Origin of the sequence: Oharaeibacter diazotrophicus (assembly GCF_004362745.1) — a bacterium.
Taxonomy (GTDB): domain Bacteria; phylum Pseudomonadota; class Alphaproteobacteria; order Rhizobiales; family Pleomorphomonadaceae; genus Oharaeibacter; species Oharaeibacter diazotrophicus.
Genome location: NZ_SNXY01000007.1, coordinates 619,870 through 674,884, shown reverse-complemented (window position 1 = coordinate 674,884; position 55,015 = coordinate 619,870). Strand labels below are relative to the sequence as shown.

Sequence of the window (55,015 nt, the reverse complement as noted above, 5' to 3'; positions counted from 1 at the left end):
CCACCTCTTCGACCGCGTCTTCGACGCCACCCTCGGCGACGACGCCGTCGCCGCCTTCCTCGCCCGCGAGAACGCGGCCGGCCACGCCGCCCTCGCCGCGCTGTTCCGCCGCCTCCGCGCCGCCGGCCTCTGGACCACCCGCCGCAACCGGGTCGCGGCCATCCTCGAACCCGGATTCGCGCCGTGACCGACCCGCTCGTCCGCGGCTGGTGCCCCGGCGCCCACCGGCCGATGCGCTCCGGCGACGGCCTCGTCGTCCGCGTCCGCCCGCGGCTCGGCCGCCTCTCGGGCGCGCAGCTCGCCGGCCTCGCCGACGCCGCCGCCCGCTTCGGCAGCGGCCGGATCGACCTCACCGGCCGTGCCAACCTGCAGATCCGCGGCGTCGCCGACGACGACCATCCCGCCCTCCTCGCCGCGCTTTCCGCCCACGGCCTGCTCGACGCCGACGAGGCCGCCGAGCGCCGCCGCAACGTGGTGGTGACGCCCTTTCCGGACATGGCCGGCGAGACCGCGGCCCTCGCCGCCGCCCTCGACGCCCGCCTCGGCGACCTGCCGCCGCTGCCGGCGAAGTTCGGCTTCGCCGTCGACACCGGACCGGTCCGCCGCCTCGCCGACGTCCCCGCCGACATCCGGATCGAGCGCGCCGCCGACGGCGGCCTGCTGGTGCGCGCCGACGGCCTCGACCGCGGCGTCGCCGTCGGCCCGGACGCGGCGATCGCGTTCGTCTTCGGCCTCGCCCGCTGGTTCTCGGTCGCCGGCGGCATGGTCGCGGGCCGCGGCCGCATGGCCGATCTCGTCGGCCGCGGCGTCCGCCCGCCGGCCGCCCTCGCCGGCGACGCCTTGCCCGCCGCCGCCGCGCCGCCGCCGGTTCCGAGTCCCGCCGACGGCGGCCGTCTCGTCGGCTTCGCCTTCGGCGCCGCCTCGGCCGCCGACCTCGCCGTCCTCGCCGCCCTCGGCGACGTCCGCGTCACCCCCTGGCGGATGCTGCTGGTCGAGACCGCCGCCGCGCCGCCAGACCGCCCCGACCTCCTCCTCGCCGACGACCCGCTGCTCGCCGTCGCCGCCTGCAGCGGCGCGCCGGACTGCCAGCAGGCGAAGGGTACCACCCGCGACCTCGCCCGCCGCCTCGCCGGGCTCGTCCCGCCGCGCACGCGGCTGCACGTCTCCGGCTGCACCAAGGGCTGTGCCCTCGCCGGCCCCGCCGACGTCGTCCTGGTCGCGACCGCCGCCGGCTGGGACGTCGTCCGCGACGGCCGGCCCGGCGATCCCCCGGTCGCCCGTGGCCTCCCCGCCGCCCGCCTCGCCGATCCCACCTTTTTCCGGGAGCTCGTGTCCTGACCCGCCGCTACGAAACCGACGGCGCGGCGATCTACCGCCGCTCCTTCGCCATCATCCGCGCCGAGGCGGATCTCGCGCGCTTCGACGCCGACGAGGAGCCCGTCGTCGTCCGCATGATCCACGCCGCCGGCCTCGTCGGCCTCGAGGCGGCGGTGGCCTTCACCCCCGGGATGGTGACGGCGGCCCGCGCCGCGCTCGAGGCCGGCGCGCCGATCCTCTGCGACGCCCGCATGGTCGCCGAGGGGATCACCCGCGCCCGCCTGCCCGCCGACAACCCGGTGATCTGCACGCTCCACGATCCGGCCGTGCCCGCCCTCGCCGCGAGCCTCGGCGACACCCGCTCGGCCGCCGCCGTCGAGCTCTGGCGTCCGCATCTCGCCGGCGCCGTGGTGGCGATCGGCAACGCCCCGACCGCCCTCTACCGCCTGCTCGACATCCTCGCCGAACCCGGCGCGCCCAAGCCCGCCGCGATCGTCGGCTGCCCGGTCGGTTTCGTCGGCGCCGCCGAATCCAAGGACGAGCTGCTCGCCGCCCCGCCGGCCCCCGCCCTCGCCGTCCGCGGCCGGCTCGGCGGCTCGGCGGTCGCGGTCGCCGCCGTCAACGCCATCGCCTGCCGGAGGGAGATTTGATGGGCCGCATCGTCTGCGCCGGACTCGGGCCTGGCGACCCCGACCTCCTCAGCGTCAAGGCGGACCGCGCCGTCCGCCGTGCCCGCCATCTCGCCTATTTCCGCAAGGCCGGCCGGCCCGGACAGGCCCGCCGCATCGTCGACGGCCTCGTCGCCCCCGGCACCACCGAATATGCGATGGAATACCCGGTCACCACCGAACTGCCCTTCGACGGACCGGACTACCGCCGCCTGCTCGCCTCCTTCTACGATCATTGGGCCGACCGCCTCGCCGCGCTCGCCGAGACCCGGGACGTCGTCGTGCTCTGCGAGGGCGACCCGTTCTTCTACGGCTCCTTCATGCACCTGCACCTGCGCCTGCAGGGCCGCGCCGAGATCGAGGTGATCCCGGGCATCCCGGGCATGGCCGGCTGCTGGACCGCGACCGGCGTCCCGGTCACCTGGGGCGACGACGTCCTCACCGTGCTCGCCGGCACCATGGCCGAGACCGACCTTTCCCGCCACATGGCCGCCGCCGACGCGCTCGTCGTCATGAAGGTCGGCCGCAACCTTGCGAAGATCCGCCGCGCCCTCGCCGCCGCCGGCCGGCTCGATCGCGCCTGGCTGGTCGTGCGCGGCACGATGCCGGGCGAGCGGGTCGCCCGGCTCGCCGAGGCGGAGATCGAGGACTGCCCCTATTTCGCGACCGTCGTCGTCCACGGCGACGGCCGCCGCCCGGAGCTGCCGGAATGAGCGGCCGCCTCGTCGTCGCCGGGCTCGGCCCCGGCGCCCCCGGCCTCGTCACGCCCGAGGTCGACGCCGCGCTCGCCGCCGCCACCGACCTCGTCGGCTACGGCCCCTATGTCGTCCGCGTCGCGCCGCGGCCCGGCCTAGTGGTCCACGCCTCGGACAACCGCGAGGAGATCGCCCGCGCCCGCCACGCCCTCGACCTCGCCCGCGCCGGCCGCTCGGTGGTGGTGGTGTCCTCCGGCGATCCCGGCGTCTTCGCCATGGCCGCCGCGGTGTTCGAGGCGATGGCGGAGCTTCCCGACCCGGGCGCCGTCGACGTCGCGGTGCTCCCCGGCGTCACCGCCATGCTCGCCGCCGCCGCCCGCGCCGGAGCGCCGCTCGGCCACGACTTCTGCGCCGTCAACCTCTCCGACAACCTCAAGCCCTTCGCCGTGGTCGAGGCGCGCCTGCGCGCCGCCGCCGCCGCCGACTTCGCCATGGCGCTCTACAATCCGCGCTCCAAGGCGCGTCCCGGCCAGTTCGCCCGCGTGCTCGACATCCTGCGCGAGACCTGCGGCACCGACCGCCTCGTCGTCTTCGCCCGCGCGGTCTCGACCCCCGACGAGGCGATCGCCACCGTCACCCTCGGCGAGGCCACGGCAGAGATGGCCGACATGCGCACCGTCGTGCTGGTCGGCTCGTCGACGACCCGCCGGGTCGGGCGCCACGTCTACACGCCGCGCTCCGCGTCCCCGGGGGCGCGCGGATGACCGAGCCGCGCCATCAGGTCGCCGACCGTCGCCACCACGGTCCGCGCCGGCAGCACCGGCCGTTCCACCATCACCACGGGGATGCCGAGGTCGCGGGCGGCGACCAGCTTGGCCTCGGCCGCGGCGCCGCCGGCGTTCTTGGCGACCACCAGGGTGACGCCGTGCGCGCGCATCAGCGCGCGGTCGCCCTCGACCGTGAACGGCCCGCGGTCGACCACAACGGCGGCATTCTCAAGTGGCGGCCGCTCGACGGGATCGACGAGGCGGAGCAGCCAGCGCCGGCCGGCAAGGCCGGCGAAGGCGTCGAGCCCCTGCCGGCCGATCGCCAGGAATACCGTCCCGCCCGTGGCCAGCACCGCCGCGGCGGCGGCGAGGTTGGGCACGGCCGTCCAGTCGTCGCCGGGACCGGCGGTCCAGGCCGGTCGCTCGTAGGCGAGGAGGTCGACGCCGGCGCGCCCGGCCGCGGCGACGGCGTTACGGCTGATCTCGGCGGCGAAGGGATGGGTGGCGTCGACGAGATGGCTGAACCCGCCGGCCGCCAGGAAATCCGCGAGGCCGTCGGCACCGCCGAAGCCGCCGACCCGGGTCGGCAGCGGCTGCGGCTTCGGCGCCGCGGTGCGGCCGGCGTAGGAGTAGACCGCGGGGATCCCCGCCGCGGCGAGCGCCGCCGCGATCCGTCCGGCCTCCGCCGTGCCGCCGAGAAGGAGCACGCGCATGGCCTCTGAACCCTGGCTCGTCGTTGTCGGTGTCGGCGAAGATGGCCCGGACGGGCTGCCGCCCGCAAGCCGCGCCGCCGTCGCGGCCGCCGAGATCGTGTTCGGCGGCCGGCGCCACCTCGCCCTCCTCGGCATCGCCGCCGACCGCGCCCGGCCCTGGCCGGTGCCTTTCGACGTCGCCCCGGTGCTCGCCGTCCGCGGCCGGCTCACCGCGGTGCTCGCCTCCGGCGATCCGTTCTGGTTCGGCGCCGGCGCCGTCCTCGCCGAGCGCCTCGACCGCGCCGAGTGGACCGCCCTGCCGGCCCCGTCCACCTTCGCGCTCGCCGCCGCCCGGCTCGGCTGGCGGCTCGAGACCACCCGCTGCCTCGGCCTCCACGCCACCCCGTTCGAGACCGCCCTGCCCGTCCTCCACCGCGGCGCCCGCCTCCTCTGCCTCGTCGCCGACGCCGCCGCGGTCGGAGGCCTCGCCGCCTTCCTCGCCGCCCGCGGCTTCGGGGCCTCCCGCCTCGTCGTGCTCGAACGCCTCGGCGGCCCGCACGAACGCGTCCGCTCCACCACCGCCGACGCCCCTCCGCTGCCGGACGTCGCCGCCCCGGTCGCGGTGGCGGTCGAGGTCGCCGGTGGGCCGGGACTGTCGGCGGTGCCCGGCCGGCCCGACGACCTCTTCGAGCACGACGGCCAGATCACCCGCGCCGCCGTCCGCGCCCTCACCCTCGCCGCCCTCGCCCCCCGACCCGGCGAACACCTCTGGGACCTCGGAACCGGCTCCGGGTCGGTCGCGATCGAGTGGTGCCTCGCCGGCGGCACCGCCAGCGCCGTCGAGCGCCGACCCGACCGCGCCGCCGTCGCCCGCCGCAACGCCGACGTCCTCGGGGTGGGGAGATCCGTGCGCGTGGTCGAGGGAAGCACCGGGGACGTGCTCGATCGTCTGCCGCCACCCGACGCCGTCTTCGTCGGCGGCGGCGCCGACGACGCGCTGATCGCGCGGGTGGTCGCCCGGTCGACATCAGGTTGTCGATTGGTTGTCAACGCGGTGACGCTGGAAACCGAACGGCTCGTCGTCGACGGCCACGCCCGCCACGGCGGCCGTCTGACCCGGATCGACCTCGCCGAGGCCGCCCCGCTCGGGCGGATGCGCGGCTTCGTGCCGGCCCGCCCGATCGTGCAGTGGAGCGTAACCCTATGATCGTGCTGGGCCTCGGCTTCCGCCCCGCCGCCACCGCGGCCTCGCTCGCCGCCGCCGCGAAGGCCGCCGCCGGTCCCGATCTCGCCGCCGTCGACCGTCTCGCCACCGCCGCGGACAAGGCCGGCCATCCCGCCCTCCTCGCCTTCGCCGCCGCCCTCGGCCGGCCGGTCGTCGCGGTGTCCGCGGCGGTGATATCAGCCTCGACCGGCGCCGCCGAGCGCCCCGCCGTCCCCGCCCGCTATGGCCGCCGCAGCGTCGCCGAGGCCGCCGCGCTCGCCGCCGCCGGCCCCGGTTCGCGCCTCGCCGGCGCCCGCGCCGCCGCCCCCGACGGCCTCGCCGTCGCCGCCCTCGCCATAGGTAAGTCCCTGACATGACGGTTCATTTCATCGGCGCCGGTCCCGGCGCCCCCGACCTCCTGACCCTGCGAGGCCGCGACCTGATCGCGGCCTCGCCGGTCTGCCTCTACGCCGGCTCGCTGATCCCGCCGGCGATCCTCGCTTATTGTCCGCCGGGCGTCCGGATGATCGATTCGGCGCCGCTCTCGCTCGACGAGATCGTCGCGGTTCTGGCCGAGGCTCACCGCGACAATCTCGACGTTTCACGTCTTCACTCAGGGGATCTCTCCATCTGGTCGGCCCTCGGCGAACAGACCCGCCGTCTCGACGCTCTCGGCATCCCCTGGACCGTCACCCCCGGCGTCCCCTCCTTTTCCGCCGCCGCCGCCGCCCTCGGCGCCGAACTCACCCTGCCCGGCCTCGCCCAGTCGGTCGTCCTCACCCGCACCTCCGGCCGCGCCAGCGCGATGCCGCCGAGCGAGTCGCTCGCCGCCTTCGCCGCCACCGGCGCGGTGCTGGCGATCCACCTCTCGATCCACGTCCTCGCCCGCGTCGTCGCCGACATCCTGCCGCACTACGGGGAGGATTGCCCCGCCGCGGTGGTCTGGCGGGCGAGTTGGCCCGACGAGCGGATCGTCCGCTCGCCCCTCGGCGCGCTGGTCGCGGCGGTCGGCGACGTGCCGGAGCGGACGGCGCTGATCCTGGTCGGGCGCACCCTCGGTGCAACCGACTTCGCCGAGAGCCGGCTCTATGCCCGCGACTACGACCGCCGCTTCCGCCCGACCGGCCCGGCGCCACGTTTCCCGGAGGCGCCGTGACGCCGCCCGGCCTCGTCGTCGCCGCCGCCGCGTCCGGTTCCGGCAAGACGCTGGTGACGCTCGGTCTTTCGCGCGCGCTCCACCGACGCGGCCTCGCCGTCGCCTGCTTCAAGTCGGGTCCCGACTACATCGACCCCGCCTTCCTCGCCGCCGCCACCGGCCGCCCGGCCTACAACCTCGACAGCTGGGCGATGCCGGCCGCCCTCGCCGGTGCCGTGGTCGCGACCGCCGCCGACGCCGACCTCGTCGTCGCCGAGGGCTCGATGGGCCTTTTCGACGGCGTCGCCGTTCCGGGCGCCTGGGGCACCGGCGCCACCGCCGACCTATCCGCCCGCACCGGCTGGCCGGTGATGCTGGTCGTCGACCCCGCCGGCCAGGCCCAGACCGCCGCCGCCGCCGCCCGCGGCCTCGCCGGCTTCCGTGCCGATGTCCGGATCGCCGGCGCGATCCTGAACCGGGTCGCCAGCCCCCGCCACGAAGCGCTGGTCCGCGCCGGCTTCGCCGAGGCGGGGATACCCGTGTTCGGCGCCCTCCCGCGGAGCGCCGGCATCGCCGTTCCCGAGCGCCACCTCGGCCTCGTCCAGGCCGGCGAGACCGCCGACCTCGAGCGCCTGATCACGGCCGCCGCCGACCTCGTCGCAGCCCACGTCGACCTCGACGCCGTCGTCGCCGCGACGACGGCCGACCGAGACGTAAACGGCTGTTTTAAAACAGATTTTCCGACTTCACCGAAGCTGGCAGGCGCGCTGCCACGGGCCGTCGCGACCACCGGTTTCCCGACCGGCGGCAGGCTGCCGCGGGCGCCGGCGGGGCGGATCGCGCTCGCCTCCGACGTCGCCTTCTCCTTCGTCTATCCCCATCTCCTCGCCGGTTGGCGCGCCGACGGCGCGACCATCCTGCCGTTCTCCCCGCTCGCCGACGAGGCCCCGGACCCCGGCGCCGAGCTCTGCTGGCTGCCCGGAGGCTATCCCGAACTCCACGCCGGCCGGCTCGCCGCGGCCGAACGCTTCCGCGCCGGGCTCGTCGCCTTCGCGGAGACCCGGCCGGTCCACGGCGAGTGCGGCGGCTACATGGCGCTCGGCGCCGGCCTCGTCGACGCCGCCGGCGAACGGCACCGGATGGCCGGTCTCCTCGGCCTCGAGACCAGTTTCGCCCGCCGCCGGATGACCCTCGGCTACCGCCGCGCCACCCTGCTCGCCCCCATCCCCGGCCACGACGCCGGCGCGCGGCTACGCGGCCACGAATTCCACTACGCCACCATCCTCGCCGAACCCGACGCCCCCCTCGCCCGTCTCGTCGACGCCACCGGCGCCGACATGCCCGAGACCGGCTCCCGGCGCGGCCGCGTCACCGGCAGCTTCCTGCACCTGATCGCGGCGGAGGGCTGAGTGGGTCGACTACCCTCCCCCTCGTGGGGAGGGTCGGCCCGTAGGGCCGGGGTGGGGCACGCGTCCGCTCGCGCGACGCAGGGCGACGGGCAGGCCCTTTCTCCCGCGTCCTTCGCCCGCCTTGACTCCGCCCCGCCGGGCGGCCACGGTCCCGGCGACGGTTCCCGAGGGCCCGACGGCCGGAGGGATCAAAAGGGAACGCGGTGAGGTGTAGCCATCAGGCGCCGAACCCGCGACTGCCCCCGCAACTGTGAGCGGCGAGCCGCCTCCCCATCCGACAGCCACTGGGCGCCAGCCCGGGAAGGCCGGGGAGCGACCTGGACCCGCGAGTCAGGAGACCTGCCGTCGAGCCGGCCGCAAGGCCCATCGCAACCCTCGCGCCGTCGGGTGAGACGGCAGGAGGCATCGACATGCACATCGAACCGGGCGTCGTCACCGGCGCAAAACTGATTCTGAGCTACGCCACCGCGGCCACCGCCGGCGGCTTCTCCCTGAAACTCGCCGCCGACACGGTGCGCGAGGCCGGCGCGCCGGCCTTCCTCGGCCGGGCCGCCATCGCCTCGGCCCTGGTGTTCTGCTTTTTCGAGGTGCTGCCGCACCATCCCGTCGGGGTCTCCGAGGTGCACCTGATCCTCGGCTCGACACTGCTGCTGCTGTTCGGCGCCGGCGCCGCGGCGGTCGGGCTGGCGGCGGGGCTCGCGATCCAGGGCCTGTTCTTCGCGCCCTTCGACCTGCCGCAGTACGGCATGAACGTCACCACGCTGCTGGTGCCGCTGTTCGCGGTGGAACTGCTCGCCAGGCGGATCGTCGCGCCCGGCACGGCCTACGTCGACCTCGCCTACCGGCAGGTCCTGGCGCTCTCGACCGCCTACCAGGGCGGCGTCGTCGCCTGGGTGGCGTTCTGGGCCTTCTACGGCGAGGGCGTCTCGGCGACCACCGCCGTCGCGGTGGCGACCTTCGGGGCGTCCTACATGCTGGTGGTGGTCGTCGAGCCACTGATCGACCTCGCGGTGCTCGCCGCCGCCAAGGCGCTGCGCGGCCTCACCGACGGCGACCTGTTCGCCCGCCGCCTGCACCGGCCGGCCTGACCGGCTCGGCGACGACCGGGGCGGCCCTGCCGGGCCGCCCCTCCCCTCGCGATCGGACGTCTCCCATGATCGACCTCGCGCTCGTCGGCATCGGCGCCGGCGCGCCCGGCCACCTCACCCTCGACGGCATCGCCGCGCTGAACCGCGCCGACGTGGTGCTGGTGCCCGACAAGGGCGCCGAGAAGGGCGAGCTCGCCGCGGTACGGCTGCGGCTCTGCGCGGCCGTGCTGACCAACCCGGCGACGAGGATCGTGACGGTCGCCGTACCGCGCCGCGCCGCCGACGATCCCGACTACGCCGGCGCCGTCGACCGCTGGCACGACGCCGTCGCCGCCGCCTGGGGCGCGGCGATCGCGGCGGCGCTGCCGGACGGCGGCCGTGTCGCGACCATGGTCTGGGGCGACCCGGCGCTCTACGACAGCACGCTGCGGATCGCCGGGCGGCTCAAGGCGACGATCGACCTCGCCGTCACGGTGATCCCCGGCATCACCGCGCTGCAGGCGCTGACGGCGGCGCACCGCATCCCGCTCGCCGAGATCGGCGCGCCGGTGCTGGTGACCACGGGCCGCCGGCTCGCCGAACGCGGCTGGCCGGCCGACGCCGACACCGTCGCGGTGATGCTCGACGGCGCCTCGGCCTTCCGCGCGCTCGATCCCGCGGATCTGCGGATCTGGTGGGGTGCCTATCTCGGCATGCCCGCCGAGATCCTGGTCGCCGGACCACTCGCCGAGGTCGCCCACGAGATCCTCGCCCGCCGCACCGCCGCCCGCGCCGCCAACGGCTGGATCATGGACACCTATCTGCTGCGCCGGACCGCGGCCGGGTGAACACGCCCCGGCGGCGCGCGTCGCGAAATCCCGTGCCGGCTTGACCGACATCAAGGCCGCGGCCCGGCGATGCCCGCATGCTGGCCGGCACGGACCAACCGCACGGGATCGCCCGCGCCTCCATGACGATCGGCCGCCACCGCCACGCCTTCGCGATCCTGTTCGCCGCGCTGCAGCTCCTCGCCGCGATCGTGGTCGGCTTCGCGCCGCACGCCGTCGCCGGGGTGCGGGTCGGACCTGATCCGACCTCGGCCGCCTTCGTGCTGCCCGACGGCTCGCGGCCGTCGATCTGCGGCACCGACGCGCCGGCCGGATCCGACCACGCCGCGGCCGGTTCGATCTGCGCGGCCTGCCTGCTCGCCGCCGCACCCGGCCTGCCGCCGCCGGCGGACGGCATCGCGCTGCCCGATCCGGGCCAACCGCGCTGGGACGCGCCGCCCCCGACCACCGCCGCCGTCGGCCGCACCATGCCCCGCGCGCAGCCGCGCGGGCCGCCGGGCGTCGCCGCGCCCCCCTGCTGAACGGCCGCCGGGCTCCGGAACGGAGCGGGCGCGCCACGCCCGTCACCGCCCGATTTCCGAGACCGACCCGATGCTTCACGCCCCCTGCGGCGAGACCGCCGGCGCCCGCGCGCCGGAGCCTCCCCTCGCTCAGCCCCTGCTCGACGCCCTGATCACCCCGCACCGCTCCCTCGACGGCCGGGCCTTCCTGCTGTTCGCCGCCGCCGTGGTCGTGGTCGCGACCGTTGTCGCGCTCGCCTTCGCGACCTCGCGCCACTGGCCGGTGGCGGTGTTCGTCGCCGGCGACGCGATCTTCCTGATCGCCGCCGTCGGCGGCCACCGTGCCCGCCGGGTCGGCTGGGAACGGGTGGTGGTGGAGCGGGGCCGCGTCGTGCTGGCGAGCGGCGACGGCCGCGGCCGGGAGGCGCCCGCGCGCAGCCTGCCGGTGTTCGGCCTTCGGGTCGAGCACGTCGTCGATCCGGACTACGGCAGCCGCGCGCTGGCGCTGGTGCTGCGCGGCGAGAGGATCGTGCTGGCGCACGCGCTGTCGCCGGCCGAGCGGAGCGCGTTCTGCGACGCGCTGGTCGCCGCGCTGGCGGCCGCGGGCGGCCCCACGGCGTGCCGCGAGATCCGGCCGGCGGCGCTGCTCGCATGAACGCACCCGGTCCCGGCGCCGGCCTGCGCGTCGTTTATCGCGACAACGGCTTCCACCCGCCGCGGCCGGTCGTCGCCGCGCTCGCACGCGGCTGGCACGGACGCTGCCCCGCCTGCGGCGACGGCGGCGTCCGCCTCGGGCGCACCGACGCCGGCCCGTGCTGCACGGCCTGCGGCGAGGCGCTCCACCACGGCCGCATCGCCAATCTGGTGCCGCTCGCCGCCGGCGGGGCCGCCTTCCTGATCGGCGCCGCGACCGCGTGGGCCGCGATCCGCCTCGCCGGGGCCGGCGACCTGCTCGCCTTCGCCGTCGCCGCGGCGGTGGCGACGGCCACGGCGACGGCGGCGATCCCGCGGGTGCGCGGGGCGGCGACGGCGCTCGCCTGGAGCCGCTACGCCGACGGCTTCGACCCGCTCGCCGATCCGGACGCCGACCCCTCCGCGGTCGTGCTCCTCGCCGGCCGGACCGTGGCCGCGCCGCGGTCGGTCACGGCCGACGACGCCCCGGCACCGGAGGGCGCCGTCGCAAGCCCGGCGTGAGCCGGTGCGCGTCAGGCGACGAGGTCGGGGTGGTCCCGCATCAGCGCGGCGCGGACGCGTTCGACGAAGCCCTCGTCGCGGGTCTCCTGCGGCTCCGGCAGGTCGATCTCGGCGACGACCCGGCCGGGGCGCGGGGCGAGCAGCAGGATGCGCTCGGCGAGCTGGATCGCCTCGCGGACGTTGTGGGTGACCATCAATGTCGTCGGCCGGCGGCTGCGCCAGATCGTGAGCACGAGCTGGCGCAGCCGCAGCGCGGTCAGTTCGTCGAGCGAGGTCAGCGGTTCGTCGAGCAGCAGCAGGTCGGGCTCGATGGCGAGCGCCCGTCCGAGCGCGACGCGGCGGGCGAGGCCGAGCGAGAGCTCGGTCGGATAACGCGTGGTCAGGCCCTCCAGGCCGAGCTCGGCGACGAGCGGCGCGGTGTCGAAGGCGGCGGGACGGTCGAGACCGAGGCGGAGGTTGTGGTCGACCGTGCGCCAGGGCAGGAGCCGCGGTTCCTGGAACACGAAGCCGGCGCGGGTGCCCGGCGCGACCGCGACGCGGCCCTCGAAGTCGTGGTCGAGGCCGGCGAGGATCCGGAGGCTGGTGGTCTTGCCGCAGCCGGACGGGCCGATCAGCGCGGTGAAGCCGCCGGCCGGCACGGCGAGGCGGAGGTCGCGCACCGCCTCGACGGCGCCGCCGCGGCCGCCGCGATAGGTCTTGGCGGCGATGTGGAGTTCAACGGAGGTGGACACGCCAGCGGTTCGCCCTCTGCTCGATCGGTTGCAGCACCGTCACCTCGATCGTCAGCATCACCAGCACGAAGGCCAGCGCATAGGCGAGGATCGAGGCGACGTCGAAGAGCTGGAAGAACATCGAGAGCTGGAAGCCGACGCCGTTGGACCGGCCGAGCAGTTCCACCACCAGCACGATCTTCCAGACGAGCGAAAGGCCCGAGCGTGCCGCCGCCGCCAGATAGGGCCGCAGCTGCGGCAGCACCACGTCGGCGAGCCGCCGGCGGAGCGGCAGTCGGAACGCCCGCGCCATCTCGTCGAGGGCGGGATCGAGCGCGCGCGCGCCCTCGCGTACGGTGACGATGACGTTCGGCAGCTTGTTGACCGCGACCGCGCCGATGGCGGCGGCCTCGGTCAGACCGAACCAGACGTAGGCGAGGATGATCACCACCAACGCCGGCAGGTTCAGGAGCACGACCAGCCAGACGTCGAGGGCGCGGTCGACCGCCCGCGAACGACCCATGGCGAAGCCGACGGCGCTGCCGACCGCCATCGCCAGCACGAAGGCGGCGACGACGCGGGTGAGCGTCGCGACGAGATGGCGGAGGAGGTCGCCCGAGGCGGCCTCGCGCGCCATCGCCGCCGCGACCGCCCACGGCGGCGGCAGCGCGCGGGCGTCGGTCAGGGTCGAGGCCAGCGTCCAGGCCGCCACGAGGGCGAGGCCGGAGAGGACCGCGGTCGCGGCGCGCGGCAGGGGGCGGGCGGCGGCCATCGGCGTCACCCCGCCGCCCGGACGCGGGCCTGGAAGCCGCGCGTCGGGTCGTAGCCGCGCACCGCGGCGGCGAAGACCACCGTGCCGGTGACGAGCACGAGGCTGGTCATGGTCCAGTTCATGTCGGCCCAGAGCGCGTGGCGGAGCAGTTCGACCGCATGGCCGAACGGGTTGACGAGGCAGATCCACCAGACCACCTCGGAGGTGGCGCGGATCTTCCAGAGCGGATAGAGCGCCGACGAGAAGAAGAAGGCCGGGAAGATGACGAAGTTCATCACGCCGGCGAAGTTCTCGAGCTGGCGGATCGTAGACGACAACAGCATGCCGAAGGCGCCGAAGGTCATGCCGGTCAGCACCAGGGCGGGCAGGACGGCGAGGTAGCCGGCGGTCGGCGCGCGGATGCCGAGCAGGGCGGCGACGGCGAGGAAGGCGTAGACCTGGGCGATCGAGACCACCGTGCCGGCGACCAGCTTGGCGAACAGCAGGAACGGCCGCGGCAGCGGCGCGGTCAGCAGCACCCGCATCGAGCCCATCTCGCGGTCGTGGACCATCGAGAGCGAGGACTGCATGCCGTTGAACAGCTGGATCATCGCGACCAGCCCCGGCACCATGTAGACCTCGTAGCCGACGTAGGAGACGTAGGGCGGCTGCGGCGGCAGGCCGACGATCTCGCGGAAGCCGGTGCCGAAGGCGATCAGCCAGATCAGCGGCCGGACCAGGGCGGACAGGAAGCGCTCGCGCTGGTGCACGAAGCGCAGGAGCTCGCGGCGGACGATGGCGTTGGCGGCGAGGGCGTAGGCGCGCACTGTCACGGGGCGTTGCTCCCTGCGGCGGGATCCCGGCCCGGGCCGGGCGCGGTGAGGCGGTCGTAGGCGGCCGAGAGATCGGCGGCGGCGGTGGCGGCGACCACGCCGGCGACGTCGCCGGTGGCGACGACCCGGCCGGCGACCAGCACCACGAGGGCGTCGTCGGGCTCGACCTCGTCGATCAGGTGAGTGGTCCAGAGCACGCCGATGTGGCGTTCGCGGGCGAGCCGGTGGACGCGCGCGACGATGGCGCGGCGTGTCGGCACGTCTAGGCCGACGGTAGCCTCGTCGAGCAGCAGCAGTTCCGGCCGGTGCAGCAGCGCGCGGGCGATCTCGACGCGGCGGCGGTGGCCGCCGTTGAGGTCGCGGACGCGGTCGTCGATCCGGTCGAGGACGCCGATCGCCTCCAGCTCCTCGCGGATGCGGGCGTCGGCGGTGCGGGTGCCGAGGCCGTGCAGGGCCGCGAAATAGCGCAGGTTCTGGCGCACGGTCAGGTCGGCGTCGAGGGTCTCGCTCTGGAACACGACGCCGAGCGGTGCCAGCGCATCGGCGCCGTCGCGGCCGGCGTCGCGGCCGAGGATGCGGACGGTGCCGCCGGGGGCGTCGAACAGGCGTGTCACCAGCGAGAACAGCGTGGTCTTGCCGGCGCCGTTCGGCCCCAGCAGCGCGGTGAAGACGCCGCGCTCGACCCGGAAGGCGACACGGTCGAGCACCGGGCGCCCGCGGTAGGCGAAGGAGAGGTCGGCGACCGCGAGCGCGGCGGGCTGGGCTTCGTCGACCGGTGCGGCGGCGGGAGCCGCCGGTGCGGACGCGGCAGACGCGGCGGGTGCGACGACCTCCTCTCCCGCCTGGTCGCGGGCGGGCGGCCGCGCGGCGGCCTTCGCCACGGCCTGCCGACGGCGCGGCGGACCGGAGCGCACGGGCCGCGGCGGCGTCGCGGCCGTGGGACCAGCGCCCTCGCCGGGCGGCGCGGCCGGCACGGCCGCCTGTGGTTCGTCGTCGCTCTCGCGCCGCGTCATTCGCAGCGTCCTTCCACGATCGCGGTCTCGGCCGGGCCGCTGCGGTCGGTGCCGCGGTAGTCGAGGTGGCAGCGCCGGCCGCCGACGTCGACGGCGCGCGGCTCGCCGCGGTCGAGGCTCGCGACCTTGGCGCCGTCGATGGAGACGCGCAGGCCCGTGCGGCTCGGCGAGATCATCTCCAGGCGGAGCGCGACCGTGCCGGCGAAGAAGGCCGCGGTCTCGCCGGGCGCGATGCGCCGCGTCTCCGGCGGGATCGGCGCCGCGGCGACGACGCCGCGCAGGCCGGTGCCGCAGCCGACGCGGAGTGCGAGGCGGTCGTCGTCGCCGATCCGCTCCAGCACCAGCGCGCAGTCGCGGCCCTCGACGCGGAGCGGCGACGGGGCGCCGACGTCGAGCGTGCGTAGGACGCCGTCGACCGCGATGCGGGCGGCGTCGCGCCGCGGCGCGATCATCGACAGCGCCAGCGCGGTGCGGCCGTCGAACAGCGACACCGGCCGGCCGTAGCCGAGCTCGACGCGGCGCTCGGCGTCGGCCGGCACGGGCGCGCGCTCGAAGGCGCCGGCGTCGCAGGCGGTCTCGACGGTGGCGCCGCTGCCGCTCGCACCGACGAACGCGACCTGGCAGGCACCGCGGCCGACCGGCACGGTCAACGGCCGGCCGCGTTCCAGCGTGCCGAGGCCGGCCTCGGCGACGGCGATGCGCAGGGCGCGGCGGTCGGGCGCGACCATGTTGAGGGCGAGCGGCAACCGCCCCGCCTGCGCCGTCACCGGGCGGGCGACGACGAGGTCGACGCGCTCGGTGCGCACCGGCACGAAGGCGGGACCGGCGAGAGCGGCATCGTCGCAGGCGGCGGTGACCGTCGCCCTGTCGCCGTCGCGGCCGCGGAACACCAGCTCGCAGGCGCCGCCGCCGCTGGCGAAGCGCAGCGGCCGGTCGCGCTCGGCGGTGACGAGGTCGCCGCCGTTGGCGGCGATGCGGATCGCCTCGCCGTCCGGCGTCACCATCGAGAGCCGGAGCGCGAGCCGGCCGCCGAGCAGGCGGGCGTCGCGGCCGGGCGCGAGCGCGACGCGCTCGGTTGCGCCGGGCACCAGCACGTCCGAGGCGAGCGCGGCGCCGTCGCAGGCGGCGCGGATCCGCGCGGCGCCGGAGGCGGCGGTGCCGACGTATTCGACCGTGCAGGCGCCGTTGCCGAAGGCGAAGGACGACGGCGCCGCCCGCTCGACGGTGGCGAGGTCGCCGCCATTGACGGCGACGCGCACGGCCTCGCCGTCCGGGGCGATCATCGACAGGGCGACGCGGACCTTGCCGCCGAGGAGGCGCGCCGCCGCGCCGGGACGGATCTCGGCGATCTCCTCGCCGGCGGCGCGCGCCACGGTGGCGGCCATGGCGCCGGCGTCGCAGACCGCGCGGACGCGGACGCCGCCCGCCTCGGCGCGCAGCGCCGTCAGGCCGCAGCGGCCGTCGCCGACGCGGAATTCGGCGGTGCCGCCGATCGCCGTGGTGACGAGGCCGGCCTCGTTGATCGACCAGCGCACCGCCTCGCCGTCCGGTGAGATCATCGAGAGCACGACGCGGACGCGCTCGTCGAGCAGGACGGTGCGCGCGCCGGGCTCGACCAGCGCCCTGACGGCCGCGGCGGCGCCGTCGCGGCCCGACAGCGACGCGGGGCCGGCGAGGCGGCCGGAGCAGGCGGTGCCGATGTCGGCACCGTCGGGGCGGACGGCGAGGACCGCGACGGCGCAGAGCGTGCCGGCGACGTCGACGACCTCGACGCCGCCGACGGGAACCGCCTTCATCACGCCGCCGTCGACCGAGAGCCGGACGGCGTCGCCGCGCGGGGCGGACGGGCCGACGTAGACGTCGAGCAGTCCGCCGAGGAAGGTGGCTGTGCGGTCGGTCGGCACGGCGGTGCGCCGGTGCGGCGCGAACGTCGCCTCGACCTCGGCTTCGGCGACGAGCCGGCGCCCGGTCTCGCCCGAACAGGCGGCCGACAGCCGGGCGGCATCGCCGACGGTGCCGAGGAAGGCGACCGAGCAGGAATCGCCGCCGACGTGGACCACCGCCGGCACGCCCTGTTCCAGCGTCTCCACCGGGCCGCCGGCGAGACCGGCGCGCAGGGTGCCGCCGGCCGGCGACACCATCGACACCGCGACTTCGAGCCGGCCGCCGGCGAAGACGGCACGGTCGCCGCTGCGGACGAGCCGCTCGACCGGCGCGGAAATCTCGGTCGGCGCCGGCGGCACGGTGCCGACGCAGTTGCCGGAGACGACGGCGCGACCGTCCGAGACCCCGGTGAGGACGACGGCGCAGACCCGGCTGCCGAACGGCACCTCGACGGAGGTGCCGAGCCGCAGCGTCAGGGGATCGCCGCCGGCCGGAACGATGGTGGCGGTGGAACCGTCCGCGGCGAGTGCGGCGAGCGAGACGTCGAGACGCCCGCCGATCTGCCCGCGCTCGCCGATCGCCAGGGCGACGCCCGCGCCGGCCGATGGCGGTTCGACCGCCGGCGGGGCGCTCGGCGGCGGCGCGGTCTGTTCGCGCCAGACCATGACCACCAGGAAGGCGACCAGCAGCCCGGCGCCGGCACCGAAGCCGAGGCGGGTCCACAGTCCGGAGCCGACGGCGGCGGGGCGGCCGTCGCCGGTGCGCGGCGGGGCGGTTCGGCCGGCGACGGCCGCGGCGGCGGATCGGACACCGGCCGCGCCGGCGACCGCGGCCCGGCCGGCGAGACGGGCGGTCGCGGCTGCGGATCGGCGAAGGAGACGGGCGGCCGCGACGCCGGCCGGCCGGGCGGTCCGGCGCAGGGCGCCCGTGGCGTCGGCGAGGCTCGCGGCGAGGGCCGCGACGCGATCGGAGCGGGACGCGGCGCCGACGGAAGCGGTGGCGGGCGATCCGGAGGACGCAGCGGCCGCGGCCAGCGGCCCGGGCGATGCGTCGCCGGCGGCGCGGTCGACCCGGGCGGCGGTCGCCGAGGCTTCGGCCGGCGCATCGGCAGCGGCCGGCGCGGTGGCCCGCTTCGCGCGCGGACGCGGTGCGGCGGCGGGACGATCCGGGACGGCGGTCGCCGTGTCCGCGGTGATCGCGGCGGCGGCCGTCCGGCGCCGCGGCCGGGGGGTGGTCGCCGCGGACGCGGCGCCGGCTTCGGCGGGGACGGCCGCGGAGCTCGACGGATCGGCCTCGGCGGCGGGCGGCACGGTCGGATCGGCCGGGACGGGAGCGGGTTCGGTCGCCGCCTTGCGCCTGCGCGCTCGGACCGGCTCGACCGCGGGCACGGCTTCGGCGGGCGCGGATTCGCGACGCGCGCGACGGGCGGGCGAGCCCGCCTCGGCGGCGGTCGGCACAGCGGCGCGACGGCGCGGCGGCGCGGGACGGCGGGCTTCGGTGGTGTCGTCTTCCGTGTCGGCCATGGTGCGGCATCCGATGCGCGGCGGGGGATCCGGAGATCGGCGTCAGTCGGGTCGGCGGTACTTGGCGTGGCAGCCCTCGCAGACCGCCTCGTATTCGTGGAAGGCGTAGGCCATCTCGTCCTTGCCCTGGCGGGCGGCGAAGGCGAGCTGGACCGAGGCCTTCTCGAGATCGAGCAGGCGGCCCTCGAAGTCGGCGCGGTTCTGGAAGATCGCCGGCAGCGCGGCCGACGGGCCGCCGGCCGAGCCGTCCGGGAACAGCTTCGGCATCAGCGCCGTCGCCTCCAGCACCTGCTTGACCGCCTCGTCGACGGCCCCGACGTCGAAGGCGGTCTCGCCGGCGACCATGGCGCGCGGCACCTTGGTGGCCTTGATCATCGACACCATCAGGCGCTGGCGCGCCTCGACCACCGTCTCGGCGCCGACGGCGACCGGCGCGAGCGCCGCGGCGAGGGCGAGCACCACGGCGAGGCGGAGCGACAGGGGAAACACACGCGACATCACGGCACTACTCCTCGACCGCGGGCAATGCGGCCAGCATGCGGGGGCCCTTGGGCACGGGGACGTGGCTCACCGAGCGGCCGTCGAAGCCGACCAGCGAGACGGTGTCGGAGAACCAGTTGGCGACGGCGAAGGCGCCGACCGCCGGCAGCGCGACCACGCCCTCGGCGTAGTCGCCGACGGTGGCCGCCCCGGCCGGCGCCAGCGAGCGGGCGTCGATCAGCACGAGCCGGCCGCCCTCCTGGTCGGTGACGGCGATCCGGCCGCCGTCTGGGCTGATGGCGACGCCGTAGGGCATGCCGCCGATCGGGATGCGGGCGATCTCGCGGCGGAAGGCGAGGTCGATCACCGAGAGGTCGGAGGACTGGACGTTGGCGACGTAGAGCCGGCGGCCGCCCGGCGCCAGCGCCGCCGCGAAGGGCGCGCGGCCGACGTCGACGGTGGCGACGACCGAGAAGTCGGAGAGATCGACCACCGAGACCTGGTCGGCCTCGCGGTCGACCGTGTAGGCGAAGCGGTCGTCGGGACCGACCACCACCGCCGACGGCGCCTGGCCGACCGCGACGGTGCGCGCCGCGCCGCCGGCCGGATCGACCTCGGTCAGCGTGTCGGCGCTCCAGTCGGTGACGAGCAGGCGCCCCGCGGGCCGGACCGCGAGCCCGAACGGCTGGCCGCCGACCGCGAGGGTGCCGGCGCGCGCGAAACCGTCGAGGTCGACGACCGCGACGGCGCCGACCTCGGGCTCGCTGACGTAGGCGCGCCGCCGCGCGGCGTCCACCACCACCGCGGCCGGCGCCTTGTCCAGCGCCAGCCGTGCGGTCTCGGCGCCTTCCCCGTCGCGGCCGGTGACGACACCGGCCGCCTGACTGACGACGACGAAGGCCGCCGGCCGCGGCGCGGCGACGGCGGGAAACGTCAGCGTCAGGGCGAGGAGGACGGCGGCGGGCGCGCGCATGGTCACTCCATCGCCTTCTTCAGGCCGGCGAGGCCGACCTGGAAGAACTCGGTCATGGCGGCGACCGCGGCCTCGTCGCTCAGCTCCGGCGGCGGCTCGTTGGTGGTGTCGCCGCGATAGAAGCGGCCCTCCCATTCGACGTGGCAGGACGGACCGGCCTCGGGCCGGCTCACCACCATCTTGGCGGTGTAGAACGACACCGGCAGCGCCTTCAGGTTCTCCTTGGAGAGCCGGTAGGACATCGACTGCATGTCGCCGTTGACCTCGTCGAGCTTCTCGACGACCTCTTCGCCGTTCGGCAGCGTCAGCGTGCGCGTCGAGCCGCGTTCGGAGGCGCCGTGCGCCTCGACGGCCTTCAGGCCGGGGTGCCATTTGCCGATCGAGCCGAAGTCGCGGAGCGTCGACCACACCAGCTCGCACGGCGCGGCGATGTCGATCGCCTCGTCGACCTTCTGGGGCGTCGGCCCGTGGGCCCGGGCGGAGGGAACCGCCGCGACGGCGGCGAGGATGGCAGCGACGACGAACGACTTCTTCAAGACGACACCTCTGATGGTGCGGAAACGGCGGCCGACGGCCGCACGGTGGGGGAACGGGTGGCGGGCGGGCGCCACGGCCCGCGCAAGGCGGCGGCCGTGGGCCGCAACGCCGCGGCGACGCCGGCGAACGCCAGCCGGGCGACGGCGAGGCCGGCGAGCACGAGCGCCGCCGCCCCGGCGAGCGGGGCACGGTCGACGACGGTCTCGACGGGATGGGGCCGGGCCGCGGCGGAGACGGCCTCGACCAGTTCGGCGGGCGTGCCGAGACGGGCGTAGGCGAGGCCGGTCTCGTCGGCGAGCCGGACGAGATGGTCCTCGCGCAGGACCGCCAAGTGCTCGGTGCCGGCGGGCATCTCACCGAAGGGGTTGTTGCGCGGATGCCAGCCGGGCCGGTTCTCGGCACCCGGCGGCGGCGGCCCGACGCGGGATTCCTGCGGTATGTCTTCCATGGTGTAGAAGCCGGCCTCGCGGCCGCGGTCGTCGAACTTCGGGATCGGCACCGGCACCGTGCCGCCGACGCCGACGACGAGACCGCGAACCGTACCCTTGGCGCCCTCGAAGGGCGGCCCGCCGGACCAGGGCAGCGGCGGCGCCTCCTGGCCGTCGGAGAGGAAGACGAGGTCGTAGTCGCGGGCGGCGGCGAGGCCGAGGGCGTGGTGGAGCCCGTCGGCGACCCGGCTGTCGCCTTCCCAGGCCATGCGCCAGTCGAGATTGGCGATGGCGGCGGCGATCACCGGATAGGTGGCGCAGACCTCGATCGGCTCGAACAGCACGAAACTGCGCCGCTCGGTGAAGATCGACAGCCCGACCCGCGAGCCGCAGGTCAGCCCGGCGACGAAGGCCGGCAGCAGGCGGCGCAGGTGCGCGAGGCGGCTCTCGGGCACGCCGGCGTCGTCGTAGTCGCGCGCGTTCATGCTGCCGGTGACGTCGACCGCCAGCATGACGTCGACGGTGTCGACGACCCGGCGTTCGGTCGGGCCGGCGGCGGCGACCGCGGCGAGCACGGCGGCGACGGCGAACAGGACGAGGCGGAGCGGCGGGCGTCTCACGGCAGCCCCTCCGGGATGCCGGGCAGTTCCGTCCACAGCGACTTCGGCCGCTCGCCGGGCTCCTCCTCGCCCTCCTCCGCGCCCGGTTCGGGAAAGTCGCGGACGAGGCGCATGGCGAGGTCGACGTCGACCTTGAGGTCGAAGTCGTCGGGCGCGAGCGCGAGGGCGGCGCGCAGCACCTCCTTGGCGACGCGAACCTCGGCGACGGCGGCGTCGACGTCCTGGCGGTCGACGGCGTCGAAGGCGCGGACGAGCCGGGCCGCGCCGAGATCCTGCAGATAGGCGGCGACGAGGTCGGTCCGGCCGGTCGCCTCGATCGGCCCGCGCAGCCCCTCGCCCTCCTCGACCATCCCGCGCGAGAGCAGGAACTGCGCCCGGGCGAGCAGCGGCTCCGGCCGGGCGGTGGCCGGGTCGACCGCGACGTCGCGGCCGGCGGCGAGCCCGCGGATGGCGTCGTTGGCGGCCTTGTCGGCGACGACCTCGGCGACGAACCACGCCGCGACGGCGAAGGCGAGCACGGCGATCGCGACGAGGCCGGCGCCGATCGCCCCGCCGGCGAGGCGATCGCGCAGGTGCAGGGTGCGCGGGCGTCGCGTCATCGCGCCCCTCCCCGCCCGAACGGTGGCAGCGGCACCGTGCCGGCCGGAACCAGGGCGCGCTCGAACGCGACCGCGGCGCCGAGCAGCGCCAGGGCCAGCGCCGCGAGGCCGTAGAGCCACGGCGCAAGGTCGGTGCGCGGCGTCCGCTCGGCATAGGTGATCGGGCGCCGTTCGAGCCGGTCGATCTCGGCGATCGCCTCGCCGATCGCCTCGGGCGACTGCGCCTCGAGCGCGCGATAGGGAATGCCGAGCGAGGACAGCAGGATGTGGAGATGGCGCTCCGGGCGGGCGCGCGGGGTGTCGTCGGACCGGTTCTCGGGCACGCCGAAGAGGCCGTAGGAGCCCTTGGAGCGGATGAACAGCCAGTAGAGGTTGACCGGCGTGCGCTTCACGGCGGCGCGCAGCGCGTCCTGGACCTCGCGGCCGACGACGCCGGCACCGTCGGAGATCAGCACCAGCGCCCGCGATTCCGCGGCGGTGGAGTCGCCGAACATCTCGAGGGCGAGGATCAGGCCACGGCCGACGTCGGTGTAGGCGAGGCCCGGCAGGTCGATGGCGTCGAGGGCGCCGCGGACGGCGTCGAGCCGGTCGGTGATCGGCACCACCATCATCGGCGTGGTCGAGAAGGCGGCGACGCCGATGCGGTCGCGCGGGCGGCGGTCGACGAAGTCGCGCACGAGGCGGCGGGCGGCGGCGGACTTGGATTCCTCGTCGCCGCTCGGCAGACGGTCGGCGAAGCTGTTGTCCATGCTCGACGAGCGGTCGATCAGCAGCACCACGTTGGCGCCGACGCCGCGGCGTTCGACCGTGCCGCCGCCGAGATGCGGGCCGCCGAGCGCCAGCGCCAGGGCGGCGATCGCGACGACGCCGAGGGCGCGGAGCGCCGCCGCGGTCGCCCGCGAGGCGCGGTCGGCCGGCACCAGCCGGATCGCAGGATGGCCCGACGGCGCGGCCGGGCGAACCAGCAGCGGCAGCAGCACCAGCGGCAGCAGCAGGAGCGCGACGAGCGGGCGGTCGAAGGCGATCACGGCCGCCTCCGTTCGACGGCGGCGAGGTCGTCGGCGAGCCGGCCGATCGCCTCCGCGCCCGGCTCGGACGGCACCGCGCCGGGCGCGGCGAAGAACGCGGCGCGCGAGGCGTCGAGGAAACCGTCGATGCCGACGCGCAGCGGCGCGAACTCCGGCCGGCGCGCCAAGAGCGCGTCGACGTCGCGCGGCAGCATGCGCCGGCCGAGCGCGGCGTCGAACGCACGGTGCAGCGCGATCAGCGCCGCGCGCCGACCCTCGGCGCCGCCGGGCCGGACCAGGGCGCGGCGGACGGCGCGGGCGGCGCGGCCGAACGGGCGGTCGCGCCGGGCGAACGGCCCGAGGCCGCGGTGCCAGCCGAAGCCGAGCATGGCGACGATGCCGACCGCGGCGGCGGCGGCGGCGCGGACCTGGTCCGGCCGGGTGTCGACGACCGCCACCGGCGCGGCGGTGCGGACCTCGCCGGGCGCGCTCGGCGCCATGATCTCGCGCAGCGGCGCGGAGACGAAGCTCCAGGACGGCACCGTCGCCGCCTCGCGCCCGCCCGGACCGACCATGGCGAGGTCGACGGCCGGCACGACGAGCCGCTTCGGCTCGAGCGGGGCGTAGAAGGTCTGGTAGACGAGGTCGAGGCGCAGCCGCCGCTGCCCGGCCGATGCGCCGAGGTCGACGAGCGCGACCGAGCGCAGGTCGAGCCAATAGGTCACCGGGCGCGGCTTCGGCAGCGAGGCCGGATCGATCGTGGCGCCGTCGTCGACGAGGATCTCGGCCGAGACGCGCAGCACGTCGCCGATCCACCAGCCGTGGTCGCGCGGCGGTGCGAGCACGACGACGGGCGCCGCCGCGGCGGGCGCGGCGGCGAGGACGGCGAGGAGCACGGCGGCCGGCGCGCGCATCGCTCACGCCCCTCCTGCCGCGAAGGCGTCGACCAGCGCGGCGACGTCGATCTGGTCGACGATCTCCACCGGCGAAAGGTCGTGGTCGGCGAACAGCATCGCGAGCCGGCGCCGGCGCTCGGCGGCGGCGGCGGCCTGGGCGCGGGCGAGCGACGACCGCATCAGCACGAGGCGGCGGCCGCCGCCCTCGAGATCGGCGAGTTCGACGACGCCGAAGCGGCCGTCCGGGGCCTCGACCGCGCTGTCGCGCAGCACGACCGGGCGGACGTCGTGGGCGGAGAGGCGGTCGAGCAGGGCCGCGACCACCGAGAGCGGCTGCGAGAAGTCCGAGACCAGGAGCACGACGCAGCGCCCGGCGGGCAGGAGGTCGGCGGCCGCCTCGAGCCGACCGACGCCGGAGCCGGCGAAGGCGATGCGGTCGACCAGCGCGCCGACCTCGGCGGCGAGGCCGCGGCGGCGGCGCGGCGGCCACAGCGCCGCGTCGGGTCCGATGTCGGCGCCGGTGAGGAGGCCGAAGCCGTCCGAGCCGCGCTCGACGGCGCGGGCGAGACCGGCGACGAGGACGCGGGCGAGCGCGCCGCGGTCGGAGCGGCCGACGGTGGCCATCGAGCCGGAGGTGTCGAGCAGCACGACGATCCGCGCCGCCACCTCCTGGCGCTGGCGGCGGACCCAGATGGTGCCGAACGGATCGCGGATCGAGGCGCGGACGTCGATCCGGCGCGGATCGGGATGGTCCATCAGCGGCGACAGCCCGGCGAAGGCGCCGCCGACGCCGACGGTGCGCGCGCCGTGCCGTCCCGGCCGGACCGAGAACAGCCGGCCGCGGGCGGCGATGGCGAGATCGGCGAAGTCGTCCAGCGGATCGGTCATGCCGCCTCCGCCGGCACGGCGACCCGCGCGAAGGCGGCGTCGACCAGGGCGGGCACCAGCCGATCGCGGCGGGCTTCGTAGGCCGGCGCCAGGAAGATGCGGTGGCCCATCACCGCACGGAACACCGCGCCGACGTCGTCCGGGTCGACGAAGCGGCGGCCCTCCAGCCAGGCGTGGGCGCGGGCGGCGCGCACCAGCGCCGAGACGCCACGCGGGCTCGCGCCGCCCTGGACCAGCCGCTCGACCGGCACGCCGGGGATCTCGATGCCGGCCGCAGCCGGATCGCGCAGCGCTTCCCAGAGGTCGAAGACGTAGCGTTCGATCGCCGGGGAGGCGTGCACGGCCCGTTGGATCGCGGCGGCGACCGCGCCGAGTTCGCGGAACGGCAGCACCGCCTCGGGCACCGCCGCGATCAGGGCGTCGGTGTCGTGGAAACGGGTGTCGAACACGAGGCGGCGGCGGATCGCCGGATCGGCCGGGGCCTCCACCGCGATCTCGACGAAGAAGCGGTCGCGCGCCGCGGCGGGCAGTTCGAAGGTCTCCTCGCGCTCGACCCGGTTGCGGTCGGCGAAGACCTGGAGATGCGGGAAGTGCCACTCGCGGCGGAAGGCGCCGATGCTGCGCTCGGCCATGGCGCGCAGCAGGAGGGCGTGGACCTGCGGCCGCGCCCGGTTGATCTCGTTGAAGAAGAAGACGCAGAGATCCTCGCCGTGGGCGAGAATCGGTCCGGGCTCGACGCGCGGACGGCCGTCCTCGCCGACGTGGGCGGCGTAGACGACGTCGTTCGGCATCAGGTCGACCGTCCCCTCGATGCGCTCGTAGGGCCCGCCGAGCGCACGGGCGACCGCGCGCAGCAGCGTGGTCTTGCCGACGCCGACGTCGCCCTCGAGCAGCACGTGGCCGCGGCAGAACACGGCGATGGTGGTCAGCCGCACGGCGCGGTCCTGGCCGACGACCGCCGTCGCCACGGCGGCTTCGAACGCGGCGGCGCGGCGGCGCCAGTCCTCGAGGTCGATCGACATCTCACGCTCGTCCAAGGAACACCGTCTCTCTGCGTGGGACCGGGGACGGGCGCCCGACCGCGAAGGCGCGGTCGAGGGCTCGTGTGGTCCAGGGAGAACGAAAACCGGTCCATCGCGCCGGATCGGACGCCCGCCCCCGGCTCGACGTCGGACGGTCTGCGCTTGCGGACGGGGTGAGGGCTCCCGTCCGCACCGCCCGGCGCGAGGGGATCACTGGGCCGGAATGTCCTTCACGTTGTAGACGAACTTGCCGGTCTTCTTGAAGTTGGCGACGCGGAGCGCGTTGCGCTCCTCCATGGCCTTGATCGACTCCGACTGCTTGTTGAGCTCCATCGGGTCGTGCTGCGGGTCGTACTTGGAGCCCTCGACCTTGTCCGGGTAGCCCGGCTTCGGCTCCCAGCAGTTGCCCGGCGCCTTGCAGTTGGTGCCGTCGTAGGCGGCGGCCGAACCGATGCCGGCGAGCGCGACGACCGTGGCGGCGGCGAGAGTGGCGATGAGTTTCATGTCCGTTTCCTCCTGTTCGACGTCTTGGTCCGGTGACGCCCCGCCCCTCGTTCCCCGGCGGCGGCGCCCCCCTCTGGTGTCGCGGCGCCCCACCCGGTGACGCCGCGGGTCGCGCCGGCCCCCTTCGCCGCCGCGACGGTCGGTCCGCACGGCTCAGCCGTTCGGATCCGGATGGGTCTTCGGGAAGGGCTTGAAGGCGGCGCGCTGCTCGGGCGTGAACCACGTCGCCGTCGCCGGGTCGCCGGTGTAGATGTGGCGGACCCAGGCCATCACGTGCAGCATCTCGTCGAGCGTCAGGTTGCCGTATTGCGGCCCCATCTGCCCCTCGGCCCCGCCGTAGATCGTCCGGAACAGGCCCTCGTCGGTCGCGTTGCCGGGATAGGTCCAGTAGTCGTCGTTGAGGCCGGGGCCGATCTTGCCTTCGCCGAGATGGCCGTGACAGCCGGAGCAGGCGGTGAGGAAGATCTCCTCGCCCTTGCCGAGCGCCTCGGGGTTCTCGTTGTAGGCGTTGACGCCGGTTTCCATGAAGGACTTGACGGCCGGCGTGTCGCGGCCCTCCTCCATGGCCATGGACATGTCGAGCGGCTCGCCCGTGACGGTGTTGAAGAGCCGGATCTGGGCGACCGCGCCCACGGCCAGCGTGGTGGTGGCGACGGCGAGGACGCAGGTTCTCAGGAACCAGGACTGCATCGGTACCTTCTCTTTCGGCGGGGGATCGATGGACGGGATCAGCTGCTCGGCGGCAGCAGGGGAATGCCCTCTTCGGCGAGGATCTGGTCGATGTCGGCGCGGATCTTCGGGAGCGCCGCCTCGATCTCGGCGAGCAGGGCCGTGTCGTCCTTGCGGACGCCGATCGCCTGGTCGTACTGGAGCGGGATGGTCTTGCCGTCGGTGCGGGTGATCGGCCGGTCGATCATCGTCATGCGCATCGGCACCGACGCCGACTTGACGTAGCGGGCGACGTCGGGCGCGAAGGCGATGGCGAGATCCGCCTCGCCGCCGGCGACCTCGGAGACGAGGCGGGAGGCGTCGACCTGATTGTAGGTGTTGCGGTTCGACTTGAAGTCGATCAGGCCGTAGAGGTAGGCGGCGTTGTCCTCCCACTTGCCCGTGTACTTCAGGATCGTCTCGGCCGGGCTGTAGAAGCGGATGGCGAAACGGCTGAAGCGGGTGTCGCGGATCGCCTCCCAGTCGGCGGTGTCGAAGTTCTCGTCCTGGCGGCTGACCATGACGTAGCCGGTGCGGTAGATCGGCTTGGAGGTCGCCAGCCGCTCGTCGCCGGAGTCGACGCCGAGCACGACGTCGCACTCGCCGGTCTCGAGATAGTCGCGGACGATGTAGATCGCGAACTTGTCGGCGTAGACGAATTGCGGCTCGCGGCCCATGGCCTCGGCGAGCTTGACGGCGATGCGGTTCTCGAAGCCGGAACCGTCGGCCGACGAATACGGGGCCTCCTTGGTGGCGGCGCAGATGCGGAGCGGTTCGGCGGCCTCGGCGGCTCCGGCGGCGGCCGCGAGCAGGGTGGCGGCGGCGAGCACCGACCGCGAACGGGCGATGGTGGTCATGGCGGGGTTCCCTCACTGGGCGCTCGGTCCGGCGGATCGCCGCGGTCGCCCGTCGTCTGTCGGATCGTTCGGAACGGTCCCGCCGCGACGCGCGCATGGCCGCGGCGGGGCCGGTGGCACGGCCGCGCCCCTGCGGGAGGGCGCGGCCGCGACCGTCTCGGATCAGCTCTTGTTGGGCTGGTATTCGCCGACGTTGATGTCCTCGGTGTACGGGCTCTTGCCGTCGAGGGAGAACACCATCGTGCCGCCGCCCATCTGGGTGTAGTTGGCGAGTTCCTTGAACGCGCCCACCGCGCCGAGACCGGCGGTCGGGTCCTTGAGGTCGAACACCAGGCCGACGCCCGGCCAGCCGCCGACGCCGTAGTTGATGGCGACGTACTGGATGCCCTTGTGCTCGTAGGTCATCGGATGACCGATGACGCCCGACGGCAGCTTGAACTTCCAGAGCAGTTCGCCGGTGTCGGCGTCGCGGGCCTTGATGAAGCCGTCGAGCGTGCCGTAGAAGACCACGCCGCCGGCCGTCGCCATGGTGCCGCCCCAGGCGGCGAACTTCTCCATGACTTCCCACTTGTACTCGCCGGAGATGGCGTTGTACGCCTTCACCTGACCGAGGCCGAGGTAGTTCTGGCGGTCACCCTTCGGGCCCGGGTACATCCACAGCGTCGCGCCGACGAAGAACTGGCCGGCCCGGTAGGGCAGCATGAACGGTTCCCAGTCCATGCAGATGTGGTTGATGCCCATGTAGAACAGCTGCCGCTCGGGGTCGTAGCTGTCGTGGCCCTGGTTGTGGTAGCCCATCGCCGACGGGCAGATGTCGCGGCCCTTGTGGTCCATGCGGGTCGCGAACTCCGGATCGCGCACCGGCAGGCCGGAGGCGAGCTGGACTTCCTTCACCCAGTTGACCGTGTCGTCGAGCTTGTTGGCCGAGATCAGGTCACCGTTGGTGCGGTCGAGGGTGTAGACGATGCCGTTGCGGTCCGGATGGGTCAGCAGCTTGCGGACCTTGCCGTCCTTGTCCTTCTGCTCGGTGAGCATCATGACGTTGACGCCGGCGTAGTCCCACTCGTCGTGCGGGGTCTTCTGGTAGCCGAACTTGGCCATGCCGGTGTCGGCGTCGCGACCCCAGATGGTCATCGTCCACTTGTTGTCGCCCGGACGCATGGTCTCGTTCCACGGCGCCGGGTTGCCCGAGCCGTAGTAGAAGAGGTTGGTGCCCGGGTCGAAGGCGTACCAGCCCCAGTTGGTGCCGCCGCCGATCTTCCAGGCGTCGCCCTCCCAGGTGGAGAGGCCGAGGCCCTTCTGGCCGTAGTGCGGGTTGGCGACGTTGAAGTCGTCGGCGAGGCGGATCTCCTCGTCCGGGCCGGTGGCGTAGGCGCGCCAGTTCTGCGCGCCGGTCTTGACGTCGTAGGACGTCACGTAGCCGCGCACGCCGAGCTCGGCACCCGACGATCCGACCAGGACGGCGTCCTTGATCACGTAGGGGGCGATGGTGAGCGTGGAGCCGACCTTGATGTCGGAGTTCTCCATCTTCCAGCGCTCGGCGCCGGTCTTGGCGTCGAGGGCGACGATGTGGCCGTCGAGCTGGGTCTTCAGGATCAGCGGGCCGACCTCGTCGTCGCCGGGCCAGTAGGCCAGACCGCGGTTGACCACGTCGCAGCAGGCGACCGAACGGGCGGTCGGATCCTGCTTCGGGCTGTGCTGCCACAGGATCTTGCCCGGATCGTCCAGGGCGATCGCGAAGGTCTTGTTGGGGAACGGCGAGTGGATGTACATCACGCCGTCGACGACCAGCGGCGTTCCCTCGTGTCCGTGCAGCACGCCGGTCGAGAACGACCACGCGGTCCTGAGCTGCTTGACGTTCTCCTTGTTGATCTGCGTCATCGGGCTGTAGTTGGTCTCGCTGTAGTCACGGCCCGTCGTGACCCAGTTCTCGTTGCTCTTGGCGAGCTCGACGAGCTTGTCGTTGGCCGAAACCGGCTGCGCCGCGACGATGCCGGCGGCCAGCAGGGCGACGAGCGACGTCCCGCCCACGGTTCTCCTGAGCAGCTTCATGGGTTTCCCCCGCTAGGTATCCGTTTCTCCCGAGAACGGTCTGCAGTTCCCGCCGTGCAAGGGTCGGACACTCCGGTCCCCCCTCCTCCGATGCACGACGGTGCCCCGTTCCGCCTCGGACGATGTCGCCGGCAGGGCGGCGCGTCTTGAGCAGATTTCCAGGCCGATCCGGGAAGTAGTTCCCGGGCACTCGCGGCCCGGAACAAAGCGCAATCGGCGAGCATCAGCTTTATCAGTAGGTTCCCGCATCGCAACATCAATGGATTAAAACCCTGTAATGACGGTGCGATCGGATGACGCATCTGGCACACGTGCTAAAAGGATACTCTCAGGGCCGACGAAGACATCGCCGCTTTCCGGATTGATGCTTTTCCTTGCGCGACGATGACGAAGGAGAACCGATCGGTGCCGCCGAAACGCAAGCTGGCCGTCTCGCTCGCCGCCCTCGCGCTCTGCGCCGGATGCGGCGACGAGCCCGCGGCCTCCCGCGGCGGCGCGGCCGATCCGCCGACGCGGGCGGAGGGCGAGACCGCCGACTGGCTGGTGCGCGGCGACGATCGCCCGCCGGAGCGTTGGCTCGCCGAGCGCGGGCGCGAGGCGGGCGGAACCGCCGCGGACGAGGCGCGCGTCGCCGCCGTCGCCGCGGCGCTCGACGCCGCCGAGCGGCAGTTCCACGAGCCGCCGCGGATGATCGCCAACCGCGTCGCCCAGCTCGCCGACCTCTCGGCCGAGCGCGGCGAGCCGCTCGCCCCGGAACGCCTCCTCGCCGACCTCACCTTCCCGATGCGCGACCGGCCGACCGGATGGTTCGGCGTCCTCACTCAGGCCTACGTGGTGCTGCGCGAGAACGGCGCCGACCACGCGGGCGCGATCGGCACCCTGCGCACCCGATTCGGAGGAGCCCGCCCATGAGCGGCATCACCGATCCGATCCCGGCCCGACGCCCGACCGCGGTGGCGGCGACCTGGCGCCGGCTGCTGCCGGCCCTGTCCTTCCGCGACCGCATGCTGCTCGCTTTCGCCGGCATCGCCGCCTCGCTGGCGCTGCTGGTCGCCGGCGGTCTGGTCCTCAACGCCCGGGTGGCGGTGGCCGAGGAGGTGCGCTCGTCCTTCGCGGTGGCGCTGCGCTACCTCGCCTCCCGCAAGACCGAGATCGAACAGGCCTATTTCCCCGACAACTACCTCGCCAACCTCGGTCTCGAGGACGGCCGCACCCGCCACGTCCGGGCGATCGCCATCGACGGCGCCGGGCGCGTGGTGCCGCCGCGCGGCCCGGCCGTGCCGCGGGACGACGAGGAGGCCGAGCCGCCGGACTGGTTCGTGGCGCTCCTGGCGATGCCGCCGCTGCGCGAGGAGATCCCACTGGTGTTCAAATCGGGCCAGACCGCGACCATCGTGCTGGAGAGCGAGCCGCACGACGAGATCACCGAGGTCTGGCAGGACTTCCGCTTCATCGTGCCGCTGCTGATCGGCTATTCCGTGCTGCTGACGGGCCTGCTGACGCTGGTGCTCAACCACCTGTTCGCGCGCATCCACCGGGTCACGGAAGGGCTCGACCGGCTCGCCGGCGGCCGGCTCGACACCAGGGTCGAGGCGCCGGGGATCCCCGAACTCGCCGCCATCGCCGGCCGTTTCAACGACCTCGCCGGCGCCCTCGCCGCGCGCGAGGCCGAGAACCGCGATCTCGCCCGCCGGCTGCTCACCGTGCAGGACGACGAGCGCAAGGCGATCGCGCTCGACCTCCACGACGAACTCGGCCCCTACCTGTTCGGTCTGCGCGCCGCCGCGGCCAAGCTGCCGCGCCCGGCGGCGGGCGAGGCGGCCGGTCCCGACGGCGTCGACGCGCTGATCGACCTCGCCCAGGCGATCCAGGCGCGCACCCGGCGGATCATCTCGACGCTCCGGCCGATGTCGCTCGGCGAAGCGACGCTGCGCGAACTGCTCGACGACCTCGTCGCCGGCCTCGGCCGACTGTCGGACCGCTCGGACATCGCCCTCGCCGCGCGCATCCCCGACGTCTCCTACGGCGAGGCCGCCGACATCACGGTCTACCGCTTCGTCCAGGAGAGCGTGCTCAACGCCATGCGGCACGGCGACGCCGCCACCGTGCGCGTCGCCGTGGTCGACGAGGGCGCGGTGCTCGCCGTCACAGTCACCGACGACGGCGCCGGACCGGCCGCCCCCGCGCCGAAGGCCGGCTACGGCCTCGCCGGCATCGCCGAACGGGCGCGTGCCCTCGGCGGCGTCTGGGCGGGTCCGCGCCAGTCCGCCGGCCGCACCGTCACCTCGATCCGTCTGCCGATCGAGCGGCGCATCGCCTTCACCTCCGACAACACCGAGATCCAGCCTTGACCCGCGTCCTGATCGTCGACGACCACCCCATCGTGCTCCAGGGCTGCCGCCGGCTGATGGAGGAACACGGCGCCTGCGCCGTCGAGGTCGCCGAGCGCTTCCCGCAGGCGTTCCGGGCGTGGCGACGCCAGCGCCCCGACGTGATCATCGTCGACATCGGCATGCCCAACCGCACCCTCGCCGGCCTCTCCTTCGTGCGCCGGCTGAGGGCGATCGACCGGACGCTGCCGATCCTGGTCTTCAGCATGCACGGCGAGCCCTCGGTGGTGCGCAAGGCGCTCGCCGCCGGTGCCACCGGCTACGTCCACAAGGACGCCCCGCCGACCGAGATCCTGACCGCGGTCGACCGGGTCCGGCGCGGCGTGCGCTACCTCACCGGCGACCTCGCGCTGCAGGTGGCGCTGGCGCCGGAGCCGGCGGCGCGGATCGAGCTCAAGGACTTCACCCGCCGCGAACAGGAGATCCTGACCCTGCTCGCCGAGGGCCGCTCCTACGGCGAGATCGCCGAGGAACTCGGCATCAGCTACAAGACCGTCGCCAACGTCTCCTCGATCCTGAAGTCGAAGCTCGACGCCGAGACGCTGCCGGAACTGGTGGTCAAGGCGATCGAGCGGACCTCGCAGCGCAGCCGGCGGGCCTGATCGGCCCGCCGCCGGTCACGGCGCCGGCTCGACCCGGCGCACCGTGTGGCCGTGGCGGCGCAGCAGCGCGACGACGCCGTCGTCGCCGACCACGTGCAGCACCCCGACCGCGACGAAATGGGTGCCGGCGCCGAGCAGCAACTGCTCGATGCGCGGGATCCAGCCGGCGGTGCGGCCGCGGATCAGGACGCGGTGCAGCGCGTCGCCGCCCGGACGCTCGTAGCCGGTGAGCACGCGCTCGATCGCAGCGACGTCGCCGGCGAGCCAGGCGTCGTGCAGGTCGCGGTGCTCGAAACGGCCGGCCGAGAGGTCCTCGACGACGGCGCGCAAGAGGTCGACCTCCTCGTCGGGCGCCAGCGAGGCGAACAGGCGGACCGGCGTGTCGGGCGGGTCGAAGCCGGCGACGGCGATGCCACGCGCCGCCGCTTCGCGGGCGAGCGCGATGTCGGCGGCGGTGCCATCGAAGCCGTCGCGGCGGACGGCGGCGGCGCCGATGGTGGCGGTCGCGAGCCAGGGCCGCATCGGGTCGATGCGCGCGAAGGGGATACCGTAGGCGAGCGCGACGTTGGCGGCGGCCTCGAGCAGGTCCGGGTCGAGGCGGGCGGCGAGCGGTTCGTCCGGCGACAGGCCGAGCCTGCGGACGAGGCCGCCGTCGCCGCTCTCGGATTCGCTCTCGAGCCACAGCGAATGGCTGCGCGCGAGCGCGCCGGCGATCTCCGGCGTCCACCAGGGATCGTCGGGCTTCGTCGCGTGCAGGGTACCGAAGAGGTAGACGGTGGAATCCTCGTCCGAGAGCACCCAGAGCGGCGGGGCGGCCGAGGCCGGGGCGGCCGTCGCGGTGAAGAAGGAGGCGGCAAGGGCCGCGACGACGCCGAATCCGGTCCCGAAGCTCCGCATCCGCGCCCTCCCCGCCCGCTGGCGCGCGCCGCGCCGGTGCCGACGGCCATGGTGGCGGCGACGTGACGAACCCGCCAGGGAACTAGTTCCCGATCGGATCGTGGCGTGACGAGAAGGCGCAGCGAGCCGGTGTCGGGCGTCCGGACGCGGGCGGCGTTGCGCGATCCGCATCGCCGACACGGCGCTAGATCTGGGTGAAGACCTCGTGGCGGGCCGCTTCGAGGAACTGCGCGTCGTTCATGTCGTAGAGAGCGTGCAGGACGCTGTCGACCTGGGCCGGATAGAAGGGCTTCTTCAGGAAGTGCTGCACGCCGATGTGGGCGGCGGCCCGCCGCCGCGACTCGTCGGCGTCGCCCGACATCATCACGATGTGCACGCCCTGGCGCGTGTAGAGGATCTCGCCGGCGACCTCCAGACCGTCCACGTCGGGCATGAACATGTCGATGAAGGCGAGGTCGAAGCCCTGGCCTCGGAACAGGCGATAAGCGTCCTCCGCGCAGGCGGCCTCGTCGACGTGGAGGTTGAAGCGGCTGCGCTGGACGATCTTGCGGACCACCTGGCGCACCGTCGCGCTGTCGTCGACCACGAGCACCCGGCGCATGCGGGTCATCTGCACGAGCCGCAACAGCACGGTGGCGATCGCGATCTTGTCGAAGGGCTTGGGCAGCAGGTCGTAGGCGCCCCGATCCTGCAGCGCCTTCAGGGTGACCGCGTTGATCTCGGCGGTGATGGACACGATGATCGGGCGCTTGCGGCCGGCGAGGATCCGGTCGAGCCCGTCCAGGAACTCGATCCCGCCGACGCCCGGCATGTTGAGATCGAGGAAGACCACCTCGGGGACGAAGCGGCTGAGGAAGCGCGCGCCTTCGAGCGCGCCCTCGACCTCGAACACATGGCAGTCGGGCAGGACCGAGCAGATGCCCTCGCGCAGTTGCCCGCGCACGATGCCCGAGTCGTCGATCACCAGACAGTTCAGGAGCGGCATGCCGACGGTTCTCCCCTACCGGTCGATCTCCGGTCCGCGAGAACGGTGACGCGCGGACGAGGGTCTCCTCCACCCCGGCGACCACTTGAAATGGCACACACAACAGACGATCGTCCTAGGTGGTATCCTCGTCATGCTCAGGGATTTTACTTAAAGTTTTGTTCAAGCCGTAATACTTTCGATTATCGATAAGCCTTTCGAAGGGCAGGATCCGGCAGGTCCGGACGCGCGCCGAATCTCGCTCCGTCGGACGACCGTTTCGCACCCGGCCGGGCGGCCGGATCAGCCGGGCAGGACGCGGACGCCGAGGCGGGCGAGGCCGGAAAGGTCGGCGTCGTCCATCAGCACCGCGGCGGTCGAGACGGCGTCGGCGAGGGCCGCGGTCGGCGCGATCACGCTGGCGGCGCGGCGGGCGCCGCCGGTCCAGCCGCGGCGGGGATCGAAGACGTGGCCGAACCGGCCGGCGGGATCGAGCACGGTGCCGAGCGGGGCGGAGGTCGCGATCGCCTCGTCGCGGAGGCGGACGTGGTCGCGGCGCCCGCCGCGGTCGACGCCGACGGTCCAGCCGTCGCCGGCGGGGGCGCGCGAGCCGGCGGCGCGGATCTCGCCGACGTCGAGCAGCATGTCGCCGTAGCCATGGGCGGCGAGGCGCGCGGCGACGCGGTCGGTGACGAAGCCCTGGGCGATGCCGTTCAGCGTCAGCGCCATGCCCGGGCGGGCGAGGCGGATCCGGTCGGCGGCGATCTCGACGCCGGAAAAGCCGACCCGGGCGAGCGCGGCGGCGACGGCGGCGCGCGACGGTCCGGCGGGATCGGCGCCGGGGGCGGCGAAGTGGCGGGCGTAGAGGTCGAACAGCGGCTGGACGGTGGGGTCGAACAGGCCGCCGGTGGCGGCGTGGACGGTGCCGGCGAGTGCGAGCAGTTCGACCAGTTCGGGCGCGGGATCGGCGAGCACGCCGTCGCGGTTGAGGCGGACGAGTTGGCCGTCGGCCCGGTACAGGCCGAAGATCGCCTCGAGCCGGCGGATCTCGGCCTCGACGTCGGCGAAGACGGCGTCGTCCCGGGCGCCGACGAGCTCGATGGTGCAACCGGCGCCGAGCGCGACGCCGCGCCAGCGCTGCACCGGCGCGGCAGCGACCGGCCCGCCGAGGACGGCGGCGCCGAGGAGGGTCGCGCCGACGAAGAGGACGCGGCGGCGGGTGGGCGCGGGGGACGTCATGGCGGACCTCAGTTCATCGCCGACATGTCGCCGTGGGCGGGGACACCGGCGTCGCCGGGGCGGACGTAGGCGACCGGAATCTCGGCGAGCGCGACGGCGCGGCCGCCGTTCTCGGCGACGAAGCGGTCGGCGGCGCCGCGGCTGCCGAACGGGATCGCCTCGGGCGTGCCCATGCCGCCGGGCCGTCGGCTCTCGATCACGAAGACGGCGCCGTCGGCGTCGATCCAGTTGCCCCGGCCGGGCTCGGCCCAGGACGCGGCGGCGGCCATGTCGCTGACGTAGACCGCCGCGGTGTCGCCGACGCGCTCGGCGCCCTTCAGGTAGGCGACGGCGTCGCTGACCTGGGTGAACCACAGCGGCTGGTCCTGGCCGCGGACGATCACCTGGGCCTTCGGGCCAGGGTGGTCGGCGAGGTACATCTGGCAATAGTAGCCGAGCGCCTCGTCGGTCATCTCGACGGCGGCGGGTTTGGCCGGGCCGGCGTCCTCGCCGCAGGCGGCGAGCACGAGCGGGGCGAGGAGCGCGAGCGAGCGGAGGAGGCGTCTCATGGCGTGATCCTGCGGAAGGCGTCGAAGGCGAGACCGAGCGCGGCGGCGCCCCAGAGGGCGAGGGTCGCGAGCGCGGCGGCGGGCGGGAACGGCATGGTGGCGGCGAGGCCGTCGAGACCGGCGACCGGCACGTCGCCGCCGAGGCCGGCGAGGTTGTAGAGGCGGAAGGCGTCGCCGGGGTTGGCGAGCACCAGCCAGGGGAAGACGCTCCTGGCGAAGACGCCGTCGCCGGCCGCGATCAGGCCGCCGAGGAGGGCGAGGTCGTAGAGCACGACCACCACCAGCCAGACCCCGATCGCCAGCGCCGCGGCCGTGCCGGTCTGGCGCGCGGTCGCCGAGATCGCGGTGCCCGCGCCGACGAAGACCGCGCCGAGCAGGATCGCGGTGCCGACGAGGCGGCCCCAAGCGGCGAGGCCGGCGGGCGTCGCGCCGTGGACGGCGACCATCGCCGCGGCGGCGACGCCGAAGCCGACCACGACGGCGACCGCGACGACGACGACGTGGGCCGCGGCCTTGGCCACCAGCAGTTCGCCGCGGCGCACCGGCGTTGCCAGCACCAGGGCGAGCGTGCCGCGCTCGACCTCGCCGGCGACGGTGTCGTAGGTCAGGAGCAGCGCGATCAGCGGCACGAGATAGACGGTCAGCGTGGCGAGCGCGGCGGCGGTCGGCAGCAGCGGGTCGGCCTTCAGCACGCCGCTCGGGCCGGCGCCGAGGAAGGCGAGCGCCAGCGAGAACAGCGCCAGCACCAGCGTCGCCAGCAGGATCCAGCGGTTGCGCGCCGCGAGGCGGAGCTCGGTGGCGGCAACGGAGAACATGGCGGTCACGACGGGCCTCCGGGGCGGCGGGAGAAGTGGTCGTAGACGTCGTCGAGACCGGGCAGGACGATCTCGACGTCGGCGACGAGGTCCGGCACGGCGGCGATGCGGGCGAGCAGCGGCAGCTTGTCGTCGCCGCTGCAGGCGAGCACGACGCGGGTGCCGTTCTCGCGCGTGCCGCCGAGGTGGCGGTGCAGGCGGTCGACGTCGGCGGCCTCGGCCTCGACGCGGACGACGATCGGCAAGCCGGCGCGGCGGGTGAGCTCGGCGAGCGTGCCCTCGGCGACGACGCGGCCGGCGGACAGGATGACGATGCGGTCGGTCTTGCTCTCGACCTCCGACAGCGAGTGCGACGACAGCAGCACCGCGGTGCCGGCGGCGGCGACGTCGGCGATCACACTGTAGAAGTCGCGCCGCGACACCGGGTCGAGGCCGGAGGTCGGCTCGTCGAGGAGGAGCAGGCCGGGGCGGCCGATCAGGGCCTGGGCGAGGCCGAGGCGCTGGCGCATGCCCTTGGAATAGGTCCCGACGCGGCGGTCGGCGGCGGCGGCGATGCCGACGCGTTCCAGCAGCGGCATCGCCGCGCGCGGATCCTCGCCCTTGAGGCGGGCGAAATGGGCGAGGAGTTCGCGGCCCGTGAGGCTCTTCGGGAAGGCGACGGCCTCGGGCAGGTAGGACACGGCACGCCGCGCGACCAGCGAGCCCGGGGCGCCGCCGGCGACGGCGATGGTGCCGGCGTCGGGCGTCACGAAGCCGAGCACGCTCTTGAAGAGGGTCGACTTGCCGGCGCCGTTGTGGCCGAGCAGGGCGACGCGCTCGCCGGGCGCGACCGCGAGGCCGACGCCCGAGAGGGCCCGGACGGCGCCGAAGCGCACCGAGACGGCGTCGACGGCGAGGACGGGATCGGTCATGGGTTGCGGGCTCCGTCCAGGGCGGCGACGGCGGGTCCGGTGGGAAGGCCGGCGGCGCCGGGCGCCACGAGGGGGTGGCTGTCGACCACACCGCCGGGCAGGAGGCCCGGGAAGCGCGACTGCGACCAGCGGATCAGCTGGACGGCGGGAGTGCCGAGCAGCAGGCGGGCCATCGGCTGGCTCCACACCAGCTGGTCGACGACGTCGTTCGGCCGGTAGGGAGCGTCGGCGATGCCGTCGCCGTCGACGTCGAAAGCGGCGTGGTCGGACCAGTGGTTGCCGCGGCCGGCCTCGCTCCACTCGATCCAGCGGGTGCCGACGTATTTCACCTGGGTGCGGTTGCCGACGAAGGCGTTGCCGACGATGACGTTCTTCTCCGAGCCCGCGGTGAAGTGGATGCCGATGCCACAGCCGGCGAAGCGGTTGCCTTCGACGCGGTTGCGGTTGGCGTCGTAGAAGAACAGGCACTTCTCGCCGCCGCGGACCTCGTTGCGGGCGATGGTCGAGCCGTTGACCGCGTTGAGGAAGATGCCGTGGGTGCGGTCGCCGACCGAGAGGTTGCCCTCGGCGCGGATCCGCTTGGAGAACATGAAGGCGAAGCCGAGGTCGTTGCCGCGCGAGACGTTGCCGGTGACGACGATGTCGTCGGCGTACATCGAGTGGAACGCGAAGCGCAGCTCGGAGAAGACGTTGTCGCGGTAGGTCGCGTCGGCGGAGGTGGAGATGAAGACGCCGTCGCGGCCGCGGACGATGCGGTTGCGCTCGACCAGGAGCCCCGGCGCGTTCCAGACGTAGACGCCCGGGCCGCGCTCGTTGCGGCGCAGGTCGGTGCGCCCGACGATGACGTTGTCGCGCACGACGGTGTCGATCCCGCCCTGGACGTCGACGCCGACGAGGTTGCCGACGATGCGGTTGCCGGCCACCACCGTCCGCCGGACGCCCTTGTCGATCGCGATGCCCGCGTCGATCGTGGCGAGCGAGGTGCCGGAGCCGGAGACGGCGAGACCCTCGAGCACGACGTCGTCGGCGGTGACGCGGATCACCGAGCCCGTGCCCGGCCCGACGATCCGGCTGTCGCGCCCGCCTGCGATGGTGAGCGGGCGGTCGACGAGGACCGGGCCGTCGAAGCGGCCGTCGCCGAGCCGGAGGACGTCCCCCGGCTCGGCTTCGCGGATCGCGGCCGCCAGCGCCCCCGGCGCCGCCGCGACGATGCGCTCGGCCGCGCGGGCGGCTGGCACCGCTCCGGCGAGGAGCGACGCCGCGAGGAGCGCCGGGAGGATGGCGGGCTTGCGCATGGCGTCAGGCCGCCTTCGGCTTGACGAGCATCCGGCCCTGCATCTCCATGTGGAGGGCGTGGCAGAACCAGTTGCAGTAGTAGGCGTGGACGCCGGCGCGGTCGGCGGTGAAGGTCACCGACGCCGTGGCCTGGGCCGGCAGTTCCATGGCGATGCCGTAGTTCGACAGCGTGAAGCCGTGGGTGAGGTCGTCGACGTCGTCCAAGTTGGTGACGTAGAGCGTGACCTCGTCGCCCTGGTTCACCTCGAAGGCGTCGAGGCCGAAGGCCGGCGCCACCGCGGTGATGTAGACCCGGACCTTGTCGCCGTCGCGGACGACCTTGCTGTCGCCCATCAGGTCGACACCGTCCTTCTTCGCCTGCTGGCGCGCCTCCTCCCAATATCCGTCGTTCGGATCCCAGGACGAGCGCGGGTTGAGCTTGGAGGCGTGGACGATGATGCAGTCGTGCGGTTCGGCGAAGGTCGGGCTGTCGTGGACGATCACCATCCTGTCGCCCGAGATGTCGATCAGCTGCTCGTTCTCCGGCTTCAGCGGACCGACGTTGAGGAAGCGGTCCTTGGAGAACTTGTTGAGCGCCACCACCCACTTGCCGTCGGCCTCGGCGGTCTCGCCCATGGTCGCCTGGACGTGGCCGGGCTGGTAGGCGACGTCGACCTTGTCGAGGATCGGATCGACCTCCTCGCCCTTGTAGGCGCGGATGGCGAGGTCGATGTTCCACTTCACCACCTGGCTGTCGAGGAACAGCGTGGTGAAGCAGTTGCCCTTGCCGTCGAAGGTGGTGTGCAGCGGCCCGAGGCCGAGCTGCGGCTCGGCGACGACCGCCGAGCGCGGATCGGCGTTCTCGTGGAAGAGCGCGTCGACGAGGGTGACGTCGAGCACCGTGCAGGTCGGCGACAGCTTGCCGTTGATCACGACGTGGCGCTTGTCCGGCGCGGTGTTGCAGCCGTGCGGGCTGGTCGAGATCGGCACGTAGCGCGTGAAGGGCGAGTTCGCCGCCTTGCGGCCGTCGAGCAGCGGCACACCGCCGACGATGGGCGCCGAACCGGCCTTCACCGCCGCCTCGATCGCCTTGATGTCGAAGATGGTGACCCAGTCCTGCGCCGCCGAGGTCATGTCGGCGAGGGTGACGCCTTCTTCGGAGTTGTAGCAGGTCGCGAAGGCGTACTTGCCCTGGTAATCGGCGTCGCAATTGTCGAGGTTGCCGTCGACCATGACCTGCCAGGACACCTGCATGGTGTCGCCGTCGATCGCCGTGAAGACCGAGCGGTACTTCTTCGGCTCGTCGAGCACGGAGCCGTCGTTGGGGATCGGCACCCGGTGCTCGCCGTTGGCGAAGACGTAGCCGGTGCGCGGATACTTCTGGTTCCGGATGCCGTGGAGGTCGGCGGCGTTCGGGACCTCGACGATCTTGTCGACCTTCATCACGTCGCAGCGGATGCGGGCGACGCGGGTGTTGGCCTTGTCGTTGACGAAGACGTAGCGGCCATCGTAGGTGCCGTCGGTGTAGGACATGCGCGGGTGGTGCAGGTCGCCGTTGTCGTAGGTGACGCGGCCGCGCTTGGCGAGGAACGCCTTGGTCTCGGGCAGCAGGCCCTCGGTCAGGATCTTCAGGCTCTCGTTGGTGACGCCCCAGCCGGTCGCCGAGCAGCGGTTGAACACCGGCACACGCATCAGCTCGCGCATCGACGGCACGCCGACGATCCGGAGCTCGCCGGTCTGACCCGACGACCAGATGCCGTAGTATTCGTCGAGCTGGCCCGGCTTCACCTCGTTGGAGCCGCCCTCGGCGGCCCGGCTCGGCGACACGCCGCCGATGGCGCCGACGCCGGCGGCCCCGCCCGCCATGGCCACGCCGGCGAGCATCGCGGTCTTGACCGATCCCCCGAGCAGGGAGCGGCGCGACAGTTTCTCGGTCTCGGACATTTCTCGTTTCCCTCGTTCACGCGCTCTGCGCGGCTTCCGGTTCGGCCTTCGCGCCTTGCGTCGGCGCGGGCCGGCCCGAATGGGTGGCGAGTGCGATCCCGTTCTGCCGCTCGAAGCGCTCGCGCTTGCGGAGCTTGCCGATCACCACCGGGCACTTCTCGGTGCTCTGGTAGAGGACCTGGCAGTTGAGGCAGGAGATGCACTCGTTGGGGTTGATCTCGCCGGTCGGATGGATCGCCTCCACCGGGCAGTCCTTGGCGCAGACCTGGCAGGGGTGGCCGCACTCGGAATAGCGCTTCAGCCAGCGGAACATGTGCAGCCGGGCCGGGATCGCGAGGCCGCCGCCGAGCGGGCAGACGTAACGGCAGTAGAAGCGCTCGACGAAGAGGCCGGGGGCGAGCGTCGCCAGGGCGAACAGCACGTAGGGCCAGGGCCGGTCGAACTTCAGGATGATCGCGGTCTTGAAGGGCTCGATCTCCGCGAAGCGCTCGGCGACGTCGAGGCCGTAGAAGGACAGTCCCAGCAGGCCGAGGAAGATCATGTACTTCACCGGCCAGAGCCGCTCGTGCAGGCCCCAGGGCAGCTTCACCTGCGGCACGCGCAGGAGCCGCGCCACCTTGTTGGAGAGCTCCTGCAGGGCGCCGAAGGGGCAGAGCCAACCGCAGTAGGCGCCGCGAGCCCAGAACAGCAGGGCGGCGGCCACCGCGAACCACAGCACGAAGATCGGCGGGTCCATCAGGAACGTCTCCCAGCGGAAGCCCGAGACGAAGGCCTGGAGCACCGCGAGGACGTTGACGACCGAGAGCTGGGCGTTGGCGTGCCAGCCGACGAAGACCAGGGTGAAGATCAGGAAGCCGGTGCGGATCGCCGCGAACACCCGGGCGTTCCGCGTCGCGAAGGTCTGGAAGAAGAAGATCCCGGTGAGGGCGGCGAGCGCGACGCCGAGGATCGCGACGTCGGCCTTCTTCGCCTGCCAGATCCGGAGCCACAGCGCGTCGCGGGCGGCGATCGCCTCCGCCGGCGGATCGGACGGCGCGGCCTCGGCCGCGGGCGCCGCCGGGGCATCGGCGAGGTAGCGGGCCGGCATGGAGTAGTCGAGGTCGTAGGTGAGGAACAGCTTCTCGATCGGGCCGACCGGGCGCTGCACCAGGAACTGCATCCGCCACGGCCGCGCCGGATCGAAACCGGCGTCCTTCGGCACCACGAAGATGTCGACGTCGGCGAAGGCCGGCGCGTCGGCGGCGGCGAGGCGGACGACCCGCCGGTGCTCCTTGTCGCGGAAGCGGTGCGAAGTCTCGCCCTGGATCAGCTGGATGCGGTCGAAGATGCCGCCGCGGACGTAGCCGGAGCCCTTGAACGACCAGCGGCCGGCGCCAGCGACCAGCACGGCGGCGTCGCCCGGACGCAGCATGCGGCCGAGGGTGGCGTATTCGGCCTCGCCGAGCAGGGTGCGCCCGATCGAGGGCTGGCTGACGAGGCCGACCCAGACGTCGACGAAGGCGTCGGTCTCGGCTCCCGCCTCGGGACGGCCGGCGCCGCGCGGGTCCTTAAGGTCGGCGAAGGCGCGGTTGACGGTGCCGACGTCGAGGGTGAAGCGGCGCAGCGAGCCGTCGCCGGCGAGCGTGGTCCAGTCGGAGACGGCGTCGACCGCGGGATCGAGCCGCTTGGCCGCAGCCGGCGCCACGTCGGCGCCGACGCCGGGCAGCTTCAGCATCCGCGCCACCTTCAGGCTGGCGCGCAGGATGGTGTCGTCGATCACCATGACGGTGACGGTGGCGCCCGAGACGACCTCGAGGTCGTGGCCGCCGCCGTCCGTGGTGGCGGCCTTCTTCAGGTCGAGGCCGGCGTATTTCTCGGTGACCGCCCGGATCTTGGCCTCGGGGATGCCGACCAGCACGATCGGCTCGGAATGCTTGACGAGGCGCACGCCGGTGATCACCGCCTGCGGCGAGACGCCGACGAGGACGTGGATCGGCTTGCCGGAATAGCCGGTCGTGGGCACGAAGTCGGAAGTGAGGAAGACCCGGCCGATCGTCTCGCCGCCTTTCAGCGCCGGCACGGTGGCGTCGGCGTCGACCGGGCCGAAGGCGTCGGCGCCGGGCACGAGGTCGGTGGGCGCGACCCTGTCGAGGAAGTGGCCGACCAACGGTTCGGCCGCGACCACAGGCGCCGCCGCCACCGCGGCGACGGCGAGCACCGCCGCGGCGATGCCGCGCCGGCACCAGCCGGCGAGACGCGCCCCGATTCCCTGGCTTCCGCGCTCCGTCATGGCCTTGGCGCTCTCCGACCTCGTTCGAGCCAAGGGGGTAGCGGCGCCGACCCGGGCGGACGTTGTCGAAACGCAAACTCGCGGCGCGATGGCCGGACCGCGGCACGGGACGGGGGAGGCGAGCGGCACGGGGCGGTCGCCCAGCCTCGTCGATCCTGCCGAGGCGCCCGCGAACGGGCGGCGCGCGCGATCAAGGACCGCGCGCCGCGGATCGGGCAATGCTCGGGGCCGAACAGGAGGAGACCCCGACCATGTGCCTGCCCCGCGGCGAGACCGACCGGACGCTCGACGACGACGAGATCCCGATGGACCTCCGGTGCCGGGTCTGCTCCGGCGTGCCGAGCCCGGCGATGCTGAAGCGGCTCGCCGAACGGGCCCGGGCCGCCGAGGCCGCCGAGGCCGCGCCCTGCACCGACGCGTGAGACCAGTCTCGAAAAGTCCCGACTCGTCGGGGCTTTTCGAGGTTTCGGCCTTTCGGCCGGCGCCCGGTCGGGCGCTTCTCGCCCGCAATGCTCCGACCACGGGTCGGAACCTTGCGGGCTCGGCATGAGACCGCGGCCGGCGGCGCCATCCGTCCGGATCCGGATGCCGTTGGCGCGGCCCGCGGCGCGTGTTATCCGGGTCGTGCAAGGACGCGGTGGAACGGGAATGGGCGCGGCGCTCGGCCAGGGCTGTCGGATGTGGGCGACGATCCTCGTCGTCTACGCCCTGCTGCTCGCCGGTCTCGCCCCGGCGCTGGCCGCCTCGATCGGCGACCCCGGCGCCGGCGTGATCTGCACCGAGGCGTCGAGCGGCGACCACCGCGCGCCCGGCGACTTGGTGGGTCACGGCGCCGCCTGCTGCATCCTCTGCCACGCCGTCCAGGCGCCGGCCGCGCCGGTCGCCGAGACCGTCGCCGCCGCCCCGCTCCACCGCGAGGCGCCCGTGTTCGCGGCCGTAGCCGAGACGCCGCCGCCGCGCGGCCCGCCCGGCGCAGCGCCGCAATCCCCCCGAGCACCCCCCTTCGCCTGACGCCGCCCGGGCCACCGGCCCGTTCCCGCCGTTCAGGACCGAAGAGGTGTCGCCGCTCCAGGTGACCCGACCGGTCGCCGGAGTACGTCCATGTCCCCGTCCGTGCCGTTCCGCACGTTCGCGGAGCGCGCGCCGTGAAGGCGCCGCGCCCGTCCTTCGCCGTCGTCGCCGCGATCCTGGTCGCGGTGCTGGCGGTCGTCACCGCCGTCGTCGCCCTCGACGGATCCGGCCGCTGGCGCACGGCCGCCGACGCGCCCGCGATCGGCGGTCCGTTCACCCTCGCCGGGGCCGGCGGCCGCGTCGTCACCGACCGCGACCTCCTCGGCCGGCCGTTCGCGATCTTCTTCGGCTACACGCGCTGCCCGGACGTCTGTCCGACCACACTCGCCGAGATCGACGCGGCGCGCGACGCGATCGGCCCGGCGGCCGACGCGCTCACCGTGGTGTTCGTCTCGGTCGATCCCGAGCACGACACCCCGGACACGGTGCAGGGCTTCGTCGGCTCCTTCGCCCATCCGGTGCTCGGGCTGACCGGCACGGCCGCCGAGATCGACGCCGTCACCACCGCCTACCGCGTCTACTTCGCCAAGGTCCCGCAGCCGGACGGCGACTTCCTGATCGACCACACCGCCGCCGTCTTCCTGATGGACGCGGCCGGCCGGTTCGCGGGTGCGATTTCCTACAACGAGAACCACGACAGCCGGGTGGCCAAGCTCCGCCGCCTGATCGCTGCCGACTGAAGAGGGGGAAAGCAGATGATCCACCGTATCCGCCACGCCGCCGTCGCCGCCGTGGCGCTGGTCGCGCTCGCCGTCGCCGCCGCGCAGCCCGCCACCGCCCACGACGACGTCGGCGCCGTGACGCACCTGATGATGGCCACCTTCGACAAGCCGGAGACGCCGCTCGCGGTGTCGCCGGTGGTGGTCGAGGGCGACTTCGCCGTCGCCGGCTGGACCCAGGACGGCCGCGGCGGCCGGGCGCTGCTGAAGCGCAAGGGCCACGACTGGGCCCTGCACCTTTGCGCCGGCGACGCCCTCAAGGACGCCACCGCGCTGAGGCAGATGGGCATTCCCGCCGCCGACGCCGACGCGCTCGCCGCCGACCTCGCCGCCGCCGAGGCGAAGGAGGATCCGGCGCGGGTGGCGCTGTTCGCCACCTTCGAGGGCGTCGTCGAGATGAACGCCGACGGCGGCCATCCCGACCACGCCGGCCACGACGCCCACGCCGGCCACACCGACCACGCGAACTGAACGGACCCGCCATGACCTCCGCGATCCCCACGCCGACCCGCTTCGGCGTCCCCGCGCCGACCCGCCTCGGCGTTTTCCTCGGCGCCGTGTTCGGCGCCCTCCTCGCCCTCCTCGCCGTCGCGGTGCCGCTCTCGAGCGCCCGCGCGGAGATCCGCGTCACCGACGTGCTCGGGCGCGAGGTGGTGCTGGAGAAGCCCGCGACCCGCGTCGTGCTCGGCTTCTACTTCGAGGACTTCATCGCCATCGTCGGCCCCGGCGCGACCGATCGGCTCGCCGGTGTCTCGCTGCACTATTGGAAGGGCTACCGGCCGCGCCAGTACGAGGCCTATCTGGCGAAGTTCCCCGCCATCGGCGACCTCGTCGACGTCGGCGACGTCGACAACGCCACCATGTCGGTGGAGAAGATCGTCGCCGCCCGCCCCGACGCGGTGATCCTCTCGGCCGGCCAGTACGACTATCTCGGCGCCAACGCCGCCGCGATCGAACAGGCCGGCATTCCGCTGGTGGTGGTCGACTACAACGCCCAGACGCTCGAGAAGCACGTGGCGAGCACGCTGGTGATCGGGCAGGTGATGGGCACCGAGGACCGGGCGCGGCGCCTCGCCGACGCCTATCGCGCCAAGGTCGAGGACACCCGCGCGCGGGTGGCGAAGGCCGCGACCGGCGCGAAGCCCAAGGTCTACGTCGAACTCGGCCAGAAGGGCCGCGACGAGTTCGGCAATTCCTACGGCAAGGGCATGTGGGCCGGCGTCGTCGACCTCGCGGGCGGGGCCAACATCGCGGCCGGCCAGGTGGCGAGCTGGGGCCCGCTCAATCCGGAATACGTGCTGTCCGAGGCGCCCGACGCGATCTTCGTGACCGGCTCGGAGTGGATGTCGATGCCGCACGCGGTGCTGCTCGGCTTCGGCATCGACCCGGCGACCACGCGCGAGCGGCTGCGCCCCTACACCGAGCGCGCCGGCTGGGCCGACCTGCCGGCCGTGAAGAACCACCGGGTCCACGCGATCTACCACGGCGGCACGCGCAGCATCCACGACTACGTCTACCTGCGCTACATGGCCAAGGTGCTCTATCCCGAAGCGTTCGCCGACGTCGACCCGAAGGCCGAACTCGCGGCCTACTACGCCGAGAACTTGCCGATCGCGCCGGCCGGCAATTTCATGCTGCCGCTCGACGAGTGACGGGGCGGCACCGGCCATGACCAGCACCGACGCCCTCGTCCTCGACTACCGGCGCGTCCAGGCGCGCCGGACCACCGTGCTGGCCGGGCTCGCCGCCGCGGTGGTGGCCCTCGCCGGTGCCGATCTCGTCACCGGTCCGTCGGCGATGACGGTACCGGACGCGCTCGCCGCCCTCCTCGCCGGCCCCGCCGGCGAGGACCGGCTCGCCGCCACCATCCTGTGGGCGATCCGCCTGCCGACGACGGCGATGGGCGCGTTGGTCGGCGCCGCCCTCGGTCTCGCCGGCCTGCAGATGCAGACCATCCTCGCCAACCCGCTCGCCAGCCCGTTCACCCTGGGCTTCTCGGCCGCCGCCGGCTTCGGTGCGGCGCTCGCCATCATGTTCGGCTCCGCGATGCCGCTGCCCGGCTGGTTGGCCGCGCCCGTGCTCGCCTTCGCCGCGGTGCTCGTCGCCGCCGGCCTGATCCACGCGATGGCGCGGCTGCGCGGCGCCGACACCGAGGTGCTGGTGCTCGCCGGCATCGCGGTGATGTTCATGTTCCAGGCGCTGCAGTCGATGCTGCAGTATCTCGCCTCGCCGGAGGTGCTGCAGCAGATCGTGTTCTGGCTGTTCGGCAGCCTGCTCAAGGCGACCTGGACCTCGGTTGCGGTGCTGGGCACGGTGCTCGCCGTCGCGCTGCCGGCGGTGGCGCGCGACGCGTGGCGGCTGACCGCGCTGTCGCTCGGCGACGTCCACGCCCGCAGCCTCGGCGTCGACGTCGACGGCCTGCGCCGCCGCGGCTTCGTGCTGGTGGCACTAGTCACCGCCGCCGCCGTCGCCTTCGTCGGCACCATCGGCTTCGTCGGGCTCGTGGCGCCGCACGCCGCGCGCGCCCTGGTCGGCGAGGACCAGCGCACGCTGATTCCGGCCGCCGCGCTCGCCGGCGCGGTGACGCTGCTCGCCGCCTCGGTGCTGGCCAAACTGGTCGGCGGCGGCGCCGTGATCCCGATCGGCATCGTCACGGCCCTCGTCGGCGTGCCGATCCTGTTCACCCTGGTGCTGCGCCGGGCGCGGGCGGGTGCGCCGTGACCCGGCCGGGGCTGACGCTCGGCGCGGTCTCGGTCGAGATCGCCGGCCGGGCGATCGTCGACCGGGTCGACGCCCACTGCGCCGCCGGCACCGTGGTCGGCGTCTGCGGGCCGAACGGCGCCGGCAAGACCACCCTGGTGCGCGCCGTCGCCGGACTGGTCGCCCACCGCGGCGACGTCCTGGTCGACGGCGCGCGGCCGGCGCGCGAGGCGGTCGGCTACCTGCCACAGACGGCGCCGACGTCGACCGGTCTCTCGGTCGTCGAGGTTGTGCTGCTCGGCCGCGTCGCCCGGCTCGACTGGCGCGTCCGCGACGACGACGTCGACGCCGCGCGCGCCGCGATGGCGCGGGTCGGCGTCGGCGACCTCGCGCCGCGCCGTTTCGCGACGCTGTCCGGCGGTCAGCGGCAGCTGGTGCTGCTCGCCCAGCGGCTGGTTTCGACGCCGCGGCTGCTGCTGCTCGACGAGCCCACCAGCGCGCTCGACCTCCGCCGCCAACTGATCGCGCTCGACGTCGTCCGGCGCTACGCCCGCGAGCACGCGGCCGTGGTGGTGGCGGTGCTGCACGACCTGTCGCTGGCGGCGCGCTTCGCCGATGAGCTGATGCTGATGACCGACGGCCGCGTGGTCGCCTTCGGCGCGCCGGCCGCCGTGCTCACGGCCGAGCGGATCGCCGCGGTCTATGGCGTCTCGGTGGAGATGCTGACGGCGCGCGACGGCAATCTCCACGCTTGCGTGCTCGGCACGGCCTGAGCCGGCGCGCCGGCCTATCGCGGGACGGCGGGCCGGGGCAGACTGCGGGAATGGATTCGCCCGCACCGCCCCCGTCCGCCCCCTCGCCTTCCGCCTCCTCGCGCCCGGCCGTCGACGCCGCCAGTCTCCTCGACCGTCTCCGTGCGCTCGGGCGGGTCGGCCGCGACGGGGCCGGCCGCCTCGTCCGGCTCGCCGCGAGCGACGGGGACCGGCAGGGCCGCGACCTGCTGGTGTCCTGGATGCGCGACGCCGGTCTCGCCGTCACGGTCGACCGGATCGGCAACGTCACCGGCCTGTGGCGGCCGGCCGGCACGCCGGACGTTCCGCCGGTGGTGATCGGCTCGCACATCGACACCGTGATCGACGCCGGCATCTACGACGGCTGTACCGGCGTCCTCGCCGGGCTCGCCGTGATCGAGGCGCTGGCGGCGGCGGGCGTCGTGCCGGCGCGGCCGGTCGCGGTCACCGCCTTCACCAACGAGGAAGGCGTTCGCTACGCCCCCGACATGATGGGCTCGCTGGTGGTGGCCGGCGGGCTGGCGGTCGAGGCGGCGCTGGCCGTCGTCGGCACCGACGACAGCGTGCTCGGCGCGGAACTGGCGCGGATCGGCTACGCCGGCACGACAGAGCCGACGGCGCTCCGGCCGCACGCCTACGTGGAGCTCCACGTCGAGCAGGGGCCGGTGCTGGAGCGCGAGGGCGTCGCGATCGGCGCGGTGGACAGTCTGCAGGGCATCTCCTGGCAGAAGGTGACGATCACCGGCGACGCCAACCACGCCGGCACGACGCCGATCTCGATGCGCCGCGACGCCGGGCTCGCGGCCGCGCGGGTGATCACCTTCCTGCGCGAGCGGGCGGCGGCGTCGAACACGCCGACGGTGGCGACGGTCGGCTGCATCGCCTTCGAGCCGAACGCGATCAACGTCATCCCGTCCCACGCAAGCCTGACGGTCGACCTGCGCGACCCCGACGAGGACCGGCTGCGCGAGGAGGAAGCCGCGCTCGCCGCCTTCTTGGACGACCTCGCCGCCGCCGAGGGCGTCGGCGTCGCGGTCGAGCGGCTCGCCCGCTTCGAGCCGGTCGCCTTCGATCCCGCCATCGTCGGCCTGATCGAGGACGCCGCACGCCGGCGCGGCCTGTCGTGCCGGCGCATCACCTCCGGCGCCGGCCACGACGCCCAGATGATGGCGCGGGTCGCGCCCGCGGCGATGATCTTCGTGCCGAGCGCCGGCGGCGTCAGCCACAGCCCGCGCGAGGCCACCGACGACGCCGAGATCGCCGCCGGTGCGGCGGTGCTGCTCGACGTGGTGGCGGCCCTCGCCGGGGTGTGACTCTCCCCCGGGACGGTGGAGATCAGGCGGCGAGGTCGCGCGGGGCGGTGCGGGCGCGGCCGGCGAGGGCGCGGACGGCCTCGACGCACTCCTTGGCCACGTACCAGTAGCGGTCCTTCAGTTCGATGTTGAACAGCACGCCCTCGGGGAAGCTGCAGGTCTCCATCAGCGTCGCCCACGGGATGTCGCCCCAGCCGACCGGCAGGTGCAGGTCGCCGTGGCCGAAGGCGAGGCGCTCGCCCTCGGTGAACATCCAGATGTCGTCCTGGAGGCCGAAGCTGTCGTGGACGTGGAGGTGCCGGGCCCGCGGCGCCAGGGCGGCGGCCTCGTCGATGAAGGTGTCGCGCAGGCCGTCGAAGTCGAGCTTCAGGTAGGCGTGGCTGAAGTCGAGCGTCGCCATCACCGCGGGATGGTCGATCGCGGCGAGCTCGGCGGCGAGCTGGCGCGGCGAGGAGGCGTGGACGCGGCCCTCGAAGCCGCCGAACAGCGTCTCGACGCAGAGCACGAGGCCGAGGTCGCGGGCGAGGTCGCCGGCCTTGCTCAGCCACTCGCGCTGGCGGCCGTAGGCGGCCTCGAGGCCCTGGCCCTGCTGCAGCGGCGCGAGGCCGGAGTGGATCACGTAGTTGGCGGCCCCGACCGCGGCGGCGACCTCGAGCGAGGCCTTCAGCACCTCGAAGTGGCGCGGCAGCCGCCAGGCCTCGTCCATGAAGTTGATCGCGAGCGGCCCGTGGACGCTGTAGGCGACCGAACGGCCGGCGCAGGCCCGCACGAGCGCGTCGAGCTGCGGTTTGCGGATCCTGGCGCCGACGACGATGTCCATGTCGTAGGTCGGCAGTTCGACGGCGTCGACGCCGAGGGCCTCGATCATGTCGAGCTCGTCGCCGAAGTCGGAGAGGTCGTTGGCGCGCTTGTGCGCGGAAATGCCGATACCGGAGACGCCGTCGGCGAGCATGGGGATCCTCCTCGAGTTTGCCGTTCGCGGGTCGCGTCCCCAAGGGCTAGTCCGCTCGCGTGTCGGCGCGACAAAGGCGGCGTTACGGTTTTGCGAAGGCGGCGGGGCGTCGGCCGAAGTCGCCATGAGCATCGGTCTTTTCACATGATTCCATCGGGATGGACGGGAGCCGGCGAAGTCGTCAAACTGTCGTCGTCCCGTCATGGAATCGCCGATGCGCCTGCTCGCCCTCGCCCTCCTCCTCGCCGGCACCGCCGCCGCTGCCGCCGCGCCCCTCGGCGACGCCGAGATTCGCGCCGAGCTGGTGGGCCGCGACATCGAGTGGTGGGAGAACGGCGGCTGGCACGCCGGCAGCCTCGTGCTGGCGCCGGACGGGCGCGCCGAGATCACCGTCGACACGCCGGCACCATCGGCCGACGTCGGGCACTGGACTGTATCCGGCGGGCGGATCTGCACGGTCTGGGACAGCGTGCGCGCGGGCGCCGAGAAGTGCTACTCGCTGGAACGTGGCGGCGCCGGCGACTTCGTCACCTCCGGCGGGAACGTCTTCCGCGTCCGCGCCGCCGGGGTCTGATACCGAGTTCGCAAAGTTCCGACCTCCGGTCGGAGCGTTGCGTGCGAGGAGCGCCCGACCGGGCGCCGGCCGGATGGCCGAGACCTCCTGAAGTCCCGACGCGTCGGGACTTCAGGAGAAGGGTATGAGGCCCGCGGGGCGCTCCTCAGCCGGCTCTTCATCGCTCCGACACCGAACCGACATCGATCCGTCGGCGAAGCTGGATCGTTCCGTCATGCGCCGCCGCTAGGGATCGGATCCCGGGGGCTCCACCGAGCCCGTCCGTCCCCAAGCGGAGTGCCCGCCATGACCCGCCTCGCCCTTCTCACCGCGGCTTCCCTCGCCGCCGTCGTCGCCTCCGGCCCGGCCTCGGCGGCCGAGCGCATCAAATTCGACTTCTGGTACGGCCTGACCGGCCCGCTGGGCGAGGTGGTGCAGAAGCACTGCGAACTCTTCAACCAGTCGCAGGACAAGTACGAGGCGGTCTGCACCGGCCAGGGCGGCTACGACAAGGCCGAGCAGAACACCATCGCGGCCTACCGCGCGAAGCAGCAGCCGACCGTCGTGCAGATCTACGACGCCGGCACCGTGAACTTCATGCTGTCGGGCGCCGTCGTCCCGGCCCCCGAGTTCGCCGCCGAGCACGGCCTCGCGATCGACTGGAAGGCCTATTTCCCGGCGATCGCCGACTACTACGCCACTTCGAAGGGCGAGATGTGGTCGTTCCCGTACAACTCCTCCACGGCGGTGATGTACTGGAACAAGGACCTGCTCGCCAAGGTCGGCAAGACCGAGGCCCCGAAGACCTGGGAGGAGTTCGGTGCGGACCTCGTCGCGCTGAAGGCCGCCGGCGTCGCCTGCCCGTTCGCGACCGACTTCGACACCTGGCCGATCCTCGAGCAGTTCTCGGCGATCCACGACCTGCCGGTCGCGACCCGTGACAACGGCTACGCCGGCCTCGACGCCGAGCTGGTCTTCAACAAGACCAAATTCGCCGACCTCGTGAAGGACATCTCGGCCTGGGTGAAGGACGGCGAGGCCGTCATCATGACCCAGCAGACCGGCAAGACCAAGACCCAGGGCTTCGCCGACGGCTCCTGCGCCTTCATGCTGAACTCGATCGCCGATCACTCGACGATCGGCAAGACCGCCGCCCCGGGCCTGAACTGGGCGCCGGCGATGCTGCCGGTCTACGAGGGCTTCCAGCGCCACAACTCGGTGATCGGCGGCGCCTCGCTCTGGGTGATGAAGGGCAAGTCGGCCGAGGAATACGAGGCGGCGGCGGCCTTCCTGAAGTACGTCACCGCGCCGGAGACCGGCGAGCGCTACATCGCCGAGAACACCGGCTACATCCCGGTGACCACCAACGGCTTCGAGCTCCTGACCAAGGAAGGCTTCTACGCCGAGCCGGCCCACGCCGGCCGCGAGATCGCCATCGCCTCGCTCAACGCCTCGGAGGTCGGCCCGCTGACCCACGGCATCCGCCTCGGCAACTTCACCGCCATCCGCACGACGATCCGCTCCGAACTCGAGGCGGCCTTCACCGGCAAGAAGGACCCGCAGGTGGCCCTCGACGACGCGGTCGCGGCCGGCAACGACATCCTGCGCCGCTACGAGCAGACCTTCCGCGGCGTCGCCCTGCCCTGATCGGACGCTTAGGCGTCCCCGACACACCCACGCGAGGCCGCGCCCCGACCGGGCGCGGCCTCCCCGTCCCGGCGAACGGCGGAGCGAGACTTGGAAAAGCGGGCCACCTTCTCCAACCTCTGGGTCGCGGGCCTGTTCGTGGCGCCGCAGCTCCTCCTGATCTTCGTGTTCTTCTACTGGCCGGTCGGCGAGGCGATGTACTGGGCGCTGACGCTGGAACCGCCGTTCGGCGGCGGCAACCAGTTCGTCGGCCTGCAGAATTTCGAGGCGGTGTTCTCCGACCGGCACTATTGGAACTCGGTCGTCGTCTCGGTGATCTTCGCCCTCTCGATGGCCGGGCTGTCGATCTCGGTCGCGCTGGTGCTCGCGCTGTTCGCGGACCGGCGTCTCCACGGCCATCAGGCCTACCGCTTCACCTTCTTCCTGACCTACGCGGTCCCGGCCGCCGCCGTCGGCCTCGCCTTCCGCTTCCTGCTGGCGCCGGACGCCGGCATGGTCTCGGTGGTGAACAAGCTGTTCCCCGGCCTGTGGAACCCCGCCCTCAACGGCACCCAGGCGCTGATCCTGGTGATCGTGGCGCAGGCCTGGAAGATGGCCGGCTACAACTTCGTCTTCCTGCTCGCCGGATTGCAGTCGGTGCCGCGCGCCCTGGTCGAGGCGGCGGCGATGGACGGCGCCGGTGTCCTGCGCCGGATGCGCGACATCCAGGTGCCGCTGCTGACGCCGACGCTGTTCTTCCTGCTGGTGATCAACATCACCGACAGCTTCGTCGACAGCTTCGGCATCGTCGACCTGACCACCGGCGGCGGTCCGGCCCGTTCGACCATGCTGCTCGGCTACAAGATCTATCTCGACGGCTTCGAGGGCAAGGACTACTCGCTCGCCTCGGCACAGACGCTGGTGCTGATCGTCCTGATGATCCTGCTCACCTTCTTCCAGTTCCGCTTCGTCGAGCGGCGCGTCCACTACCGGTGAGGACACCATGGTCGAGCGCACGCCCCTCCTCAACGTCCTGACCCACGCGGTGCTGATCCTCGGATTCGTGGTGCTGATGGCGCCGATCTGGATCGTCTTCGTCGCCGCCAGCCACGACTTCGCCACCGTCAACCGCGTGCCCGTGCCGGTGCTGCCCGGCGGCCACCTCCTCGACAACCTCGCCCAGGCCTGGACCGAGGGCTCGTTCGGCCGAGTGATGGTGACCACCATGCTGTTCGCGCTCGGCGTCACCGCCGGCAAGGTGGTGCTGTCGGCGCTGTCGGCCTTCGCGATCGTCTACTTCCGCTACCGGCTCCGGATGGTCTTCTTCTGGATGATCTTCACGACGCTGATGCTGCCGATCGAGATCCGGATCGTCCCGACCTACGCCGTCGCCGCCAACGCGCTGAAGCCGTTCCACGACATGCTGGCGCTGGTCGGCCTCGGCGGCGTCGTGCCCGAGTGGAACCTGCTCAACAGCTATTCCGGCCTGATCCTGCCGCTGATCGCCACAGCCACCGGCACCTTCCTCTACCGCCAGTTCTTCCTGACCATTCCGGACGAACTCGCCGAGGCCGCCAAGATGGACGGCGCCGGGCCGGTGCGCTTCTTCCTCGACGTGCTGGTGCCGCTGTCGCGCACCAACATGGCGGCGCTCG

General features: G+C 73.8%; 58 protein-coding genes and 1 riboswitch (2 of these 59 running past the window's edge). Of the genes, 29 read left to right on the top strand and 29 right to left on the bottom strand.

The features are described 5' to 3' along the window. The 5 genes in view from cobN to cobJ are tightly spaced (each overlapping or abutting the next) and all read left to right on the top strand, a layout consistent with a single transcriptional unit that may run on beyond the window. Positions 1–187, top strand: the final stretch of a protein-coding gene (gene cobN / locus EDD54_RS11725; protein WP_126541346.1) for a cobaltochelatase subunit CobN. The gene continues 3,074 nt to the left of window position 1, outside the view; the window shows 187 of its 3,261 coding nt (coding positions 3,075–3,261); the start codon falls outside the window, past its left edge; the stop codon is at positions 185–187. Then, entirely contained in the window at positions 184–1,338 is a 1,155-nt protein-coding gene (locus EDD54_RS11720) for a precorrin-3B synthase (RefSeq protein ID WP_126541345.1), read from the top strand. Before cobN ends, EDD54_RS11720 begins: the two co-directional genes overlap by 4 nt. Continuing rightward, on the top strand, positions 1,335–1,967 hold the full coding sequence (locus tag EDD54_RS11715) for a precorrin-8X methylmutase (protein ID WP_126541958.1): 633 nt from the start codon (positions 1,335–1,337) through the stop codon (positions 1,965–1,967). Before EDD54_RS11720 ends, EDD54_RS11715 begins: the two co-directional genes overlap by 4 nt. Further along, the gene (locus EDD54_RS11710; RefSeq protein ID WP_165644849.1) at positions 1,967–2,698 is read left to right on the top strand and encodes a precorrin-2 C(20)-methyltransferase; all 732 of its coding nucleotides are present in this window, start codon (positions 1,967–1,969) and stop codon (positions 2,696–2,698) included. Before EDD54_RS11715 ends, EDD54_RS11710 begins: the two co-directional genes overlap by 1 nt. Next, positions 2,695–3,444, top strand: coding sequence for a precorrin-3B C(17)-methyltransferase (gene cobJ / locus EDD54_RS11705; RefSeq protein ID WP_126541343.1), 750 nt, complete (start codon positions 2,695–2,697; stop codon positions 3,442–3,444). The genes EDD54_RS11710 and cobJ overlap by 4 nt, the downstream gene beginning before the upstream one ends. On the opposite strand, the gene EDD54_RS11700 is transcribed toward cobJ, so the two are convergent. Further along, positions 3,405–4,160 carry a cobalt-precorrin-6A reductase gene (locus EDD54_RS11700; protein ID WP_126541342.1) on the bottom strand — a complete coding sequence of 252 codons (756 nt, stop codon included), beginning with the start codon at positions 4,158–4,160 and terminating at the stop codon, positions 3,405–3,407. The two genes, cobJ and EDD54_RS11700, sit on opposite strands and share 40 nt — an antisense overlap. Between EDD54_RS11700 and cbiE the strand changes: the two genes are divergently transcribed. The 9 genes from cbiE to EDD54_RS11655 all read left to right on the top strand — a co-directional run bounded on the left by cbiE (position 4,159) and on the right by EDD54_RS11655 (position 11,496). Continuing rightward, entirely contained in the window at positions 4,159–5,346 is a 1,188-nt protein-coding gene (gene cbiE, locus EDD54_RS11695) for a precorrin-6y C5,15-methyltransferase (decarboxylating) subunit CbiE (protein ID WP_126541341.1), read from the top strand. The genes EDD54_RS11700 and cbiE overlap by 2 nt on opposite strands. After that, on the top strand, positions 5,343–5,720 hold the full coding sequence (locus tag EDD54_RS11690; RefSeq protein ID WP_126541340.1) for a cobalamin biosynthesis protein: 378 nt from the start codon (positions 5,343–5,345) through the stop codon (positions 5,718–5,720). Before cbiE ends, EDD54_RS11690 begins: the two co-directional genes overlap by 4 nt. Further along, the gene (cobM, locus tag EDD54_RS11685) at positions 5,717–6,499 is read left to right on the top strand and encodes a precorrin-4 C(11)-methyltransferase (RefSeq protein ID WP_126541339.1); all 783 of its coding nucleotides are present in this window, start codon (positions 5,717–5,719) and stop codon (positions 6,497–6,499) included. The genes EDD54_RS11690 and cobM overlap by 4 nt, the downstream gene beginning before the upstream one ends. Next, positions 6,496–7,887, top strand: coding sequence for a cobyrinic acid a,c-diamide synthase CobB (locus EDD54_RS11680; RefSeq protein ID WP_126541338.1), 1,392 nt, complete (start codon positions 6,496–6,498; stop codon positions 7,885–7,887). The genes cobM and EDD54_RS11680 overlap by 4 nt, the downstream gene beginning before the upstream one ends. Before the next feature lie 155 nt (positions 7,888–8,042). Beyond that, positions 8,043–8,235: riboswitch (cobalamin riboswitch) on the top strand. A gap of 62 nt (positions 8,236–8,297) precedes the next feature. Continuing rightward, positions 8,298–8,975: an energy-coupling factor ABC transporter permease gene (locus EDD54_RS11675; protein WP_126541337.1), complete on the top strand. Its 678-nt coding sequence runs from the start codon at positions 8,298–8,300 to the stop codon at positions 8,973–8,975. 65 nt (positions 8,976–9,040) lie between these two features. Next, complete coding sequence (cobF, locus tag EDD54_RS11670) at positions 9,041–9,802, top strand: precorrin-6A synthase (deacetylating) (RefSeq protein WP_126541336.1); 762 nt, start codon at positions 9,041–9,043, stop codon at positions 9,800–9,802. Between the two features lie 77 nt (positions 9,803–9,879). Further along, entirely contained in the window at positions 9,880–10,323 is a 444-nt protein-coding gene (locus EDD54_RS11665; RefSeq protein ID WP_126541335.1) for a hypothetical protein, read from the top strand. A gap of 70 nt (positions 10,324–10,393) precedes the next feature. Beyond that, on the top strand, positions 10,394–10,957 hold the full coding sequence (locus tag EDD54_RS11660; RefSeq protein WP_126541334.1) for a DUF2244 domain-containing protein: 564 nt from the start codon (positions 10,394–10,396) through the stop codon (positions 10,955–10,957). Next, positions 10,954–11,496 carry a DUF983 domain-containing protein gene (locus EDD54_RS11655; protein ID WP_126541333.1) on the top strand — a complete coding sequence of 181 codons (543 nt, stop codon included), beginning with the start codon at positions 10,954–10,956 and terminating at the stop codon, positions 11,494–11,496. The genes EDD54_RS11660 and EDD54_RS11655 overlap by 4 nt, the downstream gene beginning before the upstream one ends. 11 nt (positions 11,497–11,507) lie before the next feature. On the opposite strand, the gene EDD54_RS11650 is transcribed toward EDD54_RS11655, so the two are convergent. The 18 genes from EDD54_RS11650 to EDD54_RS11565 form a co-directional block, all read right to left on the bottom strand. After that, entirely contained in the window at positions 11,508–12,227 is a 720-nt protein-coding gene (locus EDD54_RS11650) for an ABC transporter ATP-binding protein (RefSeq protein ID WP_126541332.1), read from the bottom strand. Then, complete coding sequence (locus EDD54_RS11645) at positions 12,211–12,978, bottom strand: ABC transporter permease (RefSeq protein ID WP_126541331.1); 768 nt, start codon at positions 12,976–12,978, stop codon at positions 12,211–12,213. The genes EDD54_RS11650 and EDD54_RS11645 overlap by 17 nt, the downstream gene beginning before the upstream one ends. A gap of 5 nt (positions 12,979–12,983) precedes the next feature. After that, positions 12,984–13,790, bottom strand: a complete 807-nt coding sequence (locus tag EDD54_RS11640; RefSeq protein WP_208112180.1) for an ABC transporter permease — start codon at positions 13,788–13,790, stop codon at positions 12,984–12,986. Continuing rightward, positions 13,787–14,671, bottom strand: coding sequence for an ATP-binding cassette domain-containing protein (locus tag EDD54_RS11635; protein ID WP_165645171.1), 885 nt, complete (start codon positions 14,669–14,671; stop codon positions 13,787–13,789). Before EDD54_RS11635 ends, EDD54_RS11640 begins: the two co-directional genes overlap by 4 nt. 128 nt (positions 14,672–14,799) lie before the next feature. Continuing rightward, the gene (locus EDD54_RS11630) at positions 14,800–18,210 is read right to left on the bottom strand and encodes a hypothetical protein (protein ID WP_126541329.1); all 3,411 of its coding nucleotides are present in this window, start codon (positions 18,208–18,210) and stop codon (positions 14,800–14,802) included. 42 nt (positions 18,211–18,252) lie between these two features. Further along, complete coding sequence (locus EDD54_RS11625) at positions 18,253–18,708, bottom strand: c-type cytochrome (RefSeq protein ID WP_126541328.1); 456 nt, start codon at positions 18,706–18,708, stop codon at positions 18,253–18,255. Between the two features lie 7 nt (positions 18,709–18,715). Then, a complete protein-coding gene (locus EDD54_RS11620; protein WP_126541327.1) occupies positions 18,716–19,663 on the bottom strand; it encodes a YncE family protein in 948 nt (315 codons plus the stop codon). Positions 19,664–19,665: 2 nt separating this feature from the next. Continuing rightward, positions 19,666–20,199 (bottom strand): SRPBCC family protein, encoded by a 534-nt coding sequence (locus tag EDD54_RS11615; RefSeq protein ID WP_126541326.1) that lies wholly within the window; start codon positions 20,197–20,199, stop codon positions 19,666–19,668. After that, entirely contained in the window at positions 20,196–21,248 is a 1,053-nt protein-coding gene (locus EDD54_RS11610; RefSeq protein ID WP_126541325.1) for a VWA domain-containing protein, read from the bottom strand. The genes EDD54_RS11615 and EDD54_RS11610 overlap by 4 nt, the downstream gene beginning before the upstream one ends. Then, positions 21,245–21,847, bottom strand: coding sequence for a hypothetical protein (locus EDD54_RS11605; RefSeq protein WP_126541324.1), 603 nt, complete (start codon positions 21,845–21,847; stop codon positions 21,245–21,247). The genes EDD54_RS11610 and EDD54_RS11605 overlap by 4 nt, the downstream gene beginning before the upstream one ends. Further along, complete coding sequence (locus tag EDD54_RS11600) at positions 21,844–22,875, bottom strand: vWA domain-containing protein (protein WP_321184099.1); 1,032 nt, start codon at positions 22,873–22,875, stop codon at positions 21,844–21,846. Before EDD54_RS11600 ends, EDD54_RS11605 begins: the two co-directional genes overlap by 4 nt. Beyond that, positions 22,872–23,768 (bottom strand): nonribosomal peptide synthetase MxaA, encoded by an 897-nt coding sequence (locus EDD54_RS11595; protein ID WP_126541323.1) that lies wholly within the window; start codon positions 23,766–23,768, stop codon positions 22,872–22,874. Before EDD54_RS11595 ends, EDD54_RS11600 begins: the two co-directional genes overlap by 4 nt. A gap of 3 nt (positions 23,769–23,771) precedes the next feature. Continuing rightward, on the bottom strand, positions 23,772–24,638 hold the full coding sequence (locus EDD54_RS11590) for a DUF58 domain-containing protein (protein WP_126541322.1): 867 nt from the start codon (positions 24,636–24,638) through the stop codon (positions 23,772–23,774). Beyond that, positions 24,635–25,660, bottom strand: coding sequence for an AAA family ATPase (locus EDD54_RS11585; RefSeq protein ID WP_126541321.1), 1,026 nt, complete (start codon positions 25,658–25,660; stop codon positions 24,635–24,637). Before EDD54_RS11585 ends, EDD54_RS11590 begins: the two co-directional genes overlap by 4 nt. 210 nt (positions 25,661–25,870) lie before the next feature. Then, the gene (locus tag EDD54_RS11580) at positions 25,871–26,164 is read right to left on the bottom strand and encodes a methanol dehydrogenase [cytochrome c] subunit (RefSeq protein WP_126541320.1); all 294 of its coding nucleotides are present in this window, start codon (positions 26,162–26,164) and stop codon (positions 25,871–25,873) included. A gap of 153 nt (positions 26,165–26,317) precedes the next feature. Further along, positions 26,318–26,854: a cytochrome c(L), periplasmic gene (gene moxG / locus EDD54_RS11575; protein ID WP_126541319.1), complete on the bottom strand. Its 537-nt coding sequence runs from the start codon at positions 26,852–26,854 to the stop codon at positions 26,318–26,320. 38 nt (positions 26,855–26,892) lie between these two features. Beyond that, positions 26,893–27,729, bottom strand: coding sequence for a methanol oxidation system protein MoxJ (moxJ, locus tag EDD54_RS11570; protein ID WP_126541318.1), 837 nt, complete (start codon positions 27,727–27,729; stop codon positions 26,893–26,895). Between the two features lie 162 nt (positions 27,730–27,891). Next, positions 27,892–29,781, bottom strand: a complete 1,890-nt coding sequence (locus EDD54_RS11565; protein ID WP_126541317.1) for a methanol/ethanol family PQQ-dependent dehydrogenase — start codon at positions 29,779–29,781, stop codon at positions 27,892–27,894. A gap of 405 nt (positions 29,782–30,186) precedes the next feature. Between EDD54_RS11565 and EDD54_RS22990 the strand changes: the two genes are divergently transcribed. Genes EDD54_RS22990 through EDD54_RS11555 form a run of 3 tightly spaced genes read left to right on the top strand, consistent with a single transcriptional unit; the run spans position 30,187 to position 32,773 of the window. After that, positions 30,187–30,693 carry a hypothetical protein gene (locus EDD54_RS22990; protein WP_166653446.1) on the top strand — a complete coding sequence of 169 codons (507 nt, stop codon included), beginning with the start codon at positions 30,187–30,189 and terminating at the stop codon, positions 30,691–30,693. Further along, positions 30,690–32,132: a histidine kinase gene (locus EDD54_RS11560; RefSeq protein WP_165644838.1), complete on the top strand. Its 1,443-nt coding sequence runs from the start codon at positions 30,690–30,692 to the stop codon at positions 32,130–32,132. The genes EDD54_RS22990 and EDD54_RS11560 overlap by 4 nt, the downstream gene beginning before the upstream one ends. Beyond that, positions 32,129–32,773, top strand: a complete 645-nt coding sequence (locus EDD54_RS11555; protein ID WP_126541315.1) for a response regulator transcription factor — start codon at positions 32,129–32,131, stop codon at positions 32,771–32,773. Before EDD54_RS11560 ends, EDD54_RS11555 begins: the two co-directional genes overlap by 4 nt. A gap of 15 nt (positions 32,774–32,788) precedes the next feature. Here EDD54_RS11555 and EDD54_RS11550 read toward each other — a convergent pair whose 3' ends face one another. The 9 genes from EDD54_RS11550 to EDD54_RS11510 all read right to left on the bottom strand — a co-directional run bounded on the left by EDD54_RS11550 (position 32,789) and on the right by EDD54_RS11510 (position 43,635). Continuing rightward, on the bottom strand, positions 32,789–33,670 hold the full coding sequence (locus tag EDD54_RS11550; RefSeq protein ID WP_165644837.1) for a TraB/GumN family protein: 882 nt from the start codon (positions 33,668–33,670) through the stop codon (positions 32,789–32,791). 184 nt (positions 33,671–33,854) lie between these two features. Continuing rightward, positions 33,855–34,655 (bottom strand): response regulator, encoded by an 801-nt coding sequence (locus tag EDD54_RS11545; RefSeq protein ID WP_126541313.1) that lies wholly within the window; start codon positions 34,653–34,655, stop codon positions 33,855–33,857. 282 nt (positions 34,656–34,937) lie between these two features. Further along, on the bottom strand, positions 34,938–35,873 hold the full coding sequence (locus EDD54_RS11540; protein WP_126541312.1) for an FAD:protein FMN transferase: 936 nt from the start codon (positions 35,871–35,873) through the stop codon (positions 34,938–34,940). An 8-nt stretch (positions 35,874–35,881) separates the two neighbouring features. After that, complete coding sequence (locus EDD54_RS11535) at positions 35,882–36,421, bottom strand: nitrous oxide reductase accessory protein NosL (RefSeq protein WP_126541311.1); 540 nt, start codon at positions 36,419–36,421, stop codon at positions 35,882–35,884. Further along, the gene (locus tag EDD54_RS11530; RefSeq protein ID WP_126541955.1) at positions 36,418–37,236 is read right to left on the bottom strand and encodes an ABC transporter permease; all 819 of its coding nucleotides are present in this window, start codon (positions 37,234–37,236) and stop codon (positions 36,418–36,420) included. Before EDD54_RS11530 ends, EDD54_RS11535 begins: the two co-directional genes overlap by 4 nt. Positions 37,237–37,241: 5 nt before the next feature. Then, entirely contained in the window at positions 37,242–38,147 is a 906-nt protein-coding gene (locus tag EDD54_RS11525; protein ID WP_126541310.1) for an ABC transporter ATP-binding protein, read from the bottom strand. Beyond that, positions 38,144–39,442, bottom strand: coding sequence for a nitrous oxide reductase family maturation protein NosD (locus EDD54_RS11520; protein WP_126541309.1), 1,299 nt, complete (start codon positions 39,440–39,442; stop codon positions 38,144–38,146). The genes EDD54_RS11525 and EDD54_RS11520 overlap by 4 nt, the downstream gene beginning before the upstream one ends. A gap of 4 nt (positions 39,443–39,446) precedes the next feature. Continuing rightward, positions 39,447–41,366 (bottom strand): TAT-dependent nitrous-oxide reductase, encoded by a 1,920-nt coding sequence (nosZ, locus tag EDD54_RS11515; protein WP_126541308.1) that lies wholly within the window; start codon positions 41,364–41,366, stop codon positions 39,447–39,449. 16 nt (positions 41,367–41,382) lie between these two features. After that, positions 41,383–43,635: a NosR/NirI family protein gene (locus EDD54_RS11510; protein ID WP_126541307.1), complete on the bottom strand. Its 2,253-nt coding sequence runs from the start codon at positions 43,633–43,635 to the stop codon at positions 41,383–41,385. Positions 43,636–43,886: 251 nt separating this feature from the next. Here EDD54_RS11510 and EDD54_RS22985 point away from each other — a divergent pair, with 251 nt between their 5' ends. The 8 genes from EDD54_RS22985 to EDD54_RS11475 all read left to right on the top strand — a co-directional run bounded on the left by EDD54_RS22985 (position 43,887) and on the right by EDD54_RS11475 (position 50,229). Continuing rightward, positions 43,887–44,057, top strand: a complete 171-nt coding sequence (locus EDD54_RS22985) for a hypothetical protein (protein WP_165644803.1) — start codon at positions 43,887–43,889, stop codon at positions 44,055–44,057. 226 nt (positions 44,058–44,283) lie between these two features. Next, complete coding sequence (locus EDD54_RS11505; RefSeq protein ID WP_126541306.1) at positions 44,284–44,646, top strand: DUF2946 family protein; 363 nt, start codon at positions 44,284–44,286, stop codon at positions 44,644–44,646. A gap of 134 nt (positions 44,647–44,780) precedes the next feature. Beyond that, positions 44,781–45,386 carry an SCO family protein gene (locus tag EDD54_RS11500; protein ID WP_126541305.1) on the top strand — a complete coding sequence of 202 codons (606 nt, stop codon included), beginning with the start codon at positions 44,781–44,783 and terminating at the stop codon, positions 45,384–45,386. 15 nt (positions 45,387–45,401) lie between these two features. After that, the gene (locus tag EDD54_RS11495) at positions 45,402–45,896 is read left to right on the top strand and encodes a copper uptake system-associated protein (protein ID WP_126541304.1); all 495 of its coding nucleotides are present in this window, start codon (positions 45,402–45,404) and stop codon (positions 45,894–45,896) included. 11 nt (positions 45,897–45,907) lie between these two features. Next, positions 45,908–47,077: an ABC transporter substrate-binding protein gene (locus EDD54_RS11490; protein WP_126541303.1), complete on the top strand. Its 1,170-nt coding sequence runs from the start codon at positions 45,908–45,910 to the stop codon at positions 47,075–47,077. A gap of 16 nt (positions 47,078–47,093) precedes the next feature. Then, entirely contained in the window at positions 47,094–48,146 is a 1,053-nt protein-coding gene (locus EDD54_RS11485) for a FecCD family ABC transporter permease (protein WP_126541302.1), read from the top strand. Further along, positions 48,143–48,898 (top strand): ABC transporter ATP-binding protein, encoded by a 756-nt coding sequence (locus EDD54_RS11480; RefSeq protein WP_126541301.1) that lies wholly within the window; start codon positions 48,143–48,145, stop codon positions 48,896–48,898. Before EDD54_RS11485 ends, EDD54_RS11480 begins: the two co-directional genes overlap by 4 nt. Before the next feature lie 50 nt (positions 48,899–48,948). After that, entirely contained in the window at positions 48,949–50,229 is a 1,281-nt protein-coding gene (locus EDD54_RS11475; RefSeq protein ID WP_126541300.1) for a Zn-dependent hydrolase, read from the top strand. Positions 50,230–50,251: 22 nt separating this feature from the next. Here EDD54_RS11475 and EDD54_RS11470 read toward each other — a convergent pair whose 3' ends face one another. Further along, positions 50,252–51,181: a sugar phosphate isomerase/epimerase family protein gene (locus EDD54_RS11470; protein ID WP_165644594.1), complete on the bottom strand. Its 930-nt coding sequence runs from the start codon at positions 51,179–51,181 to the stop codon at positions 50,252–50,254. A 214-nt stretch (positions 51,182–51,395) separates the two neighbouring features. On the opposite strand from EDD54_RS11470, the gene EDD54_RS11465 reads away from it, so the two are divergent. From EDD54_RS11465 to EDD54_RS11450, 4 genes are all read left to right on the top strand, one after another. Continuing rightward, entirely contained in the window at positions 51,396–51,755 is a 360-nt protein-coding gene (locus tag EDD54_RS11465) for a hypothetical protein (RefSeq protein ID WP_165644595.1), read from the top strand. Between the two features lie 285 nt (positions 51,756–52,040). Further along, positions 52,041–53,381 carry an extracellular solute-binding protein gene (locus tag EDD54_RS11460; protein WP_126541297.1) on the top strand — a complete coding sequence of 447 codons (1,341 nt, stop codon included), beginning with the start codon at positions 52,041–52,043 and terminating at the stop codon, positions 53,379–53,381. 90 nt (positions 53,382–53,471) lie between these two features. Then, a complete protein-coding gene (locus EDD54_RS11455) occupies positions 53,472–54,356 on the top strand; it encodes a carbohydrate ABC transporter permease (RefSeq protein WP_126541296.1) in 885 nt (294 codons plus the stop codon). 7 nt (positions 54,357–54,363) lie between these two features. Further along, positions 54,364–55,015, top strand: partial view of an ABC transporter permease subunit gene (locus EDD54_RS11450; protein ID WP_126541295.1) — the 5' portion only. 245 nt of this gene lie beyond the right edge of the window; 652 of the gene's 897 nt are visible here — the first part of the coding sequence; the start codon lies at positions 54,364–54,366; its stop codon lies beyond the right edge, outside the window.

Excerpts from the sequence above, each read along its gene's own strand:
- EDD54_RS11710 (WP_165644849.1), top strand. The coding sequence starts at position 1,967 with ATGGGCCGCATCGTCTGCGCCGGACTCGGGCCTGGCGACCCCGACCTC.
- cobJ (WP_126541343.1), top strand. The coding sequence starts at position 2,695 with ATGAGCGGCCGCCTCGTCGTCGCCGGGCTCGGCCCCGGCGCCCCCGGC.
- cbiE (WP_126541341.1), top strand. The coding sequence starts at position 4,159 with ATGGCCTCTGAACCCTGGCTCGTCGTTGTCGGTGTCGGCGAAGATGGC.
- EDD54_RS11700 (WP_126541342.1), bottom strand. The coding sequence starts at position 4,160 with ATGCGCGTGCTCCTTCTCGGCGGCACGGCGGAGGCCGGACGGATCGCG.
- EDD54_RS11690 (WP_126541340.1), top strand. The coding sequence starts at position 5,343 with ATGATCGTGCTGGGCCTCGGCTTCCGCCCCGCCGCCACCGCGGCCTCG.
- cobM (WP_126541339.1), top strand. The coding sequence starts at position 5,717 with ATGACGGTTCATTTCATCGGCGCCGGTCCCGGCGCCCCCGACCTCCTG.
- EDD54_RS11675 (WP_126541337.1), top strand. The coding sequence starts at position 8,298 with ATGCACATCGAACCGGGCGTCGTCACCGGCGCAAAACTGATTCTGAGC.
- cobF (WP_126541336.1), top strand. The coding sequence starts at position 9,041 with ATGATCGACCTCGCGCTCGTCGGCATCGGCGCCGGCGCGCCCGGCCAC.
- EDD54_RS11665 (WP_126541335.1), top strand. The coding sequence starts at position 9,880 with ATGCTGGCCGGCACGGACCAACCGCACGGGATCGCCCGCGCCTCCATG.
- EDD54_RS11660 (WP_126541334.1), top strand. The coding sequence starts at position 10,394 with ATGCTTCACGCCCCCTGCGGCGAGACCGCCGGCGCCCGCGCGCCGGAG.
- EDD54_RS11655 (WP_126541333.1), top strand. The coding sequence starts at position 10,954 with ATGAACGCACCCGGTCCCGGCGCCGGCCTGCGCGTCGTTTATCGCGAC.
- EDD54_RS11645 (WP_126541331.1), bottom strand. The coding sequence starts at position 12,978 with ATGGCCGCCGCCCGCCCCCTGCCGCGCGCCGCGACCGCGGTCCTCTCC.
- EDD54_RS11630 (WP_126541329.1), bottom strand. The coding sequence starts at position 18,210 with ATGGCCGACACGGAAGACGACACCACCGAAGCCCGCCGTCCCGCGCCG.
- EDD54_RS11625 (WP_126541328.1), bottom strand. The coding sequence starts at position 18,708 with ATGTCGCGTGTGTTTCCCCTGTCGCTCCGCCTCGCCGTGGTGCTCGCC.
- EDD54_RS11620 (WP_126541327.1), bottom strand. The coding sequence starts at position 19,663 with ATGCGCGCGCCCGCCGCCGTCCTCCTCGCCCTGACGCTGACGTTTCCC.
- EDD54_RS11605 (WP_126541324.1), bottom strand. The coding sequence starts at position 21,847 with ATGACGCGACGCCCGCGCACCCTGCACCTGCGCGATCGCCTCGCCGGC.
- EDD54_RS11595 (WP_126541323.1), bottom strand. The coding sequence starts at position 23,768 with ATGCGCGCGCCGGCCGCCGTGCTCCTCGCCGTCCTCGCCGCCGCGCCC.
- EDD54_RS11590 (WP_126541322.1), bottom strand. The coding sequence starts at position 24,638 with ATGACCGATCCGCTGGACGACTTCGCCGATCTCGCCATCGCCGCCCGC.
- EDD54_RS11585 (WP_126541321.1), bottom strand. The coding sequence starts at position 25,660 with ATGTCGATCGACCTCGAGGACTGGCGCCGCCGCGCCGCCGCGTTCGAA.
- EDD54_RS11580 (WP_126541320.1), bottom strand. The coding sequence starts at position 26,164 with ATGAAACTCATCGCCACTCTCGCCGCCGCCACGGTCGTCGCGCTCGCC.
- moxG (WP_126541319.1), bottom strand. The coding sequence starts at position 26,854 with ATGCAGTCCTGGTTCCTGAGAACCTGCGTCCTCGCCGTCGCCACCACC.
- moxJ (WP_126541318.1), bottom strand. The coding sequence starts at position 27,729 with ATGACCACCATCGCCCGTTCGCGGTCGGTGCTCGCCGCCGCCACCCTG.
- EDD54_RS11565 (WP_126541317.1), bottom strand. The coding sequence starts at position 29,781 with ATGAAGCTGCTCAGGAGAACCGTGGGCGGGACGTCGCTCGTCGCCCTG.
- EDD54_RS11560 (WP_165644838.1), top strand. The coding sequence starts at position 30,690 with ATGAGCGGCATCACCGATCCGATCCCGGCCCGACGCCCGACCGCGGTG.
- EDD54_RS11550 (WP_165644837.1), bottom strand. The coding sequence starts at position 33,670 with ATGCGGAGCTTCGGGACCGGATTCGGCGTCGTCGCGGCCCTTGCCGCC.
- EDD54_RS11545 (WP_126541313.1), bottom strand. The coding sequence starts at position 34,655 with ATGCCGCTCCTGAACTGTCTGGTGATCGACGACTCGGGCATCGTGCGC.
- EDD54_RS11540 (WP_126541312.1), bottom strand. The coding sequence starts at position 35,873 with ATGACGTCCCCCGCGCCCACCCGCCGCCGCGTCCTCTTCGTCGGCGCG.
- EDD54_RS11535 (WP_126541311.1), bottom strand. The coding sequence starts at position 36,421 with ATGAGACGCCTCCTCCGCTCGCTCGCGCTCCTCGCCCCGCTCGTGCTC.
- EDD54_RS11530 (WP_126541955.1), bottom strand. The coding sequence starts at position 37,236 with ATGTTCTCCGTTGCCGCCACCGAGCTCCGCCTCGCGGCGCGCAACCGC.
- EDD54_RS11525 (WP_126541310.1), bottom strand. The coding sequence starts at position 38,147 with ATGACCGATCCCGTCCTCGCCGTCGACGCCGTCTCGGTGCGCTTCGGC.
- EDD54_RS11520 (WP_126541309.1), bottom strand. The coding sequence starts at position 39,442 with ATGCGCAAGCCCGCCATCCTCCCGGCGCTCCTCGCGGCGTCGCTCCTC.
- nosZ (WP_126541308.1), bottom strand. The coding sequence starts at position 41,366 with ATGTCCGAGACCGAGAAACTGTCGCGCCGCTCCCTGCTCGGGGGATCG.
- EDD54_RS11510 (WP_126541307.1), bottom strand. The coding sequence starts at position 43,635 with ATGACGGAGCGCGGAAGCCAGGGAATCGGGGCGCGTCTCGCCGGCTGG.
- EDD54_RS22985 (WP_165644803.1), top strand. The coding sequence starts at position 43,887 with ATGTGCCTGCCCCGCGGCGAGACCGACCGGACGCTCGACGACGACGAG.
- EDD54_RS11505 (WP_126541306.1), top strand. The coding sequence starts at position 44,284 with ATGGGCGCGGCGCTCGGCCAGGGCTGTCGGATGTGGGCGACGATCCTC.
- EDD54_RS11495 (WP_126541304.1), top strand. The coding sequence starts at position 45,402 with ATGATCCACCGTATCCGCCACGCCGCCGTCGCCGCCGTGGCGCTGGTC.
- EDD54_RS11490 (WP_126541303.1), top strand. The coding sequence starts at position 45,908 with ATGACCTCCGCGATCCCCACGCCGACCCGCTTCGGCGTCCCCGCGCCG.
- EDD54_RS11485 (WP_126541302.1), top strand. The coding sequence starts at position 47,094 with ATGACCAGCACCGACGCCCTCGTCCTCGACTACCGGCGCGTCCAGGCG.
- EDD54_RS11475 (WP_126541300.1), top strand. The coding sequence starts at position 48,949 with ATGGATTCGCCCGCACCGCCCCCGTCCGCCCCCTCGCCTTCCGCCTCC.
- EDD54_RS11470 (WP_165644594.1), bottom strand. The coding sequence starts at position 51,181 with ATGCTCGCCGACGGCGTCTCCGGTATCGGCATTTCCGCGCACAAGCGC.
- EDD54_RS11465 (WP_165644595.1), top strand. The coding sequence starts at position 51,396 with ATGCGCCTGCTCGCCCTCGCCCTCCTCCTCGCCGGCACCGCCGCCGCT.
- EDD54_RS11460 (WP_126541297.1), top strand. The coding sequence starts at position 52,041 with ATGACCCGCCTCGCCCTTCTCACCGCGGCTTCCCTCGCCGCCGTCGTC.